We start from the raw sequence: 54,890 nt of genomic DNA, 5'->3' as shown, positions 1-54,890 counted from the left end.
CCGCTCGGCGAGGAGCAGCTGGGCGAGCCGGACGGAGGTGCGCGAGGTCGAGCCGAGGGCGACCCGGGCGCCGTCGAGCCGGTCCAGCGGGACCTGGGAGACGATCACGCAGGACATCACCGGGCCGTCGCAGCCGACGGCGATGTCGGGGAAGGCGACGAGGTCGTCGGCGTTGCGCAGGAACTCGACCAGGGTGACGGGGCCGATGTCGAGGTCGCCGCGCACGAGCCGCTCGCTGAGCTTCTCCGGGGTGTCCTTGGTGAGCTCGAAGTCGAGGAGCGTGCCGGTTCTCGCGAGCCCCCAGTAGAGGGGCAGGCAGTTCAGGAACTGGATGTGGCCGACACGCGGCCGGGTGCGAGAATTGTCCACATCGCGAGACTAGACCCCGTGGGGTACGGTGCTGGGACCGACCCCACCCTCAAACGGCCTAGCGGACGTTCAAACATCCGGGTGACGTGATCTTGATCCCTATTGCTTTCGGCTGCCCGGATGCTAGGCTTGCCGCAAGTTGCAGTTTGGTTTCCCTTGCAGTACAGAGCCTGCGGAGCATGTAACCGCGGGCTCTCGTCGTTTTCAGAAGTATGCAGTTGTGCAGCACCGTTTCACACTTGCAGGTTCTGGAGCAGGGCAACCCTTTGTGAGCCCAAGGAGGGCTTATGGCTACCGGAACCGTTAAGTGGTTCAACGCCGAAAAGGGCTTTGGCTTCATTGCCCAGGAGGGCGGCGGCCCCGACGTCTTCGTTCACTACTCCGCGATCAACGCCACGGGTTTCCGTTCCCTCGAAGAGAACCAGCAGGTGAGCTTCGACGTGACCCAGGGTCCGAAGGGCCCGCAGGCGGAGAACGTCACCCCGGTCTGATCGACCTGGGAGAACTGATCGCAGCCTAGCGCAGTACCCAAGGAGCCCCGCGCCGTCCGGCGACGGGGCTCCTGCCTTTTCCCGTTCACTTTTCGTTCACCAGCACTCAGATGTGCTGCATGACCAGCACGAACTTGGTCCCGGCCGCGAGCGCCTCGTACGAGTGGGATACGTCACCCCGGTACGACATGTAGTCCCCCGGGCCCAGCTCCACGGCCTCTCCGTGCGGCCCCGCCTTCACCGTGCCCTCGCTCACCACGATGTGCTCCACGGTGCCCGGAATGTGTGGTTCGGAATCCCGTACGGTCCCCGGCTCCAGCCAGACGAAATAGAGATCCCGGCGGGCGCCGGGCGGGCAGGACGAGAGCAGTGAGGCCAGGTAGCTGGACTGGTCGGAGTGGACCGTGGGCCCCTCGCCCGCCCGGATCACCTGGACCGCCGGCGCGGGCGGTTCGACCAGCGCGCTGAACGGTACGCCGAGCGCCACCGCGAGCGCCCAGATGGTCTCCATGCTCGGGTTCCCGCTCGCGGCCTCCAGCTGGGACAGCGTGGACTTGGCGATTCCGGCGCGTTTGGCCAGCTCGGACAGGGACAGGCCGGCACGGCCGCGCTCCCGCTTCAGGGATGCGGCGATCCACTCCAGGGGAAGCCGGGCGGGCACCTCGGACATCGCGTTCGCTCCATCGGTACGTTCGTTCGCCTTGACGGACAGGGCGCTCACTGTCCATCGTAGAGAACATGCGTTCGTCACACCGAACAACGCCCCCGCCCGACACGGACCGCTCCCTCCTCCGCGACAGCTCACTCGTCTGGCTGGCCAGCGGCATCGTCGGCGTCTCCTTCGGTGCCGTCTCCGTCGCCGGCGGGCTGCCGGTGTGGGTGCCCGTGCTGATGTCCCTGGTGGTCTACGCGGGATCGGCCCAGTTCAGCGCGGTGGGCGTGCTGCTCGCCGGGGGCGGCCCGGTGGCCGCCGTGGCCACCGGGCTGCTGCTCAACACCCGGACGGCGGCCTTCAGCCTGGCCGTCGCCGAGATCATCGGCACCCGCCGCGCGACCCGCTTCCTCGGCGCCCACCTGGTCACGGACGAGACGGTCGCCTTCGCCCTCGCCCAGTCCGACCCGGTCCGGCAGCGGCGGGCGTTCTGGATATCCGGGCTCGGCCTGTTCGCCGTGTGGAACATCGGCGTCCTGGCGGGCGCGCTGGCGGGCAGCGCCCTCGGCGACACCGCCCGCTACGGCCTGGACGCCGCGTTCCCCGCGGTCCTGGTCGCCCTGGTCCTCCCCGCCCTCCGCGCGGACGCGACGGTACGGCGGTGTGCCCTGCTCGGCGCCGCCCTGGCCCTGGCGGTCACGCCCGCCGTCCCGGCCGGGGTGCCGGTCCTGCTGGCCCTGACCGGACTCCTTCTGCACCGCCGCCCGGCCGACCGGGGAGCCGCCGCGTGAGCACCACGCTCGTCGTGATCCTCGCCCTGGCCGCCGGCACGTACGCCTTCCGGCTGGTCGGCCCGGTCCTGCACGGCCGGGTCACCGTCCCGCCCCGCGTCCAGGAACTGGCCTCGGCGGGCGCGGTGGTCCTGCTGGTCGCCCTGCTGGCCACGGGCGCCCTGACCGAGTCCGGCGGCTTCGCGGGCTGGGCCCGCCCCACCGGTGTCCTGGTCGGCGCCGCGCTGGCCTGGCGCCGGGCACCGTTCGCCGTGGTGGTGCTGGGGGCGGCACTGACGACGGCGGTGTTGCGGGGTGTGGGCGTGGGGTAGGGCTGGGCTAGGCCGCGTTCCGCCAGACCGCCAAGTCGCCCATGACGAAGCCGATGTCGGGCATCGCGGTCGACTTGGTCTGGATGGTGAACAGTGCGATGTCCCCCGAGGGGTGCTTGATGCAGATCTCGGTACCGGCCGCGGAGGCGGCCAGCGACAAGCGGTGGGCGGTGGCGTGCTTGAGGAAGAGACGGCACTCGTCGAGGGTGGTGCCGTGTCCACCGACCATCTGGACGAACACGCTGCCGCCACTTTCGAGTTCGCAGCTGGACGTCTTGCAGCCGAAGCGGATGGCCCCCTTGTCGTTCTTCGGCTTGCCGAACGGGTCCTCGATGCTCATCGGGTGCTTAGCGTCCACCATCAGCGGGGCGTACGGCTCGGCCTGCGGCTGTGACGGCGTGGGCGCGGAGGACCGCGCTGCGCCGCCCGAGGAATCCCTGGAGTCGGATGCGGCCCCCGACGCGGACGCCGACGCTCTCGGGGACTGTCCCGTCGCGGTCGTCCGGGAGTCCGCCGCCTCCCGCCCACCGGACCGGTTCTTCGCGTCCATCACCGACCACGCCAGGAGCGCGACCAGCAGCGCGCCGCCCGCCACACCCGCGGCCGAGATCAGCGCGGCGCGCCGGCGGCGGGCCTTCCGCTGTTCCGGCGTCGGCTGCGGCCAGCCGGCCGGCGCGATGAGCGGCTGCTGGGCGTACGCGGGGGTGGGCACCGGTGGCTGCGGATAAGCCGGGGTCGGCTCGGGTACGGGTGCCGGGACCGCGACCTCCGGTCCGGTGACCTCCCGCCACACGGCCGGTCCCCCGCCCGCGTCGGCGTCCGCGCCCAGTCGCCGCCGGCACCAGTCCACGACCTCCGCCGGGGTGGCCCGCTCGGCCGGATCGGCGGCCAGGCACCGGGCGAGCAGCGGACGCAGCGGCTCGGGCAGCAGATCGAGGTCGGGTTCCTCATGCACGATCCGGTACAGCACGTTCACGGCCGGCCCGTCCCCGTACAGCGGCCTGCCCAGTGCCGCGAACGCGGCCGTCTGCCCCAGCGCGAACACGTCGGTCGCCGCCGTCACCTCACCCCCGGACGCCTGCTCCGGAGCCATGAAGGAGGGCGTGCCGATCGTGCCGCCCGTCGCCGTGTACGAGGTCCCGTCGGCGGCCAGCGCGATACCGAAGTCGATCACCCGGGGGCCGTCGGCGGCCAGCAGCACGTTCGACGGTTTCAGGTCCCGGTGCACGATGCCCTCGGCGTGAATGGCCTGAAGCGCCTCGGCCACCCCCGCCATCAGCCACAGCACGGCCGGCACCGGCAACGGCCCGCGCCGGGCCACGGCCTCCGTCAGGGACGGCCCCGGCACGTACAGCGTGGCCAGCCACGGCGGTGTGCCGTCGGCATCGGCGTCGATCAGCTCGGCGGTGTACGCCCCCTTCACCCGCCGAGCCGCCTTGATCTCCCTGCCGAACCGCCGCCGGAAGTCCGGGGCGTCCGCCAGCTCCGGCCGTACGACCTTCAGCGCGACGGGCCGGCCACCCTGCGTGTGGGACAGGTAGACCCGGCCCATGCCGCCCGCGCCCAGCCGCGCGGCGAGCCGGTAGCCCGCCACCACGGGCGGGTCCTCCGCCTGGAGTGGCTGGAACACCTCCGTCGACTGGTTCACCGGCCCGTACCCCCCAGTTGATGCGTTGGCCAACGGCAGCAGCCTAAGCGGAGTGTCGGTGCGGGCCGCTACGGTCCCTCCCCATGACCGACACCCGCGCCTTCTACGACACCATCGCCGAGGACTACGCCGACCACTTCCGCGACCCCCTCGCGGAACGGCCCCTGGAGCGGGCCCTGCTCAGCGCGTACGCCGAACAGGTCGGCCCCCGCGGCACGGTGGCCGACCTCGGCTGCGGGCCCGGCGACGTCACCGCCCACCTGGCCGGTCTGGGCCTGTCCGTCTTCGGCCTCGACCTCTCGGACGCCATGATCGCCATCGCCCGCCGCAGGCATCCCGCGCTGCGGTTCGAGCAGGGTTCCATGCGGGAGCTGTCCTTGGCCGACAGTTCGCTGGCCGGGGTGGTCTCCTGGTACTCCAGCATCCACACACCCGTGGACGAACTCCCCGACCTGTTCGCCGAGTTCCACCGCGTACTGGCTCCCGGCGGGCGGCTCCTCCTGGCCTTCCAGGTCGGGGACGTACCGCTCCGTCTCGAACACCCCTTCGGCCATGACGTGGCCCTCGACTACCACCGGCGCCGCCCCGAGCAGATGGCGGACCTGCTCACCGACGCCGGCTTCACCGTCCGCTCCACCACCGTGCGCGGGCCCGAGGTGACGCGCGGCGAATCACCCGTCCCGCAGGCGTTCCTTCTCGCCCAGAAGGAACGCTGACCAGGCGGACGGGGTGACGGTGACGTGGGCGGCGAGGGGTTGCTTCGAGTCGCGGATGTGGATGGCGGTGGGGCGGGCGGCGACTTCGACGCAATCGCCGCCTTCGCCACTGCTGTAGCTGGACTTGAACCAACCCAGGTTCTCGACGCTCATAGCTCCTCCAGCTTCTTCGCAATCAGAGACCGGGACTCCACGGGACTGAGTGCCATCGCGCGCATGATCCCATAACGATCGGCGATCTTGCGGACCTCCTCCCGGTCCGTGATGAGCCGGGGGTGGCTCTGCGCCTCCGTGTACGCCACCTGCGTCTGCCCTCTCGGGACCAGGAGGTTGAACGCGCTGTCCAGGTTGGGGTGTTCCTCCAAGCGCGTAGGCATCACCTGGATCTCCACGTTCTTCATGCTGCCGACCTCCAGCAGGTGGCGCAGCTGCTCGGCGTGGACTTGCCGTCCTCCGATCGGCCGGTCGAGCACGACCTCTTCGAGGACGTAGCTCACGATGGGCGGCGGCCACCTCTCGAAGACCTGTTGGCGCGAGAGGCGGTCGGCGACCCGCTTCTCGATGGTTTCCTCACTGAGGAACGGGCGCCGCTTGGCGAACACCACCCGTGCATGCGCCTCGGTCTGCAACAAGCCCTGCACCGCATGGTTGGAGTAGTGGTGCAGCTCCACAGCCTCCGCTTCCATCGCCGCGTAGTTCCGGTACCACTCCGGGTGCCGGGTCCGCGCCTTGGCCATCGCCTCCTCGACCTCCGGGATGACGTCCGTGAACAGCCCGTCGGCCTGGAGGATCTTGTCCGCCCTCCGCAGGAACTCGGGCCTCGGCGTCCGCACCCCCCGCTCGATGGCCGAGATCAGATCCGGGCCGTACCCCGCCAGCCGGCCGAACTCCCTCTGGTTCAGTCCGGCCTTCTCCCGCAGCAACTTCAGCTGCTTGCCGATGAGGACGAACACCGCGTGCGACCCGTTCGCCTCCGCCGGTGTCTCCGGCCTCCGCTCCTCCGACACGACACCCTCCACGACACCCGTACACCAGACGATCCGCACCCGTACGACTACGGAGCGTCGCCAGGATTTCCCTGGTCAGGGTAGAGAGAAGTGACCACTGTCGGTGATGTGAACGTAGAAATCTCCACCCCCGCAACCGAACTCGTCCAACGGCTCAGCGCGACGCCGCGAGGCGCCCGGCTGGCCCGGCGGCTCACCGGTACCGCGCTCGCCACCTGGGGATATCCCCATGACGGCGAGCTCAGCCACACCGCCCAGCTCATCGTGGCCGAACTCGCCGCCAACGCCGTCACCCACGGTCGCGTACCGGGCCGGGACTTCGAACTGCGGCTCGCGCTGCGCCCCGCCGAGGACACCTTGCGCATCGAGGTGAGTGACGCCCGCGGCGACCGCGCCCTCCGCTTCCTCGACGGGGGGCTGGAGGACGAGAACGGCCGGGGTCTCGTGATCGTGCAGGTGCTGGCCACACTGTGGGGCGTGTCCGGGCGGGACGTCGGCAAGACGGTCTGGGTGGAGCTGGCGCTCAGCGCAACGCGGCGACCGTGTCCGCGAAGGCCCGGGCCGGCGGGCTGAGCGCGTCCCAGCGGCGGACGGCCCAGCCGACGGGGAGGGGACGCAGGCCTGGCAGCGGGACCAGGCGAAGTGGGCCGTCGCCGGGGACGGGCAGTCCCGGTACGGCCGGGACGACCGCCCTTCCGATCCCCAGCTCGGCGAGCAGCAGGGCCGTGTCCCAGTCGGCCACGCTCGGCTCGTAGGCGAACCGGACGCCGCGTTCGGCGCACGCCGCTTCCAGGTGGGCGGCGGACGTGGAGTTCGGCGGGAGCCGGATGACCCGGGCGCCGGACAGCTCGGCCGGGTCCAGGTACGGGCGGCCGGCCAGCGGGTCGTCCGCCCGGACCGCGAGGAGCCACGGCAGCTCCGCGACCGTCCGCTGCTCGATGCCGCGGACCGGCGGGCCGATGGTGATCCAGGCGAGGTCCAGCGTGCCGTCGGCGAGGGCGTCGAAGCTGCCCCGGCCCGAACTGACCGTACGGAACTCCAGGTTGACCGTGGGGTGCCGGCGGCGGAACGCGACGACCGCGTCGGACATGAAGTGCCGGACGGTCGTCGCGCCGGTGGCCACGCGGACGTACCCGTTGTGGCCGTCGACCAGGTCGCGGAGCTGTCGTACGGCGACGTCCAGGGCGTTGATGCCCTCGCCCGCGGCGGCCTCCAGTATCCGGCCGGCCTGCGTCGGGACGACCCCGCGCGGCCGGCGTTCCAGCAGGGCAACGCCGGTCTCCCGCTCCAGCCGCTTGACGTGCTGGCTGACGGCGGACTGGGTGCGGCCGAGGTCACGGGCGACCGAGCTGAGGCTGCCCGCACGGCACACGGCGATGAACACACGGAGGTCTTCGAGCGTCACAAGACCCAAGCTAACACTGGGGTTTGAGGAGGAAACCCAAGGATTGACTGGGCTCAGGACAGCGCGCGAGGATCGTGGGCGGGCCGCGACCGACCCAAGGCGGCAACCCGCTCCCCGCCCCGCCGAGTCCGGAGGAGGTGGGACCAGCGAGGAGCGGGTGCCGACCCTAACGTCCCACGGTGATGGCCCACCGGACGCCGGAGGGTGCGGTCACACTCACCGTTCCCCGAGCGCGGGTTCGCTTCAGATTCAGCTGGTTGTAGGTGCTGCTGACCTCACCGGCAACACACTGCAGCGGGAAGCGCAGGCCGGCCGGTTGGACCAGGACCGTCAGCTCACCCTCGCCTTGGCAGTTCACCATGACGGACAGCGGCCCGGCCCTCAAGCCGCCCTTGATGTCGATCTCCCTGTTGCCGACGGCGTTCGCCGCCGTGGCGACGACGTCCCCGTCCGGCAAGGTGGGTGCCTTGGTCACGGATTCACCGGGGACATGCTCCGCACGACCGGGCGTCCGCGACTGCGCCGAAGGGGTCACAGAGGAAGGAGAAGAGGTTCGCCGGGCGTCCGGGGTATCGCCGTCGTCGCCGGTACAGCCGACAGCGAGCGCGGCGACGGCGGCCAGCACCGCCGCGGGCATCAGCTTTCCCACAGGTACCAACCCACCCGCCAGGGGGAGTAACTGACCACGGTGTGCTCCGGCGTGGTGGTGCAGTTGGCGTGCAGCCAGTAGCTCTTCCCCGTGTGCTTGATGCGCCATACGCCGTACGTCGCGTGGGTGGACTTGTGCGCCGGCGTGTCCACCGAGATGGAGTTCCCCAGTTTGGCCGTGAGCTTGGCGGACACCGACACCTCGTACTTGGCCTTGACCCTGGCGAGCAGCGTTCCCACCGACGTCTCCAGCTTGCCGGTGACGGCTACGCCTACTTCCCCGGTGACCTCCGAGGTGAAGGTCGACTTGGCCGTCCTGGACGTGTCGTTGTAGTTCGAGTTGGTGGGGCCGACGGCCCGGTGATACTTACGACCCTGTTTGGTGGGAATGTAAACGCCGTGAGCCGGACTGCAGTCCACCCCGGCCGGCACCTCACCGGGAAGCGGCGGCTTGCCGTCGGGCGCGGGTTCTTCGGGCTGCTCGTCCACCGCATCGGCCGGGACCTCGGTGAGATCTTCTTCAGGCTGTTCGGGCGGAGACGCATTGACGACCGGGTCCTCGGCTTGTGCGGCCGAAGAGGCGGGCGACGGTGCGTCTTCGGCGAACGCGGGCCCAGCCAGGGCGGCGGACAGCAGCAGAGCTGCCGTAGGGACGAACATGAGGCGATGTGCTGAGGCTTTCACGGAAACGCCCGTCCGGTGGGGACCGCTGGAGGCGGTCGGACACCTGAACGTATGGCAGGGACATGCCGGAGTCGAAGGCTCCGCTGATCTTCTGAGGAAGACCTGAGGTGAAAGCCCTCAGCGCTCGTACAGCCCCTCCACCTCCGTCGCGAAGTCCCGCAGGATCTGCTCGCGCCGTAGCTTCATGGACGGGGTCAGGTGACCGGCCGCCTCCGTGAAGTCCACCGGGAGGACGGCGAAGCGGCGGATGGACTCGGGGCGGGAGACCATCCTGTTGGCCTCGTCCAGTGCCCTTTGCAGGACCGCGCGCAACTCCTCGTCGTCGACCAGGAGTTCCGGCGGTACCGGGTGTTTTCCGATCATCTGGCGCCAGTGGGTGATGCCGTCGGGGTCCAGGGTGATCAGGGCGGCGACGTAGGGGCGGCCGTCGCCCACCAGCATCACCTGGGAGATCAGCGGGTGCTGGCGCAGCCAGTTCTCCAGCGGGGCCGGGGCCACCGACTTGCCGCCCGCCGTGATCAGGAGTTCCTTCTTGCGTCCGGTGATGGTCAGGTAGCCCTCGTCGTCCAGTTCGCCGAGGTCGCCCGTGGACAGCCAGCCGTCGCGGGTCGCCGGGACCACTCCACCCGCCTGGGGGTCCCAGTAGCCGCGCAGGACGTGGTCGCCGCCGATGAGGATCTCGCCGTCCGCCGCGAGCCTCACCCGCGTGCCGGGCAGCGGCCAGCCGACCGTGCCGAGCCGGGGTTTCAGGGGCGGGGTGACGGTGGAGGCGCCGGTGGTCTCCGTGAGGCCGTAGCCCTCGAAGATCTCGATGCCGGCGCCGGCGTAGAACGCGGCGAGGCGCCGGCCGAGCGGGGAGCCGCCGCAGATGGCGTACCGGACGCGGCCCCCCATGGCGGCGCGGATGCGGCGGTAGACGAGGGGGTCGTAGAAGGCGCGCTGTGTCTTCAGGGCGCGGCCCGGGCCGGTGCCCGCGCCGGTCTGGCGGGCCTCCAGCGCCTCGCCGTAGCGCTCCGCGACGGCCGCGGCGCGGTCGAAGACGGACGCCCGGCCACCGGCCTCCGCCTTGGCGCGCGCGGAGTTGTAGACCTTCTCCAGCATGTAGGGGATGGTCAGCAGGCAGGTCGGCTTGAAGGCGTCCAGGTCCGGGAGGAGGTCCTGCGGGGCGAGGCTGGGGGCGTGGCCGAGGCGGACCCGGGCGCGGACGCAGGCGATGGCCACCATGCGGCCGAAGACGTGGGACATGGGGAGGAAGAGCAGGACCGAGGGGTCTTCGCCCTTCGCCTTGAAGACGGGGTAGAGGAGTTCGATCGCGTTGTCGACCTCGGCGAAGAAGTTGCCGTGCGACAGGGCGCAGCCCTTGGGGCGGCCGGTGGTGCCCGAGGTGTAGATGAGCGTCGCGAGCGTGTCGGGGCCGAGCATGCCCCGGCGTACGCCGGTCTCACCCTCGGGTACGAGTGCGCCCGCTTCGGCGAGCCGGGCCACGTGGTCCTTCTCCATCACCCACAGGTGCCGCAGGTCGGGCAGGTGCGCGAGTTCGGGGCCGATGGCGGCGGCCTGGGCGGCGGTCTCGGTGACGAGGGCGACCGCGCCGGAGTCGTGCAGGATCCAGCGGGTCTGGAAGACGGAGGAGGTCGGGTAGATCGGGACGGTGACCAGGCCGGCCGCCCAGGCGGCGAAGTCGAGCAGGGTCCAGTCGTACGTCGTGCGGGACATGACGGCGATGCGGTCCCCGGGCATCAGCCCTTCGGCGATCAGGCCCTTGGCCACGGCCTGCACCTCGGCGGCGAAGCGGGCGGCCGTCACGTCCGTCCAGCGGCCGTCGGAGCGCTTGCGGCTGAGGACGACCTGCTCGGGGGCGGCCTCCGCGTTCTCGTACGGGAGGTCGGCGAGGGAGCCGTGGGTGACCGGGGGTGCGAACGGGGGGACGGCCACTTCCCGTACGGCCCCGTCGAGCCGGCGTATCTCGGGTTCGACGAGGACCGGGCGGCCGTCGTAGTCGGTGGCGGAGACCGGGGTGCCGGAGGAGGCGGGCGGGGTCGGGTACGGCGTGGACACGGGCGGCTCCTCTGGCGTGCGTGCACCTGCGGTGAGCCTTTCACGGAAAGGGGTTACCGCTGGTTAGGCAGGTGATCGTACGACTCCACTGTGAGGGGGTTGTGCGGGTTCGGGGAGGGTCCGGGGCCGGGGATGTGCAGCCTCGGGGGTTATGTGACGGCTGTTCAACTCTGGCCGCTCGCACCGGTGTCAGGGGCGTTCCAGGATCGCCGTCACGCCCTGGCCGCCCGCCGCGCAGATCGAGATCAGGCCCTTGCCCGGGCCCTCCCGCTCCGCCAGTTGCCTGGCCAGGGTGGCCACGATGCGGGCGCCCGTCGCCGCGAAGGGGTGGCCGGTGGCCAGGGAGGAGCCGGTGGCGTTCAGACGGGCGCGGTCCACGGGCGGCAGGCCCCGCTTCTCCCAGGCCGCCAGCGTGGCCAGCACCTGGGAGGCGAAGGCCTCGTGGATCTCCACCAGGTCGAAGTCGGCCAGGTCCAGGCCGGTGCGTTCCAGCAGGCGCGGCACCGCGTACGCCGGTGCCATCAGCAGGCCGTCCGCACCGTCCGCGCCGTCGGTCACGTCCCCGTGGACGAAGTCGACGGCCGCCGTCTCGTACGCGGTCAGGTACGCCAGCGGTTCCAGGCCGCGCGCCTCGGCCCACTCCTCGCTCGCCAGCAGGACGAGGGCCGCGCCGTCCGTGAGGGGGGTGGAGTTGCCGGCCGTCATGGTGGCGTCGGGGTGGTCCGTGCCGAACACCGGCTTCAGGGCCGCCAGTTTCTCCGGGGTGGAGTCGGGGCGCAGGTTCTGGTCCCGCTCCAGGCCCCGGAAGGGGATCACCAGGTCCGTGAAGAAGCCCCGCTCGTAGGCGGCGGCGAGGCGCTGGTGGCTGGTGGCCGCCAGTTCGTCCTGGGCCCGGCGGGAGATGCCCCAGGCGCGGGCGGTGACCGCCGCGTGCTCGCCCATCGACAGGCCGGTGCGCGGCTCGGCGTTGCGCGGGATGTCCGGGACCAGGTGCGCGGGGCGGATGCGGGCCAGCGCCTTCAGGCGGGCGGACGCGGTCTTCGCCCGGCGGGCCTCCAGGAGGATGCGGCGCAGGAAGTCGTTGACGCCCAGGGGCGCGTCGCTCGTCGTGTCGGCGCCGCCCGCCACCGCCGACTCGGTCTGACCGAGGGCGATCTTGTTGGCGGCGGCGACGACGGCCTGGAGTCCGGTGCCGCAGGCCTGCTGGATGTCGTAGGCGGGGGTGCGCGGGTCCAGCCGGGAGCCGAGCACGGTCTCGCGGGCCAGGTTGAAGTCCCGGCTGTGCTTGAGGACCGCGCTGGCGACGAACTCGCCGACCGCGCCGGGACCGTGCAGGCCGTAGCGGTCGGCGAGGCCGTTCAGGGCGGCGGTCAGCATCTCCTGGTTGCTCGCCGTGGCGTAGGGGCCGTCGGAGCGGGCGAAGGGAATGCGGGTGCCGCCGAGCACCGCGACCCGGCGTGCGCGGGGTGGCTCCAGGGGGCTCATGTCGATCTGCTCCTCACCCGTGGCGGTGGCTCACCCGGCTGTGGCCCACCTCGGCTTACCTTCGGTAACCTTACTCAAGAGTAAGCACATTCCAGCTCTTCGGACCCGAGTCGCGCGGGAGTCGCACATGGCCGACCGCTACCTCAGCTTCACCGGCACGGCCCCCGGCCGTTTCCTCACCCGGCGCCTGGGCCTGCCCCAGCCGGCCGAGCTGATCCGGTGGTCACCGCAGCGGCCCGCGCTGCCGGGCCCCCTGCTGCACCTGACCGCCGGGAAGTCCGCCCTCGACCTGGCGCCCGTCCTCGGCCGTACCGGCCTTCCCCCCGGCGACCGGGAGCCCGCCGCCGTCGTCCTGGACGCCACCGGGGTGCGGGACGTCGACACGCTCGCCGAGGTGCACGCGGCCCTCCACCCCGTCGTACGGTCGGTCGCCCCGAGCGGCCGGGTGCTGGTGCTGGGCGCCCCGCTCGACCCCGCCGACCACCACCGGTCGGCCGCCCAGCAGGCCCTGGAAGGATTCACCCGCTCGCTCGGCAAGGAGATCGGGCGGGGCCGGACCGTCAACCTGGTCCGGCTGACGGACGCCGGCGCCGCCGAGTCCACCCTGCGGTTCCTGCTCTCCCCCCGCTCCGCCTACGTCAGCGGCCAGGTGATCGAGGTCGGCGACGGAGCGGTCACCGCCCCCGCCGACTGGGCACAGCCGCTCGCCGGGCGGACCGCGCTGGTCACCGGGGGCGCGCGCGGCATCGGTGAGGCCGTCGCCGGGACGCTGGCGCGGGACGGCGCCCGGGTCGTCGTCCTCGACGTGCCCGGCGCCGAGGCCGACGCCCGCCGGGTCGCGGAACGGCTCGGCGGCACGGCCCTCGCCCTCGACATCACCGCCGCCGACGCGGGCGAGCGCATCGCCGCCGCCCTCCCCGACGGGCTGGACGTCCTCGTCCACAACGCCGGCGTCACCCGGGACCGGCGGCTGGCCAACATGCCGGCGGACCGGTGGCAGGCGGTGCTGGAGGTCAACCTGGGCAGCGTGCTGCGCGTCACCGACGCTCTGCTCGCGCGGGGCGCCCTGCGCACCGGCGGGCGGATCGTGGCCACCGCCTCCATCGCCGGGCTCGCGGGCAACGCGGGCCAGACCAACTACGCCGCGAGCAAGGCGGGGATCGTCGGGCTCGTCCGGTCCCTGGCGCCGCGCGTGCTCGCCGAGCACGAGGTGACCGTGAACGCGGTGGCGCCCGGGTTCATCGAGACGAGGATGACCGCCGCGATCCCGCTGTTCATCCGGGAGGCGGGCCGCCGCATGAACTCCCTGGCGCAGGGCGGGCTGCCCGTCGACGTCGCCGAGACCACCGCCTGGCTCGCCCACCCGGCCTCCGGCACGGTCAACGGCCAGGTCGTCCGCGTCTGCGGCCAGAGCCTGCTGGGGGCGTGATGACCGCCGTCACCCTGACCGCGCCGCCCGCGCTGGCCCCGCTGCTGGCCCGGGGCGCCCTGCGCTCCCCCTTCAAGCGCCCCGCCCCCGACGCGGCGTTCCCGCGCACCCGCCTGGTACTGCCCGGCGTCCGCGTGGACCTGGCGAAGCTGACCGCGTACGAGCGGGTCTGCGGCTTCCCGACCGGCGAGCCCGACCTGCCGGTCACCTACCCGCACGTCCTCGGCTTACCACTGGCCATGCGGCTGATGAGCGCGCGGGACTTCCCGCTGCCGCTGCTGGGGCTGGTGCACACGTCGATCGAGATCACGCGGGGCGCCGCGCTGGCGGCCGACGGGGCGTACGAACTCGGTGTGCGGATCGCCGGGTTGGCCCCGCACCGGCGCGGGACGGAGGCGACGGTGGTGACGGAACTGCGGTCGGCCGGGAGCGTGGTGTGGGAGTCCCGGAGCACGTATCTGGCCCGGCACCGCACCGGCTCCGGCTCCGGCTCCGGCTCCGGCTCCGGCTCCGGCTCCGGCTCCGGCATGCCACCCGGGCAAGGGCAGGACACCGGTGCCGCGCTGCCCGTCGTCGCCGAGTGGCGCCTCGCCGGGGACGTGGGGCGGCGCTACGGTGCCGCGTCCGGCGACCGCAACCCCATCCACCTGCATCCCCTCACCGCCCGCCTCTTCGGCTTCCCCCGGGCCATCGCGCACGGCATGTGGACCCTGGCCCGCTGCCTGGCCGCCCACGGCATGCCCGACGCGACCGAGGTACGGGCCCGGTTCCGGGCGCCGGTGCTGCTGCCGGGGACCGTGGCCTACGGGGCGGACGGGAGCGGGCGGTTCGAGTTGCGGGGCGCCGGGGACGGGCGGGTGCACGTGGAGGGCGACGTGCGGGGGAGGTGACGGACGTCGCGCCGCTCAGGCCGGCTCGGCCGGCGGTGTCCACATCCGGCCCCGCATCAGGTTGCCCAGGCCCGCCCACGCGAAGTTCATCAGGGTGGCCGCCGCCTGGCGGGCCGTCGTGCCCGGGGTGGCGTTGGCCCATGCGGCGAGGGACTCGGCGGCGCCGACGAGGGCCTCGGCCAGGCCGGCCACCTCGTGTTCGGGCAGGTCGGGGTCGCGGTGGGCCTCGCGGGCCGCGACGGCGACCAGGCGGGTCACGAACGCGACGATCTCCGCCCGCATCGCGGCGACCTCGGCCGCGAAGGGCTCCCCGTGCGTGCGGGCCTGGAGGTGCAGCACCGACCAGCCGTCGGGATGCTCGGCGGTGTGCGCGAAGAACGCCCTGAGGCCGTCCCAGAGTTGCCGGTCGGCGGGCAGCCCCGGCCGGACCCCCGCGCGCACGGCCTCCGTGAGCGCGGCGGCCTCGCGGCGGATGCACGCGGTGAAGAGGTCTTCCTTCGAGTTCAGGTACAGATAGACCAACGGCTTGGACACGCCCGCGAGTTCGGCGATCTCGTCCATCGAGGCGGCCATGTACCCGCGCTGCCCGAAGATCCGTACGGCAGCGTCGAGCATCTGCTGCTCCCGCACCGCCCTCGGCATCCGTTTGGTCTTGACGGCACCCATGAGGGCAAGCCTAGGGCCTGTCGTTCGGGTCGGGCCGGATCAGCTGGACGCGGTGGCCCCGCCCTGCGCCCGGGACGCGTCGTCGGCGCCGTCCTCCTGGCTGCGGTTGGCGTCCAGGTTGGCCTTCATCCGGTCGACCTTGTGCACGATCTGCACGGAGGCCCGGTCCCGCTCCTTGCGCAGCACCACCCAGCTGATCGGTGCCGACAGGACCAGGGCGAGCAGCAGGACCCACAGTCCGTTGGACTCGCCGAAGCCGCGCGGGAAGATGCCCGAGTAGACGGCTCCCCAGACGATCACGAGGCAGCCCGCGAAGATACCGAGGCGCATCAGCGTGTAGCGGAGCATCTCAATCCACTCGTCCGTTTCCAAAAGGGGTCATCGTCCAGTGAAGCACGAGCGGTGGGCGATCACGCAGGGGGGTCGGCGTCAGCGGAGCGGCAGCAGCATGACGATGTCGTCGCGGTCGTCCCCGGGCGCGACCCGGATGGCGTCCGGGACCCGCCCGACCTCCTTGTAGCCGCAGGAGCCGTAGAACCGCTCCAGGCCCAGCCCGCCCCGGCAGGTCAGCCGGATCGCCTCGATGCCGTCCGTGGCGCGGGCCGCGTCCGCGGCGGCGGCCAGCAGGTCGCGGCCGTGGCCCCGGCCCTGGTGGCGGGGGTGGACCATCACCGTGTACAGCCACAGCCAGTGGGTCATCAGCCGGTGGGTGTTGCGGGTGAGGAAGGCGGTCGCGGCCACCTCGCCGGCCTCGTCGTGGCCGACGAGCAGCCGGGTGCGGCCCTCGGCCATCTGCGCGAAGTGCCGTACCAGCTCCGGGCGTATCTCCTCGCGGTTCGCCGGCGCCACGAAGCCGACGGCGCCGCCCGCGTCGGTGACGTCCGCCCACAGGTCGAGGATGCCGTCGCGGAGGGCGGGGGTGACGGCGGGGTCCAGGGTGAAAGTAAGAGGCACGGCGGCAGCTTACTTATTACCCAAGGGCGCGTGCAGCCACCTTCAGGTCGGCCACCAGGCCCTGGTACGCCTGCTCGCGGTCGTCCGCGCGCAGCACGGCCGACGGATGCACGGTCGGCACCAGGCGCTCCGGCCGGCCGTGGATCTCCTCCTCCAGTACGGTCCCGCGCACCTGGCTCACCCGGAACGACGACCCCAGCAGCGCCTTCCCGGCCGTCGCGCCCAGGATCACGATCAGTTCCGGCTCCACCAGCGCCAGCTCCGCCGCGAGCCAGGGACCGCAGGCCGTCATCTCCCGCAGGCTCGGCGCCTTGTGGATGCGGCGCTTGCGGGGTTCGGCCTGCGTGAACTTGAAGTGCTTGACCGCGTTGGTGACGTAGGCCTCGCAGGGGTCGATGCCGGCCTCCGCCAGGGCCCGGTCGAGCAGCTTGCCGGCCGGGCCGACGAAGGGCCTGCCCTGCCGGTCCTCCTGGTCGCCGGGCTGCTCCCCGACGAGCATCACGCGGGCGCCGGTGTCTCCGGCGCCGAAGACGGTCTGGGTGGCGGCGCGGTGCAGGGGGCAGCCGCGACAGCCTGCGGCGGCCTGGCGGAGAACGTCCAGGTCCGCTCCCTCGGGAACGAAGGGAGCCGCGTCGTACCGGTCTTCGGGTGCCTTCGTGGGCATGCGTCCCGAGTACCCACCCGGGGGCGCGGGGAACTGCGCGACCAGCCCCCACGCTCCCGCACCCGCACCGCTACGTGCCGCGCCTCACACCCGCATCGGCTGGGGGGACTCCCGGCGCGCCGGGTCGGGGCCCTCGTACTCGCGGATGATCTCGTACCGCGTGTTCCGCTCCACCGGGCGGAAGCCCGCGTCGCGGATCAGTTCCAGCAGGTCCTCGCGGGTCAGCTTGTTCGGGGTGCCGAAGTTGTCCGCGTCGTGGGTGATCTTGTACTCCACCACCGACCCGTCCATGTCGTCGGCGCCGTGCTGGAGGGCCAGCTGGGCGGTCTGCACGCCGTGCATGACCCAGAAGACCTTGACGTGCGGCACGTTGTCGAACAGCAGCCGCGACACCGCGAAGGTCTTCAGCGCCTCCGCGCCGGTCGCCATCCGGGTGCGCGCCTGGAGGGTGTTGCGTACCTTGCCGTCCTTCATGTCCACGAAGTCGTGCTGGTAGCGCAGCGGGATGAAGACCTGGAAGCCGCCGGTCTCGTCCTGAAGTTCCCGCAGGCGCAGGACGTGGTCGACGCGGTGGCGGGGCTCCTCGATGTGGCCGTACAGCATGGTGCACGGGGTCTTCAGACCCTTCTCGTGCGCCAGGCGGTGGATGCGGGACCAGTCCTCCCAGTGGGTGCGGTGGTCCACGATGTGCCGGCGGACCTCCCAGTCGAAGATCTCCGCGCCGCCGCCGGTCAGCGACTCCAGGCCCGCGTCGATCAGCTCGTCCAGGATCTCGGAGGCCGACAGACCGCTGATGGTCTCGAAGTGGTGGATCTCCGTCGCCGTGAAGGCCTTCAGGGAGACGTTCGGCAGGGCCTTCTTCAGCTCGCGCAGGGAACGCGGGTAGTAGCGCCACGGCAGGTTCGGGTGCAGGCCGTTGACGATGTGCAGCTCGGTGAGGTTCTCCGACTCCATCGCCTTGGCGAGCTTGACGGCCTCCTCGATGCGCATCGTGTACGCGTCCTTCTCGCCCGGCTTGCGCTGGAACGAGCAGTAGGCGCAGGAGGCCGTGCACACGTTGGTCATGTTCAGGTGCCGGTTGACGTTGAAGTGGACGACGTCACCGTTCTTGCGGGTCCGCACCTCGTGGGCGAGCCCGCCGAGCCAGGCCAGGTCGTCCGACTCGTAGAGCGCGATGCCGTCCTCGCGGGTCAGCCGCTCACCGGAGCGGACCTTCTCCTCCAGCTCGCGCTTGAGCCCGACGTCCATACCCACACCTTTCTACGACAACGCGACCCACGGTATCCCTAGACCTCCTCGGGCAGTTCCCCGACCCGGTTCTCCCACTTGGTGGACAGCACGATCGTGGTACGGGTGCGGGAGACGCCCTTGGTGCCGCTGAGCCGGCGGATGGTCTTCTCCAGGCCGTCCACGTCCGTCGAGCGGACCTTGAGCATGAAGGAGTCGTCGCCGGCGATGAACCAGCAGTCCTCGATCTCCGGCAGGTCCCTGAGGCGCTGCGCGACGTCCTCGTGGTCGGCGGCGTCCGAGAGCGAGATACCGATCAGGGCGGTGACACCGAGGCCGAGGGAGGCCGCGTTCACCGTGGCGCGGTAGCCGGTGATGACACCGGCCGCCTCCAGCCGGTTGATGCGGTCGGTGACGCTGGGGCCCGACAGGCCGACCAGGCGCCCCAGCTCCGCGTACGAGGCCCGGCCGTTCTCCCTCAGGGCCTGGATGAGCTGCCTGTCCACCGCGTCCATGCGATCGAAGCCTTCCGGTGAAAGTTCCTGGAGTGATGAGGGGTACTGCTGCTTGCCTTACGAGCCGGGTGTGCCGCCGCCCAGCTCGCCCTTCCAGCGCCGGTACAGGCCGTGTGCGACACCCGCCGCGTCCAGCACGCGCCCGGCGACGAAGTCCACCAGGTCCTGGATGTGGGTGGCGCCCGCGTAGAAGGCGGGCGAGGCGGGGACGACCGTGGCGCCGGCGTCGTCCAGCGCGACGAGGTGCCGCAGCGTCTGCCCGTTCAGGGGGGTTTCCCGTACGGCCACGACCAGCGTCCGGCGTTCCTTCAGTGTGACGCTCGCCGCGCGCTGGAGCAGATCCTTGGACAGGCCGAGCGCCACACCGGCCACCGAGGCGGTGGAGGCGGGCACGATGAGCATGCCCTTGGCCGGGTACGACCCCGAGGACGGGCCGGCGGCGAGGTCGCCCGCGCTCCAGTACCGCACCCCGCTGACGTCCACGTCGAAGGTGCCGGGCTTGCCGTCGGCGCCACGGCCCAGCCATTCCCGCAGGTCGTCCTGCCAGTGGGCGTCCCGGAACGAGATGCCCGTCTCGTCCAGCAGCGTCAGCCGCGAGGCCCGGCTGACCACGAGGTCCACCGCTTCCCCGGCCTCCAGCAGCGCCCGCAGCACGGCAGCCGCGTACGGCGTCCCGGAAGCTCCGGACACCCCCACGATCCAAGGCACACGCTGCGTTTCTCCTGCGTTCACACCTTGAGCGTACCGGCGCGCCCGGCCGCCCTCAGGCCGGGTGGTGCCGGTCCGCTCACACGGTCAGGCCGCGTACGAGGAGATCGAGCAGCGCGCACACGAACAGGGCGATGCCGATGAACCCGTTGACCGAGAAGAACGCCCTGTTCAGGCGGGACAGGTCGTGGGGCCGGACGATGGAGTGCTCGTAGAGGAAGGCGCCGGCGACGATCAGCAGGCCCAGCCAGAAGAACGCTCCGGCGTGGGTGGCCAGGCCGTACCAGACGAACAGGGCCGTGGTGATGGCGTGGCACACCCGCGCGCCCCGGATCGCGGCCGGGACACCGAAGCGGGCCGGAACCGACAGCACGCCGATCTCGCGGTCGGTCTCGACGTCCTGGCAGGCGTAGATCAGGTCGAAGCCGCCGATCCAGATGCCGACGGCGAGGCCGAGGATCACCGCCGTCCAGGACCACTCCCCGCTGATCGCCAGCCAGCCGCCGATGGGCCCCATGGACTGGGCGAGACCCAGGATGGCCTGCGGGAAGTTCGTGAACCGCTTGCCGTAGGGGTAGACCACCATCGGGATCACCGCCACCGGCGCGAGCGCCAGGCAGAGCGGGTTCAGCAGGGCGGCAGCGCCCAGGAAGACCACCAGCGCGATCAGCGCGCCGGTCCAGGCGTGCCGGACCGACATGGCGCCGGTGACGAGTTCCCGGTGGGCCGTGCGCGGGTTCCGGGCGTCGATCTCGCGGTCGATGATCCGGTTGACCGCCATGGCGAAGGTGCGCAGGCCGACCATGCAGATCGTGACGAGCAGCAGACGGGCCCAGTGGATGTTCCGGTCCCACTCGTACATCGCCGTGAGGGAGGCGATGTAGGCGAAGGGGAGCGCGAAGACCGAGTGCTCGATCATCACCAGGCGCAGGAACGCCTTGGTGCGGCCGGGCCGGGGGATGGCGGCAGAGGCCGACGTCACAGTCCGTACTCCTTCCAGCGGCGGTCCACCAGAGCCGCCGTATCCGGGTCCGACAGGACCATGTCGGGCCAGCCGCCGTCGCGGGTGTAGCCCTCCTCGGGCCACTTCCGGGTCGCGTCGATGCCCGCCTTGCCGCCCCAGAACTGCTGGTAGGAGGCGTGGTCCAGATGGTCGACGGGACCCTCCACGACCGTGAGGTCGCGGGCGTAGTCGGTGTTGCCGAGGGCCCGCCAGGCGACCTCGTGCAGGTCGTGCACGTCGCAGTCGGCGTCCACGACCACGATCAGCTTGGTCAGGGACATCATGTGCGCCCCCCAGATCGCGTGCATCACCTTCTGCGCGTGCTTCGGGTACTTCTTGTCGATCGAGACGATCGCGCAGTTGTGGAAGCCGCCGGCCTCGGGCAGGTGGTAGTCCACGATGTCCGGGACGATGATCTTGAGCAGGGGCAGGAAGAAGCGTTCCGTGGCGCGGCCGAGCGGGCCGTCCTCCGTCGGGGGCCGGCCGACCACGATCGACTGGAGCAGGGGGCGCCTGCGCATCGTCACGCAGTCGATCCTCAGGGCCGGGAAGGGCTCCTGCGGGGTGTAGAAGCCGGTGTGGTCGCCGAACGGGCCCTCGGGGAGCATCTCGCCGGGCTCCAGCCAGCCCTCCAGCACCACCTCGGCGTTCGCCGGAACCTGGAGCGGGACCGTCTTGCAGTCGACCATCTCGATCCGCTTGCCCGCGAGGAAGCCGGCGAAGAGGTATTCGTCGATGTCACCGGGGAGCGGGGCGGTGGAGGCGTACGTCACGGCGGGCGGACACCCGAAGGCGATGGCCACCGGGAGCCGCTCGCCCCTGCGGGCGGCCATCTGGTAGTGGTTCCGGCTGTCCTTGTGGATCTGCCAGTGCATGCCGATGGTGCGCTTGTCGTGCCGCTGGAGGCGGTACAGGCCCAGGTTCCGGATGCCGGTCTCGGGGTCCTTGGTGTGGGTCAGGCCCAGGTTGAAGAAGGAACCGCCGTCCTTCGGCCAGGTGAACAGCGCCGGGAGCCGCTCCAGGTCGACGTCGTCGCCGTGCAGGACGACCTCCTGCACCGGCGCGTTGTCGGGCTTCACCTTCTTCGGCGGGACGTGGGCCATCGCGCCCAGCTTCCCGAACGCCTCGCGGACGCCGACGAAGCCGTGCGGCAGCTCGGGCCGCAGCAGCCCGCCGATCTTCTCGGAGATCTCGCCGTACGACTTCAGGCCCAGCGCCTTCAGCAGGCGGCGGTCGGTGCCGTACACGTTCATGGCGAGGGGCATGTCCGAGCCGCGCACGTGCTCGAAAAGCAGCGCCGGACCGCCGGACTTCTGCACCCGGTCGACGATCTCCCCGACTTCCAGGTACGGGTCGACCTCGGCCTTGATGCGCTTGAGGTCGCCCTCGCGCTCCAGCGCCCGCAGGAAGGAGCGAAGATCGTCGTAAGCCATGTGCCCAAGTATCGCCGACGTACCGCTTTGTCCTCGCGGCCACCCCCGGGTCACCGGGCGGCCGGGGAGAGTGAACCCGCCCGAGGAGTGGAAGCATGGCTGGTGTGATTCCCACCATCGATCTGCGGATCTGGACCGAGGGGGACGCGATGCGGCGGGCCGTCCTCGCCCGCACCGTCGACCAGGCCCTGCAGTCCGCCGGTTTCCTGCTGGTCACCGGGCATGGCGTGGACCCCGCGCTGCGGGCCGGGATCCGGTCGGCCGCCCGGGAGTTCTTCCTGCTGCCCGTGGAGGTCAAGCAGCGCTACGCGGCGAAGGTCGGCGGGCGCGGCTGGCTCGGGCCGGGCGCCGAGGCCAACGGGTACGCGGAGGGCACCGAGACCCCGCCGGACCTGAAGGAGTCGCTGACCTTCGCCACCGCGGAGCCGTTCGAGGACCCGGTCGTCAACGCCGAGTGGTACAAGCCCAACGTGTGGCCGGCGGAGGTGCCCGCGCTGCGCCCGCTGTGCCAGGAGTACCTGGGCCGGATGGTGGCGCTGGAGAAGGAGCTGCTGGCCCTGCTGGCCTGCGCGCTGGGGCTCGGCGCCGACTTCTTCACCCGGCACATGGACCACCCGACGTACGGCTTCAACATCAACTGGTACCCGGGGACGGAGATCGTCGGCGCGCCCGCGCCCGGGCAGTTCCGGATCGGGCCGCACACCGACTTCGGAACCGTCACCGTCCTCGACCGGCAGGCCGGCAAGGGCGGGCTCCAGGTGTACACCGACGCGGACGGCTGGCAGGACGCGCCGTACGACCCGGCCGCGTTCACGATCAACATCGGTGACCTGCTGGCCCGTTGGACCGGGGACCGGTGGCGGTCCGGGCGGCACCGGGTGCTGCCGCCGCCCGTCGACGCGCCCGCCGAGGAGCTGATCTCGCTCGTCTACTTCGGCGAGTGCACCCCGGGCACGCTGGTGGAGTCCCTTCCGGCGCCGGTGGGCCGGGTGGCGTACCCGCCCGTCGACTCGCACGTGTACCTGCGGGAGAAGCTGGACTCGATCACCGTCGAGTGAACCCCTGACCGGTCACCGACGGTTATTCACTTCCGCGTTCGGCCCGCCACCCGATCCGTTGAAATGAACCGGCCGGGCATGTCCCGCCCGCGTCCCACGGCATTGGCTTCCAGGGGGCCCGCATCCAGGGGCCCCTTCTGCGATGGGAGACGCGTGCGAATCACTGACATCCAGCGCTGCGAGGTCCGGCCGGGACGGCTCGTCGAGTGGACGTTGAGCCCGGCGACCGTCGCGGCGGCGACGGCGCTCCCCGAGGACTCCCGGCCGCCCGCCTACATCCAGGAGTCGCACATCAGGACGGCCAAGTGCGTCCGGGAGGACGGGCTCTTCGTGCCGACCTGGCTCGGCACCGCCTTCGACCTGCCCGGCCCCGTCGACCTGGACGTGCTGGAGCGGGCGCTGCGCGCCTGGACCGTACGACACGAGACGCTGCGCAGCGGCTTCCGCTGGGCCGGTGACGAACTGCGCCGCTTCACGCTCGACCCGGCCGACGTGTCCCTGCGCCGGGCGGAGGCGGGCCACTTCACCGACGCCGGTGACCTCGTCCGGCACCTCCAGGACCGCTTCGACACGGTCGCGGACGCCCTGCGCTGGCCCAACCTGATCTACACGGCGGTCGTACGGGACGACGGCGCGAGCGTGTACATGGCCTTCGACCACAGCAACGTCGACGCCTACTCCCTGCACCGGCTCGTCGCCGAGATCCACGAGCTGTACACGGCGGGCCTCACCGGGACCGAGCCCGACTCCGCCGCACCGGCCGCGAGTTACGTCGACTTCTGCGAGATCGAGCGCGCGGACGCGGACGGCATCGACGGCCGGCACGCGTTCGTGGACCGCTGGCGGGAGTTCATCCACCGCTGCGACGGCACGCTGCCGGGCTTCCCGGTGGACCTGGGCCTGACCCCGGGCGGCCCGCTGCCCACGCAGCGGATGCTGTGCGAGCCGCTGGCGGACGCGGACGCGGCGGCGGCGTTCGAGGCGTACTGCCGGCCGTACGGCGGCAGCCTCGTCGGGCTGCTGGCCGCCACCGGGCTGATCGTGCACGAACTCGGCGGGCAGCCGGTGTACCGGACGGTGGTGCCCTTCCACACGCGGGTGAAGTCGCGGTGGACGGACTCGGTGGGCTGGTACGTGGGCGGCGCGCCGATCGAGGTGCCCGTGGGCCGCACCCGCGGCTTCCCGGAGGCCCTGCGGGCGGTCCGCGCCGAGCTCCAGGCGAACCGGGCGCTGGCCCGGATGCCGCTGGCCCGGGTGCTGAGCCTGCTCGGCGCGGACTTCCGGCCGACCTCCCCGGACCTGTACTCGATCGTGTCGTACGTCGACACCCGCGCCATCCCGGGCGCCGAGCGGTGGGCGGAGCTGAAGGCGTACGGGCTGATGCGGGTGTCCTACGGCGACCAGGTGTGCGTGTGGGTGAACCGGCTGCCCGACGGACTGTGGCTGGCGAGCCGCTACCCGGACACGGACATCGCGGCGAAGAACATGCGGCTGTACGTCGAGCGGCTGCGGGACCGGATCGCCTCGGTGACCCACGGCAGCCTGCCCGCGGTCTCCTAGGCGCTCAGCCCCGTCCCGGCTCCAGATCCTCGATCAGGCGTTCGAAGCGGCTCCGCCAGCGCTGTTCCGACTCCTCCTCGCCCTGGAACTCGTGGGTGAAGCGGAGCACGCTGCCGTCCTCCCCGTCCCGCTCCAGATGGAACCGGAGCCGGCCGCCGCCCTCGACCGTGTACTCCGCGACGCGGTCCACGTCCCACGCGGTGACCTGCCCGCCACCCAGATCACGCAGGGCGACCGCACCGCCGAGCCGGGGTTCGAGCACATCGGCCGCGGTGAACCAGGACGCCAGCCCCTCGGGCGTGGCCAGCGCGGGCCAGACCTCCTCCATGCGCCGCGGGAGCCGCACCACGAAGTGCAGGATGCGCGTGTTCCCGTGCGTCTGGCTGGTGCCCTGTGCGATGGAACCGCTCATGACACCAGCCTGCCCCCGGGCCCGGGGATACGCACGCGGTTACGGCCGCCTCCGGACGGCGAAGGCCGGTCCCCGTGACCCGTGTCACCGGAAACCGGCCCTCTCTCGGCGGTGGCGGTCACACGCCCGCGTAGGAGTGCTTGCCGCTGACGAAGATGTTGACGCCGTAGTAGTTGAACAGCCAGCAGCCGAAAGCGATCAGCGCCAGGTAGGCGGCCTTGCGGCCCTTCCAGCCGGCCGTCGCCCGGGCGTGCAGGTAGCAGGCGTAGGCGATCCAGGTGATGAAGGACCAGGTCTCCTTCGGGTCCCAGTTCCAGTACCGGCCCCAGGCGTCGCCCGCCCAGATCGCGCCCGCGATGATCGTGAACGTCCACAGCGGGAAGACGGCCGCGTTGACCCGGTAGGCGAACTTGTCCAGGGACGCGGAGGCGGGCAGCCGCTCCAGCACCGAGGAGGCGAACTTCCCGGGCCTGCCGCCCAGCTGGAGCTTGTTCTCGTACGAGTCCTTGAACAGGTACAGGATCGTGGCGACCGCGCCGACGTAGAACACGGCACCGCAGAAGATGGCGGTGGAGACGTGGATGTACAGCCAGTACGAGTGCAGGGCCGGCACCAGCTGGTCGCTGGCCGTGTACAGGACGGTGACCGCGAGGCCCAGGTCCAGCAGGACCGTGGTGACGAGGAACAGGCCGAGCCAGCGCACGTTCTTCTTCAGCGCCAGCAGCGCGAGGTACACGCCGACGGCGACCGTGGAGAAGGTGATGTTGAACTCGTACATGTTGCCCCACGGCGCCCGCTCCACGGAGGCCGCGCGGGCGACGACGCCGCCCAGCTCCACGAGGAACGCGAGCACGGTGAGGGAGATGGCGATCCGGCCGTAGAGGTCGCCCTGCTCGTCGCCGCCGTGCGCGCCGGGCCCGTCGGGCACGTCCCGCGCGCCGGACGCCGAGCGGACGACGACCTTCGGCCGCTCCAGGACGGCGGTGCCGCCGGCCCGCTTCACGGTGACGGCGGGCCCGTCCGCCCTGCGCTCGCTGTCGGCGGTGAGCGCGGCGGCCGTACGGGCGACCTTGCTGCGGCTGCCGAACAGCCACTCGGCGATGTAGGCGAAGAAGGCCAGGGTGTAGACCGCCATCGACGAGTAGATCAGCGTGTTGCTGATGCTCGCGAGGTGTTCGTTGGTCGCGGCGGCGAGATCGGTTGCGGCGGCGAGAGTCACTTCTCAGCCCCTTCGGCAGGTACGACTTGGGGGTCGGGGGTTGCTGCGGAGTCGTCGGGGTCGGGTGCCCCCGGCGCCTGGTCGTAGAGGATTCCGGCGAGGTCGCCCAGCTCCTCGGGCACCTTCGCGGACTCGCTGCGGCCGAGCCCGGCCATCTCGACCACCGTGACGCCGTCCGCGCCGCGCACCGCGCGCACCCAGACCCGGCGGCGCTGGATGAACAGGGACGCGGCGAGGCCGAAGATCGCGGCGAGGGCACCGGTGAGCGCCCAGCCGCCGCCCGGCTCCTGGACGATCTCGAAGCCGGCCCACTCCTTGATGTCCTTCTCGAAGGTGATGGAGCCGGCGCCGCCGGGCAGCGTCATGGTGTCGCCCGGCTTCAGCAGCTTCTTCAGCAGCTGGCCCTTGGCGTCCTCGAACGCCTTCATGTGCTTCTTGTCCAGCTGGTACACGCTCTGCGGGAGACCCGAGTTCACGCCCAGGTCGCCGTGGTAGGCGTTCACCGCGAGCACCGGGTTCAGCAGGGCCGGGAACTGGGAGAGCATCGTCCCGCTCCGCGTGTCGAGCGTCGGCGCGAAGAACGCCTGGAAGCCGAGCTGCTCCTTCTTGCCCTGGGGGTCGCGGTAGCCGTCCATCACCTTGACCACGCCGTTGGAGCTGACGTTGCCGTCGAGCGGCAGCAGCGGCACGGCGTCGTGGTAGACCACCTTGCCCTTGCCGTCCCGGACGGTGATGACGGGCGCATAGCCGTGGCTGACCAGGTAGACCTTGGCGTCGTCGATCTTCAGCGGCTCGTTGACCTTGACGGTCGTCGACCGTTCCCTGCCGTAGGCGCCCTTGCTGTAGGTGATCTTCGCCTCGTAGGTGCGCGGGGTGCCCCGGTTGGGGCCGCTGACCTCGTAGGTGCCCTTGAAGTCCTTCAGGTCGAAGCTGAACGGCACCAGGTCGTCGTTCTGGAACAGGCTGCCGGACTTGAAGTCGTCGTACATCGGCAGCGCGTTGGAGAAGCCGTCGCCCTCGACCATCAGCTTGGTGCCGTCGGACTTGTACAGCTGGCCCGAGGCGAAGGCGACCAGCAGCACGATCAGGGCGATGTGGAAGACCAGGTTGCCCAGCTCGCGCACATAGCCCTTCTCGGCGGCCACGGCGTCACCGGCGACGTGGGCGCGGAAGCGGCGCTTCTTCAGCAGCGCGAGCGCGGCCTCGCGGACCCGCTCCGGGTCCTCGGTGGTGCGCCAGGTGGTGTGGGCGGGCAGCCGGGTCAGCCGCTTGGGCGCGCCCGGCGGACGGCCGCGCAGCTGGCCGACGAACTGCCAGGTGCGGGGCACGATGCAGCCGATGAGGGAGACGAACAGCAGGATGTAGATCGCGGAGAACCACACCGAGCTGTAGACGTGGAACAGGCCGAGCTTGTCGTAGACGGGCGCGAGCGTCTTGTGGGCGGCGCGGAAGTCCTCGACCTTGCTCGCGTCGGCACCGGTCTGCGGGATCAGCGAGCCGGGGATCGCGCCGAGCGAGAGCAGCAGGAGCAGCAGCAGCGCGACCCGCATGGAGGTCAGCTGCCGCCAGAACCAGCGCGCCCAGCCGATGACACCGAGGCCGGGCAGGATCGTCTGCTCCTCCTGCGGCGCGGTGGACAGCTGGGAGCCGGCCGCGCCCAGCTCCTCGCGGTCCTGGCTCGTGTCGGTGTCGGTCTTGCTCATCGGTCAGATCCCCACATTGAAGCCGCCGGACCAGGTCTGCATCTGCTGCACCAGACTGTTCCAGGCACCGGTCAGCAGCAGCACACCGGTCAGGATCATCATCGAGCCGCCGATGCGCGTCACCCACACATAGTGGCGCTTGACCCAGGCGAAGGCGCCGAGGGCCTTGCGGAAGCCGATCGCTGTGAGCACGAAGGGCACGCCGAGGCCGAGGCAGTAGACGACCATCAGCAGGGAGCCGCGCGCGGCGCTCGACTCCTGGAAGGAGAGGAAGTTCACCGAGGAGAGCGTCGGGCCCATGCAGGGCGTCCAGCCGACACCGAAGAGGGCGCCGAGTACGGGCGCCCCCAGCAGACCGCCCGTGGGCCGCTTGTGGAAGCGGAACTCGCGCATGGTGAACCAGGGCAGGAGCCCCATGAAGAAGACGCCCATGGCGATCATGAGGACGCCGAGCACCTTGGACAGGGTGTCCTGGTAGTCGATCAGGTTGGAGCCGAAGTAGCCGAAGAGCGCACCGCCGGAGACGAACACGGCGCTGAAGCCGAGCACGAACAGGGAGGCGCCGGCCACCATCCGCCCCCGTCTGGCCTCGGCCAGGTCGGTGCCCGCGACGCCGGTCACGTAGGAGAGGTAACCGGGGACCAGCGGCAGCACGCAGGGCGAGAAGAAGGAGACGAGCCCGGCGAGCAGCGCGACCGGCAGGGCGACCAGCAGGGCGCCGTGCAGGACGGTCTCGTTGCGGCCCGTCTCCGCGGCCAGCGTCAGCAGTGCGCTCACGTCACTTCTCCGCGAGGACCGGCTTGAGCATCTTCAGCAGGCCCGTGTCGTCGAGCGCCTCCAGGGCCCGCGCGGCGACCTTGCCGTTCCGGTCGATGACGAGCGTGGAGGGGATGAGCTGGGGGTTGAGGGTGCCCTTCTTGAACCGGAGCATCAGCTTGCCCGTGGGGTCGTACAGGCTCGGGTACTCGACGCCGTGCTCCTTCTCGAAGTTCACGGCCGGGGTGGTGCTGGTGTCCCGGGTGTTGATGCCGACGAACTGGACGCCCTTGTCCTGGTACTCCTTGGAGACCTTGGCGAAGTACTGCGCCTCCTCGCGGCAGGGTCCGCACCACGAGCCCCAGACGTTGATGACGACGACCTTGCCCTTGTAGTCGGCGACGTCCAGGGTCTTGCCGTCGATGGTCTTGCCGGACAGGTCCGGGGCAGTGGCGCGCTTGCCGGCGGGGACGGTGTCGATGCCGTTGTTGCCGGTGACGAAGTGGGTGTCGCCACCGCCTCCGGAGGTGCCGCCCTTTCCGCACGCGGACAGGGTCACGGCCGCGACGGCGGCCACAGCGCTGAGCAGGACGGCGCGGCTACGGGTACTCATGTGAAAAGTTTCGCATGCCTGTTCCGGGGCTCTCGCGCGCCCCCCTGCCGGGCGGAAAACCGCATTTCAGGGCGTATTTACACGGGACATTTCGGACGCCGTGGCCCGAGTCGCGCCGACTCAGGCCGCGTCGGCGGACGCCGACCCGGTGCCCCGCAGGAACTCCTTCCAGCCGCCTACCGGCCGCTGCCCGACCCCGAGCGTCCGCAGCCTGGCGAGCACCTCGGGCTTCTGCACGTCCATCCAGTCCACGAACTGCCGGAAGGAGACCATGCGTACGTCGGCGCCCTTCTCCTTCTCGCGCGCGATGTGCTTGAAGGCCTCCTCGACCGAGTCCATGTAGATGCCCCCGTTCCACTGCTCGAAGTGGTTGCCGATGAAGAACGGAGCCCTGTTTGTCTCGTATGCCCGCTGAAATCCCTGGATGTACGCCTGCGCCGACTGCTTGCGCCAGCCCGGGTAGTTGTAGGCGGGCGCCTTGGTGGAGTTCAGGGACTGGTTGGCGAGCATGTTGTAGTCCATCGACAGGACCTCGAAGGAACGCCCGGGGAAAGGTATCTGCTGCAACGGCAGGTCCCAGATCCCCAGCTTCTTCTCCGGCCACACCTGACGCCCGCCCGGCGAGGACGCGTCGTAGCGCCAGCCCAGCTTCCGGGCCGTGGGCAGCAGGTTGTTCTGGCCGAGCAGGCAGGGCGTACGACCGCCGACCAGCTCCTTGTCGTAGTCGAACGGCAGCGACGGCAGATCGCTCCAGCCGGTGTTGGTCCGCCACTCCTTCACGAACGCCTTGGCCTGCCGGATCTCGCTCTCCCACTGCTGCGGGGTCCAGTTGCCGACCGTTCCCGTGCCGGCGCAGAAGTGCCCGTTGAAGTGGGTGCCGATCTCGTGCCCCTCCAGCCAGGCCCGGCGCACGTTCGTCAGCGTGGCCTTGATGTGCTCGTCGGTGAGGTAGCCGATGTCGGAGGCACCGCGCGGGTTGTTCGGCGGCTCGTACAGCCGCTTCTTCGACTCGGGCAGCAGGTACAGCCCCGAGAGGAAGAAGGTCATGGACGCGCCGTGCTCCTTGGCCAGGTCCAGGAAGCGAGGGAAGAGGCCGTTGCCGACCTCGCCGGCGCCGTCCCAGGAGAAGATCACGAACTGGGGCGGGGTCTGTCCCGGCTCCAGCGGCTCGGGCTTGGCCGGCTGGTGCGGCTGCCTGCCGGTGAAGGAGGTGGAGCCGTCGCCGATGGGCCGCGCCGGATGCGCGGTGCTCCCCTTCCCCTTCCCGTCCCCGCGCCCGGGCTTGCCCTGGCCGGAACCGTTCGGGTGGCCGTCGCCGTCCGAGGACGTGAGGGTTCCGCAGCCGGCGAGCGAGGCGGCGGCCGCCGCGCCCGCGCCGAGGCCGAGCATTCCCCGCCGGGAGAAGGTCCGGGAGAAGGTGGGCATGGAGATCCCCGATTCGTCGCTGCCTGCTGGTCACCCAGTCAGAGGGCAGGACGATCGGGGAGGTTCCTCAGATTTCTATGATTTTCGTAACGGAAACCGCAAAAGTGCGCTAAGCGATACCAAACGGACCGTCAGTGACGAGTGACACCGGTCAGGCGCCGAAGGCCTTGCCCTGGGCGGTGCCCTTCCCCTTCTGGGGCTTGGCGCCGGCGCGCAGGTGGACCGGGACCAGGTCGATGGCGGGCTCGCTGTAGCCCACGGACACGATCTTGTCACCCAGATATGTGAAAGTCGTCAGCGAGGCGAGCGTGCACTGCCGCTTGCGCGGATCGTGCCACAACCGCCGCCGCTCGACGTACGAGCGCACGATCCAGATCGGCAGCTGATGGCTGACCAGCACCGCCTCGTGGCCGCGCGCCCGGTCCTTGGCCGCGTTCAGCGCGCCCATCATCCGCACGACCTGGTCCACGTACGGCTCGCCCCACGACGGCCGGAACGGGTTGACGAGGTGCTTCCAGTTGTCCGGGTTGCGCAGGGCGCCGTCGCCGACGCCGAACGTCTTGCCCTGAAAGACGTTCTCGGCCTCGATCAGCCGCTCGTCGGTGTCCAGATCCAGCCCGTGCGCCTTGGCGATCGGGGTGGCCGTCTCCTGCGCCCGCTCCAGCGGGGAGGAGCAGACGTAGGTGATGTCGCGCGGGGCCAGGTGCTCGGCCACCCGCTCGGCCATCCTCCGGCCCAGCTCGGACAGGTGGTAGCCGGGCAGCCGCCCGTACAGGACACCGTCCGGGTTCTCGACCTCGCCGTGTCGCATGAGGTGGACGACGGTGACGTCCTTGCTGCTGTCGCTCATTCTGCCGTGGCCTCCGCAGCCGCCCGGGCCGCCGCCGGAAGGGCGTCGGCGATCTTCTGAATGGCCCGCTCGTCGTGGGCCGTGGACACGAACCAGGACTCGAAGGACGACGGCGGCAGATAGACGCCGTTCGCCAGCATCGAGTGGAAGAACGCGGTGAAACGGTACGACTGCTGCCGCTTGGCGTCCTCGTAGTCGCGCACCTGCCGGTCCGTGAAGAACACGGAGAACATGTTGGACGCGGTCTGCACCCGGTGCGCGACGCCCTCCTTCGACAGCGCCTCGCTGACGAGCGTCCGGATCTGCTCGGAGACGGCGTCGACCTTGTCGTAGGCGGCGTCGTCCAGCAGCCGCAGCTGGGCGAGACCGGCGGCGGTGGCGACGGGATTGCCGGAGAGGGTGCCGGCCTGGTACACGGGCCCGGCGGGGGCGAGGTGGGCCATCACGTCGGCACGTCCGCCGAACGCGGCGGCCGGGAACCCGCCGCCCATCACCTTGCCGAAGGTCATCAGGTCGGGCGCGACGCCCTCGACGCCGTACCAGCCGGCGCGGCTGGTACGGAAGCCGGTCATCACCTCGTCGGAGATGAACAGGGCGCCGTTGCGCCGGCAGGAGTCCTTGAGGGCCTGGTTGAAGCCGGGGTCCGGCGGCACGACGCCCATGTTGCCCGGCGACGCCTCGGTGATCACACAGGCGATCTCCCCGGGGTGCCGGTGGAAGGCCTCCTGCACGGCCTCCAGGTCGTTGTACGGCAGCACGATCGTGTCGCCGGCCTGCGCACCGGTGACGCCGGGCGTGTCGGGCAGCGCGAAGGTGGCGACGCCGCTGCCGGCCGCGGCGAGCAGCGAGTCGACGTGCCCGTGGTAGCACCCGGCGAACTTGATCACCTTGGACCGCCGGGTGAACCCGCGGGCGAGCCGGATGGCGGACATGGTCGCCTCGGTCCCGCTGCTGACGAGCCGCACCTGCTCGACGGGCTCGACCCGGGCGACGATCTCCTCGGCGAGCGCGACCTCGCCCTCGCCGGGCGTGCCGAAGGACGTACCGCGGGCCACGGCCTCCTGGACGGCGGCGATGACCTCGGGGTGCGCGTGCCCGAGGATCATGGGCCCCCAGGAGCACACGAGGTCGACGTACTCGCGCCCGTCTGCGTCGGTGAGGTAGGCCCCCTTGCCCGACACCATGAACCGGGGCGTGCCGCCGACGGCGCGGAAGGCCCGCACCGGGGAGTTGACGCCGCCGGGGGTGACGACGGAGGCACGGTCGAAGAGCGCCTGTGACACGGGCGCGTCGTAGGGATAGGGCGTTTCGCTCATGGCACTCATGACGTGCGGCTACTCCGGCTTCTCGGACTCCGGTTGCGGGGTGACCTCCTCAGGGTAGGCCGAAGGGCGCGCCGGGCCCCGGCCGGACCGCGCTCGACGCCGGGATCGGACGCCGTCCGCGGGCCGATCGGACGCGGCGGGCCTCAAGATCACAGCGGTGCCATCCCTCATCTGCGAGACTGACACCTGATACACAAAGCCCATACGCACGTACTCATCAGGGGCCGGATGATCAGGGCCGGGAATCCCCCCGCGTGGACTGTTGTTCCACCGCACGTTTCGGCGGGCGGCCGCGGGGGAGGTCACTGACACGATGATCGGGTTGCGCGGCGGGGGCCACGCGTCCTAGAAAAGCAGTCGGGTGGAGATATGCATCGCGGTGGCGGACTGGGCGAGGGGACTGACGACCTGGGTCCTCGACGTGCCCGGCGGGGAAGGCACCGGCGCGAGGCGGAGGAAACGACCGAGACACGGCAGACCGACGCACGTCAGACACAGGGTGTACCGAGTGAGCCCGAGCGGTACGACCGGCAGATCGACCGGGATCTCGACCGCCGGCTCGACCAGCGGGCCGACCGCCTCCGGGCGGGGAGCAGGAATGGTGGTCGGGTGGGGGTGACGTACAAATACTTCGGCGCGCCGGACGGCGCGACCGCGGCCCGCGTCCCCATCTCGATGCGTCCCGAGGAACTCGGCGGCGACGAGCTGGGCATGAACGGCATGTTCACCAAGATCAAGCCGGAGACGATGGCCGCGATGGTGCTGACGGGCATCGAGGGCGTCCCCCTGCACAAGGTGCCGCCCCTGGAGCTGGTCGTCCTGCACCCCGACTACGCGGTCGTCAAACTCCCCATGACCGTCGTCGACCCCCTCCGCGGCATCGGCGAGGAAGCGGTCGGCGCGGCGGCCTTCATCTGGTCGACGGTCCCGGACCGGGGCGGGCCGCGGGACGCGTTCAACGTGTACCAGTTGCTGCACGAGTGGCAGGACTTCTCGCATCGGCTGCATGAGGCGGGGCATCAGCCGTATTGCCTGGTTTGGCCCTGACCTGGGGTTTCTCGGGTAGCGGGCGGGGTTTTCGGACCCCGCCCTCGTCATGTGCCGGGAGGGCCTTCAGGCGGCCAGGGCACAGCGCGCAGGGTCGAGATCGCCACAGCGGCAGATGGGGGAACGATGCATTCACTGGACAGCGCGCTGGTGCTCGGCCCGGGCGGGCACGCCGGCACCGCCTGGATGGCGGGACTCGCCCACGGCCTGCGCGGCCTGGGCGTCGACCTGGGCGCGGCGGATCTGGTCGTCGGCACCTCGGCCGGCGCGATCGTGGGCGCCGCACTGGCTTCGGGCCGGGATCTCTCACGCTTCGCCGACCCCGTCGGCAGCAGCGGCGACGGTCCCCGGCCGCCGCGGGCCGATCCGCGGCGCATGGGTGAGGTCTTCGCGGTCCTCGGTGCCGGTCTGCCACCGGAGGAGGCCCGTCGGCGGGTCGGGCGGATCGCCCTGGCCGCGGCCGATCCGGAGGCCGAGCGGGCCTTGGTCGCGGTGCGACGTCGGCTCATCGGCACGGACGCCTGGCCGGCTGAGCGTCGCCTGCTCATCCCTGCCGTGGACACGGGAAGCGGCGAGCCGGTGGTCTGGGATCGCGACAGTGGCGTTCCCCTGGCGGCTGCTGTCGCGGCCTCCAGCGCGTTCCCGGGCGCGGCGCCGCCCGTCTCGATCGGCGGCCGCCACTACGTCGACGGCGCGCTGCGGGCAGGCACCAACGCAGACCTCGCGGCCGGTGCACGGACGTTGGTCGTCGTGGAGCCGATGGCGCGGCAGGATCCCGGGCAGGAAGCGCGGGCCGCGCTGGGCGCGGAGACGGTGGTGTCGCTGTTCCCGGACGAGGCATCGGCGGCGGCGCTCGGCACGGACCCGTCGGACCCGTCGGCGTGGATGCCTGCGTTCCAGGCGGGGCAGCTGCAAGCCGCTGCCGCGCGGAAGGATCTGGCCGGCCTCTGGGCGCCGGCGGGGGGCGAGAGCTTGGCATGAACGTGAGGGAAAAGCGTTCCTGGGTGTTGACGGAGGTGTCGCTCGTCATCAAGGGAAGAGATCTGCGGCCCGAAGAGATCACGCCCTTCCTCGCCGTGGAACCCACCGGGGTACGGAATCCAGGCCTCGGTAAATGGGACCGCCCCGGCGAGACCGACGGACGGTGGAGGATCAGCTGCGACGAGCGCACCAGCCGGGACTTCCACGAACAGCTGGACAGGATCCTCTCCCTCGCGGAGCGGAAGAGGACGGAGCTCAGGCAACTGGCTGGACAGGGCTACGAGGTGGCCGTCAGCCTGTTCGGGTTCTCCGGGAACGATGCCGCTCTCGCCCTTCGATCGGACGAGATAAAGCGCATCGCACGCCTGGGGTTCCCGCTCAGGATCGCAGCCAGCATGAGCGAACGCTGACGGAGTGATCATGGAAAGGGAACCTGCGGCGAAATCGACGTCCTGGGGTGACCTGAGCACGTCCCTGGTGGTATCAGGTCAGGAAGTGGATACCGCTCCTCTGCTTGCCGCGTTGCGACTCGCCGGCAGCGAAGAGTTCTCCTCCCGCGAAGGCGTGAGCGTCCATTCCGGCCCCGGCCGGGCCACGCTCACGGTTGACGAGCGCCACTCGAAAAGCGTCGACGGACAGGCCGCGGCACTTGTCGCATTCCTCGGCCCCCGCCAATCGGCGCTCGACGCGCTGAGGGAGGCGGGACAGTCGGTGAGGGTCGATGTGACAGGCGTTGCCGAGCCAGGATCGGGACTCTTCATCTCGCCTGACGTTCTTGCGGGTCTTGCCGAACTGGGAGTCCCCGTCACTTTCACGACGGTCCGGGCATCCGGAGAGGACGAGGAAGACCCACTCGCCTGGCTCGGCTGAACGACCGGACCCCGGTCCCCCGGCTCCGCTCGCCGGCCCGTCACGGGGAACCCGGTTCCGTGCGTCGCGGGCTGATCAGGAGGAGGGCGACATCGTCGCTGCGGGGGGCCGTGTGCCGGGCGCGGGTGATCAGGGTGTCGGCCAGGGCGTCCATGGTCTCGTCGCGCGCGTCGGCGATCCGGTCGGCGAGAGCCCCGATCGCGTCCTCGATGTCGGTGCCGGGGGCCTCGACCAGCCCGTCGGTGTACAGGGCGAGCACGGCGCCGGGAGGCAGTGGGACGTCCGTCGTCGGGTAGTCGGCGGCCGGGTCGATGCCGAGCAGGAGTCCGGGAGACAGCCGGAGGATCTCGGTGCGGCCGTCCGGACGGCGCAGGATCGGCGGGGGATGCCCGGCGGTGGCCAGGCAGGCGCTGTGGCGGGCCAGGTCGAGGTGGGCGTAGAGACAGCTGGTGAACAGGCCGGCGTCGAGGTCGGTGAGCAGGCGGTTGGTGCGGGCGAGGACCTCGCCGGGGGGTGCGCCGGCGTTGGCGTGGACGGCCGTGCGGACCTGCCCCATGAGGGTGGCGGCCTGCACGTTGTGCCCCTGGACGTCCCCGATGGTCGCGGCGGCGGCTGCCTCGCCGAGGCGGATGAGGTCGTAGAAGTCCCCGCCGACGTCCATGCCGTAGCTGGCGGGAAGGTAGCGGGCGGCCACGTCCAGGCCGGGGACGCGGGGCAGGGTGCGGGGCAGCAGGCCGGCCTGGAGGTCGTGGGCGAGCTGCTGTGTGGCGTCGTAGAGCCGGGCGCGGTCCAGCGCCTGGGCGATCAGCCCGGCGGTCGAGGTGAGCACGGAGCGCTCCTCGGCGGGGAAGGCGCGCGGCCGGTCGTAGGCGAGGACCAGTGAACCGACGGGGCGTCCGGAGGTGATCAGCGGCAGGAACGCCCAGGCGGCCATGTCGTCCTGGAGGACGGCGGGAGGGTAGGCCGCCTTGAGGTCGCCGAAGGTGCCGAAGAAGCTCGGGATCCCCGTCGTCAGGACGTGCACCGCCGGGGTGTCGGAGGTGAGCGGCACCGCGTCGAAGCGGGCCATGAGCGCGGCGGAGTAGCCGTGGTGGCCGATGATCCGCAGTCTGCCCTCCTCCGCGGCCATCAGAGCGAGGGCCTGGGCGCCGAAGGCGGGCAGGATCTGGTCGGCGACCCTTTCGACGACGTCCTGGACGCCGACCGCTTCGGTGAGCGTGGCGGCCAGGTGCATCAGGTGGTAAAGGGCCGTGGCCCGGCCGGGTTCCGCGGCGGGCGCGGGGTGCAGGAGGTGAGGAGGGGGCGCGGCGTCGGCCGAGGACGTGGGCACGATGCGCACGCTGATGCCGGAGGCGTCCGGGTACAGGTGGAACGACAGCCACTGGTCGGGGGGCCGCCGGGCGGTGAAGGACGTCGGCCGGCGGCTGAGCACCGCGGCCCGGTAGCGGTCCTCGGCGACCGGGTCGTCCAGCCACGCGAGCGCCTCCCAGGGGCGGGCGCCCAGCAGGTCGGGGATGCCGGCGCCGAGGAGCCGTGCCGCGGCGGTGGTGAGGAAGGTGATCCGGCCGTCCGGGTCGAGCGCGCAGCAGCCACTGGGAAGGCGCTCGGCGAAGTCGGCCGCGGCCTGGGCCTCCGCCGGCCCGGCGGCGCGGTTCCGCGGCGGAGACAGGATGCGCGGCTCGGGTCCGGCCAGTGCACGCCCGCTGTCGGCGGCCTGCCGCAGGATCGGGCCGAGGCGACGGCAGGCGTCGGCGATCGCCTCGCGCTCGTGTGCGCTCAGTGCGGGAGGGTGCGCGCTGGACCAGTGCAGCACCAGACCGCCCCACACCCGTGCTCCGGTGCTGATCGGGGCGGCGACCAGGGCGAACGGATGCGGCAGGACGAGCGCCAGCTGCGGATACCGGCGCGCCAGCTCCTCCTGGCTGCCGATCCACACCAGCCCTCCCTGCCGCACGGCGTCGCTCACCGGGCTCGCGGCCGGCAGCGGAACGCGGGCCCAGGGCGAGGCGATCCGTCGCGAGATCCCGCTCAGCACCGCGAGCTGGAGCACCTGCCCGTCCGGGGAGAGGACGTACACCGCGCCGGCGTAGGCGCCGGTCTCGCGCGCGCAGTGGTCCAGGACAGCGTCCACGGCGTCCGGTCCGGGGCCGGGAGAGCGGGGGTCAGTGGCCGTGCCGGACACGCTTCAGCCTCCTGTGCGGGGGCACCGGCGGCGACGAGGGGGCGGCTCCGGCGGCGCGGCACCGCACCGGCCGGACCAGACGGCGCTCATATACGGACCTTACGTCCAGCGGGCGGTGACGGCAGCGCGCTGCCCCCGATGAGGCCGGGCGGCCTGTCCACGGAGGCCGGCGTCACCGCCTCGTGCGGGCGACAGGGGCCAGCAGCTCCAGGGCTTCCTCCCAGGGGAAGCGGTCGCGGCCCCCCGCGCCCCCGGCCTTCGGCCGGTGCGGCCCGGACGAGCCGATCAGGACGCCCATCGAGCGCAGGCGGTCCAGGCTCTGCCGATAGGCGGGGTGGGCGGCCTGGGCCGCGTTCAGGCAGGGCAGGACGACGGTCGGGATACCCATGCCGTACGCCTCGCACAGGATGCCGAGCGCCAGCGTGTCGGAGATGCCGGCGGCCCACTTGTTGATCGTGTTGAAGGTGGCCGGGGCGACGGCGATCGCGTCCGGGGGCGGCAGCGGGCGGGGTTCTCCCGGGGCGCGCCAGGCGGAGCGGATCGGGTAGCCGGTGCGGGCCTCGACCGCGGTGGCGTCGATGAAGCGGAGGCCCTGGGGTGTGGCGACGACTCCGACGTCCCAGTTCGCCTCCTGGGCGGCGGTGATGAGGGTGCCGACGTCGGGGGCGACGCCGCCCGCGCAGACGATGACGTACAGGAAGGGCTTCTTGCCCGGGGCGGTCGGCTCGGTGGCGGTCGGTCCGGTGGCGGTCGGCTCGGTCACGCGGGCCCTCCCAGTCGGCGGCTGATGCGGCGAAGTCCCGGCAGGCTACGTCGGCGGTGGCGGGAAGGGGAGCCCGGGTGACGGGTGCTCATGTCCGCGGGCGCTTGCGCGCTGCCGGTGGCCGATCGCCCTCGGGCCGGGCCCGAGTGCCCCGCCGGGTGCCGCGCCGGGCGCGGCACAGGGCGACCGTGCCCTCGCCGGCCGCCCCGAGCCCGGCGTGGGTTCCGCCGGCTCAGGCTCCCGTGGCGTGGGCGACCGTGATGTGGTGGTCCCGGCCGGGGGTCTCCAGTTCGTCCACGGCCGTTACGGCCAGGTCCTCCGCGCTGATCCAGGAGCGGCCGTCCGGCGTGGTCAGGAGGGTGGTCGTACCGCGGCGGTAGCGGGCGGTGCGGGGGCCGGGTTCCAGGAGGACCGGGGGGCTGAGGTAGACCCAGTCGGTGTGGGGGTGGGTCCGGCAGGTGCGGAGCTGGGCCACGCCCGCCGCCGCGACGGGCCGCAACCGCGCCGGGACGTGGGCGGGGTCGTCGGCGACCAGGACGCCGGGGGTTCCGGGGCTGGTCAGGGCGCCGGCGCCGCCGATCACCAGGACGCGGATGCCCAGCCGTGCGGCGGCGTCCAGGACCGTGCGGGTGCAAACTCACCGTCCAGCTGACAGCTCAGGCCGACAGCCTGGTCTCCGGCCTGCGTTCGGCGACCGCGACGTGGTGGAAGACTTGGTGCGGCTGTGCGGATGTCCGCCGCTGGGGGTGTCGTTGCTCGCGGCACGGTTGCGGCACCATCCCTCCTGGACCGCCGAGGACCTGCACGGGCGGCTGGTGGCGGCGCGGGACCGGCTGGGAGAGCTGCGCACCGGTGAACGCGCTGTCACCGCGACGTTCGATCTCTCTTACCGGGATCTCGCGCCGGAGCGGCAGCGCTTCTTCCGACAGCTCGGCGTCTGTGCGCGCGACGGCGCGATCGAGGCGTTCCAACGCGGTTTGGAGATCCTGCGGGGCCCGGGCGACCGATGCGGCGAGGCGGAGGTACTGAACCACTGGGGATGCTGTTGGTCACCTCCGGTGAATCGAGCGCCGCTCGTGGGCACTTCGTCCAGGCGTTACCGCTCCCGCTAGCGGTTCCCCGCACGGCTCATCCGCCTGCCCATCGCCTCTGTCGCACGAAGGCGCTTCCTCTCTTAGGAATCAGACATTCCAGGATCAAGAACCCGCCAGAGGGGAACGCCACGTTCGAATGGACCCTCTTGGCATGCAGGCTGACCCCGACCAGTCAGCTTGACCAGGGGGTTTCATGCGCACCGCGCAGCACAGACAGGCGCTCGCCGTAGTCGCGACCACGGCGGCAGCGATCCTCGCGCTCGTCGACATACCGGCGCACGCCCAGCCATCGGCTTCAGCCGTGCCGCCCACGGCGAGCGCAGACAGCACCGAACTCGCTCAACTCGCCGAAGGCTACCTGCAGCAGCGCGCCGACATGCTGACGGCTTCCCGCCCGTCGGCACGAGCCGCCATCGCCCACGTCCAGGCCACACGTTCCATGACGGCCCGCGTGGAGGACGATCTCGCCGCTCTCGCGAAGAAGGGCGAGCGGTACAAGGATGTCGACGGCGGCTACACAAAGGCTCAGGTCGACGTGAAGGTCGGCGACCTGACCGTCTCCGGCCAGTCGGCGACACTGCAGCTCACCGAGCACACGCGCCTCTATCTCCCGTTCACGGCGCAGGAGGTCGAGGAGGGCGCACCGGAGTATGAGGAGCTGTCGCTCCCGCACACGGTGAAGTTCACCCAGGGCTCCGACGGCGCCTGGCTGCTCTCGTCCGACAAGGCGGAAACGGAGGGCGGGCCGACGCCTGCAACGCAGGTCTCCGACGCAGACGCCGGTCCCGACGCCGGGGGTGGCAAGCCGGACGAGGACGAGGGAGCCAAGGAGGCCCCGTCGTCCGCCGAGCCGCTGCCCGACAGCAGCGCCGACGCCGTCGTCAAGCCGGCGGCCTCGGCCAGCTATAACTACGACAAGATGGTGTCGTACGCCAACAAGTACTGGGACCACCACAACGACGACTACCGCACGTACAGCACCGACTGCACCAACTTCATCTCGCAGGCCATGCTCGCCGGCGGGTGGGGCCCGAAGGGCGGCGCCCTCGTCCAGCGCACCAGCAACAAGTACTGGTTCTACGGTCCCACGACATGGTGGACGTCCTACACGTGGGCGGGTGCAGAGAACTGGTACTGGTTCGCGTCGAAACACTCGAGGCGAACCAAGCTCCTCGACAACGTGTGGAAGCTGGAGAAGGCGGATGTTCTCCAGGCCGACTGGAACCGCAACAACAACGTCGACCACTCGATGATCGTCACGAAGAAGTACCGGGGCACGCCCTATCTGACGTACCACACCGGCGACACCCACAACAAAAGCCTGAGCAAGCTCCTCTCCGACCACCCGCGTACCTGGTGGTACGCGCACCGCACGTGACAGGCTGCTGCCCCCTCACAGGAGATACATAGGAGAGTGCTGTGAAACGTCGACGGCTTCTGGCCGTGGCGGCCGCCCTGGTTGTCGCATCCGGCTGCTCATCCACCGACAGCGATGAGGCCAGCCCTGGAAATTCGGAATCCTCACCATCGAGTTCGGCATCCTCCGACGGGGCACGCAAGGCCGTCGAAGCCTATGTACAGTCTCTGAACTCCCGGAGCGTGAAGGCACTGATCGAAGTCGGCGGCGTAAAGGACGAGGAGTGGTCCAGGAAGGAGGCCGCACGAATCCTCGCCGACCGAGGTGGCCGGGGATGGAAGATCAAGGACCTGCAGATCGACCACGACATGGGCCCGGACACCGGATCCGCCCGCCTCGTGGCCGAAGACAAGGCCGGCAAGTCCCTGAACGACACCTTCACCGTGACGCGGGAGAAGAGCACCTGGCACCTCGTGGTCTTCACGCACCAGTCGCCTGAACCGGGCAAAGATCCCGCTTCAACCGACAAGCCCCAGGGCTGAAGGCTCCGTTGACGTCGGTCTGCACCCACCGCCGGGGGCAGACGGACCAGGGCGTCCGGCTCCTCCCTGTGCGGGGCCACTGGTTCAGGGAGCCGCCACCGGAGGAGACCATGACCGAGGATCTCTGTGACGCGGCTCAGTCGTCGATGTCGCCCGTGATCTCGGCTGCCAAGGCGACGGCATCCGCGTCAGGCACCCGGTCACGTCGCCCTGGTCCGTGCTTGCCGTAGAGCACGCGATCCGCCAGCCGTTCCCGGGCCACAGCCGGCGCCTTCCGACCCCAGGTGTAGGAGTCGCTGTTGCAGAACCGATGGGCCAGGGCGACGTTGTCCAGAGTGTCCGTGCCACCCGACATGATCTCGACGAGGTGATGGACGCTCGGGGAGCAAGGATGCGGCGGCCTGAACGCGAGGTCCACCGCGCTGTGGCAGATCACGCAGCGCCATCCGTCACGGTCCCCTATCTGTGCCATGGTGTAGACGTCGCGTGGGCCGTTCTCTCGTATGCGCTGTGCACGTCGACGATTCTGCCGCCGTTTGATCGCTCTGTGACGCTCTGCCTTCCTCTCCTCCTCGGTGAGGCTGGACCATCGGTCCTGATCGAGCACGTCGAACGTCCACTGACCGGGGCGTCCCCCGCTGACCTCGACGACATGGAGGCGCTCCTTGCGGTTCCGCTTGCCCTCTTGCGCGGTGCTGGGGCGTTGTTCGTTCACGAGTGTCATTCTGCGCGTGTCACCGTGATCAGCGTCCTCGCCCAGCGGGCGGCGGAGGCGAGGCGGCGGTACGACGCCGCCGCCGAGGCTCTGCTCGCGGCCTCGATCTACCTCACCTTCCGCGCCCTGCCGCGCTCGGTCCTCGAGGAGCTCCTCCCCACGCATCCGTCCACCGGTGAACAGGCCTGCGACGGGGCGGCGTTCAGTCCCGACACCTTCCCGGCCGCGCTCATCGCGGCGTCGTCCACGGACGGCATGACCGAGGCCGAGGCCCGTGAGCTGCCGGACGCATGGTGGCCCCGGACGCGAACGCCCTGTGGGAGGCCGCGCGGGTCGGCCTTCAGCCTCTTCCCAGGCCGGCCCGGTCGGTACGGGCCTCCTGCTGCACCTTCCAGGCTGGGTGTCGATCCCCTCTCGGTCTTCTTCTTCGGTGGGTTCAGTTGGGCGGCGAGCATGGCCGTGAGGGCCAGGGCGAAGCCGGCCGTCTGCAGCGGGCTCAGGGACTCGCCCCGGACCGTGCCGATGACCGTGGCGACCAGCGGCGAGAGCAGGACGAGCGGGGCGGACGCGCCGACCGGGAGGCGGGCTATGCCACGGAACCAGAGGGTGTACGCGATCAGCCCGCCCATGCTGCCGAGCCACAGGTAGCCGACGGCCGCGCCGGCGTCGATCCGCGGTGGCAGCCCCTCGGCCGTCAGGGTGAGCGGGAGCAGGAGCAGGCCGCCCGCCGTGAGCTGCCAGGCGGCCAGCGTGAGCGGGCCCGCGCCCGGGGGACGGCCCCAGCGCTTGGTGAGGACGACACCGACGGCCATGGCCGCCGTACCGCCGAGTCCGGCCAGTACGCCGGCGGCGTCCAGGCGGGCCTGCGGGCCCAGGACGACGAGGCCCACGCCGGCCACACCGAGCACGCCCCACATCAGACCCCTTGCGGTCGGCCGGTCCCGGAGCACCGGGACCGCGAGGGCGGCGACCAGCAGCGGCTGGGTGGCGCCGAGGGTGGCGGCGACCCCGCCGGGGAGCCGTTCGGCCGCCAGGAACAGGAGCGGGAACAGGGCGCCGATGTTGAGCGCGCCGAGGACGCCGGCCTTCCACCACCAGTCGCCGCGCGGAAGGACACGGGTCAGCGCGAGGCCCAGCAGCCCGGCGGGCAGCGCGCGCACGAGTCCGGCGAACAGGGGGTGGCCGGGTGGGAGGAGTTCGGTGGTGACGACGTAGGTCGTGCCCCAGGCGGCGGGGGCGAGGGCGGTGAGGAGGACGGTTGCCGCTCTGTCGGCGTAAGCAGGCATGTCAGCAAGTCTTGGCGTCCGCCACTCATCCGTCCAAGACATGGTTGCCATCGCAGCCATGTACGACAACGATGGATGTGTGGACCTCCAGCAGATGCGGTACGCCGTCGCCGTCGCCGAGACCCGGAACTTCACCCGTGCCGCCGAGCGCTGCTTCGTGGCGCAGTCCTCGCTCAGTCACCGGATCGGCGCCCTGGAGCGGGAGCTGGGGGTGCGGCTGTTCGCGCGGTCCAGCCGGCGGGTCGAACTCACCAGCGCCGGGGAGGCGTTCGTGTCCCGGGCGCGGGACGCGCTGGCCGCCGCCGACCTCGCCGTGGCCGACGCCGCCGCCGCGACCGGGGTGGTACGGGGGCGGCTCTCCGTCGGCGTGATCGTGACCACAGCCGCCGTGGACGTACCGGAGCTGTTGCAGCGGTACCGGTCCCGGCACCCGGAGGTCCGCGTGACGCTGCGCTCCGGGCGCAGTGACGAGCTGGCGGCGGCGATCCGGGACGGGGACGTGGACATCGCCTTCCTCGGGCTGCCGGAGGGCGACCGGCCCTCCGGGGTGGAGAGTGTGGTGCTCGCTCACGACGAGCATGTGCTGGTGGTGGCGGCCGGGCACCGGCTGGCCGGGGCGGACCGGGTCACGCTGGAGGACATCGCCGGCGAGACGTTCGTGGACTTCGTGACCGGGACGCCCGCCCGGGCCCAGTCGGACCAGGCGTTCGCCGCGGCCGGCCTGGTCCGCGATGTCGCGTTCGAGGCCGGGGTCGTCGAGCTGATCACCCGGCTGGTCGCACGCGGGCTCGGCATCGCGCTGCTGCCCTCGGCGTTCGTCCGCCCGCTGGCCGCCGGCGACCCGGGGCTGGCACTGGTCCCGGTGACCGGCGGACCGCGCCGCGTCGAGTACCTGGCCTGGAGCCGCTTCAACCCGAGCCCGGCCACCCGCGCGATGCTGGGCGTGCTCGGGGTGCGGACGGGGGCGTAGGCCGCCGGGCGAGGGGGGTGGTCAGTGCGCGTCCAGCGCGGGCAGCCCCGGCTCGGCGGGGGCCGTCGTGCCGGCCAGGAGGCGCAGGGCCGCGTCGGACGGGGTGCCGGGTTCGGCCGTGTAGGCGATGAGGCGTTGGCCCGCGGGGCCGGGGAGGCACAGGTTCTCGAAGCCCAGCTCCAGGGTGCCGACCGCCGGGTGGCGCAGTGACTTGGTGCCCGAGGTGCAGGTGCGGACCGGGTGCCGGGCCCAGAGTGCGGCGAACTCGTCGCTCTCGATGGACAGATGGCCGATCAGCTCGGCCAGTGCGCGGTCGTCGGAGTGCCGGCCGGCGACCAGGCGCAGGGAGGCGACCGCGAGGTGGGCCTCCTCCTTCCAGTCGGCGTACAGGGCGCGGTAGCGCTCGTCCAGGAACAGCATCCGGACGAGGTTGGGGCGGTCGGTGGGGGTGTCCGGGGCGTCCCCCGGCAGGTGCGGGGCGAGCAGGGCGTGGCCCAGCCGGTTCCAGGCGAGGACGTCGTTGCGCCGGTCCAGGAGGAGCGCCGGTACGTCGGTCATGGCGGCGAGCAGCCGGCGGGCCGACGGGGTCGCGTGTTCGGCCCGGGGCGCGGCCGGGCGGCGCCGGGCGGCGGGGCGGGCCAGGTCCTTGAGGTGGGCGGTCTCGTCCTCGGTGAGGCGCAGGGTGCGGGCGATGGCGTCCAGCACCGCGTCGGAGACGCCGGCCGCCCGGCCCTGTTCGAGGCGGGTGTAGTGGGTGATGCTGACGCCCGCGAGCAGGGCCAGTTCCTCGCGGCGCAGCCCGGCGACCCGACGGCGGGCCGGCGCGGTCGCGAGGCCGACGTCCTCCGGTCGCAGCGCGGCACGGCGGGACTTGAGGAAGGCTCCCAGCTCGGACGACGCGTCCATGTAGGCCTCCGGGGGTGGGGCGGGCACCCGCGCGGGTGCGGGGCGTGCGCCTCCGGCGGGTGGGCGGTCGTCGTCCATCCTGCCCGGCGGGCGGCGCGAACGGGATGCCTGAGGGTGGTCACGCGATGACCACCCTCGCGGCGGCCGGTCGCAGGGGGGTGCTGGTTGCGACGGGCGCCAGGGACGAGCCTCTTGCCCGGTAACCGCGCCGAACACTGCGACTTCGCCGGACAGCGGCACCACCGGTGAACGCCGGCCGTCCGGCAGCGCGCCGGCACCACCGGTGAACGCCGGCCATCCGGCAGCGCGCCGGCACCACCGCCGTGTATCGGCACCTCCGTCATCAGAGGGGATCGTCTCGTCATGTCCGTCACCACCGCCCACCGTCCACCCGGCGCGTCCGCCGCCCTCACCCCCCGGCTCCGCCTGGTGCTGGTGCTGCTGCTCGCGGCGCAGTTCATGCTGGCCGTGGACTTCTCCGTCCTGAACGTGGCCCTGCCGGTGATCGGCGCCGATCTCGGCTTCTCGCTCGCCCGTCTCCAGTGGATCGGCACGGCGTTCGCCCTGTGCGCGGCCGGGTTCACCCTGCTGTTCGGGCGGGTCGCCGATCTCTTCGGCCGCCGCCGGCTGTTCCTGGCCGGTCTCGCCGTCCTCGCCGCGGCCTCGCTGGCGGGCGGACTGGCGCGGAGCCCCGACGTGCTCATCGTGGCCCGGGTGTTCCAGGGGCTGGCCACCGCCGCGGTGACCCCGGCCGGTCTGTCGCTGCTGACGACCTCGTTCCCGGAGGGCCCGCTGCGGGAGAAGGCGCTCGGGCTCAACGGGGCGCTGATGTCGGCCGGTTTCACGACGGGGGCGGTCCTCGGCGGTCTGCTGACCGACCTGCTGTCCTGGCGCTGGGCGTTCTTCGTCAACGTACCGGTGGCTCTCGCCGTGCTCCTCGTCGCGCCCGCCGTCATCGCCGAGTCCCGGCCCGGGGAGCGCCCGAGGCTGGACGTGCCGGGTGCCGTCACGGTGACGCTCGGGCTGCTGGCCGTCATCCTCGGTCTGACACAGGCCGGCGAGCACGGCTGGGGCGCGCCGGCCGCACTGCTGCCGCTGGCGGCCGGGGTGGTGCTGCTGCTGGTGTTCGGTGCGGTGGAACGGCGGGTGTCCGCGCCGCTGGTGCCGCCGCACGTGCTGGGCAGGCGGTCGGTGGCGTGGGGGAACGTCGCCGGTCTGATCGCGTTCCTGACCGAGACGTCCCTGGTGTTCCTGCTGACCCTGTACCTCCAGGAGGTGCTCGGCTTCTCGCCGTTGGCCGCCGGGCTGTCGTTCGGCGTGCTGGGCGCGGGGACCGTCGTCGGCGGTGCCCTGGCCCCGCGGCTGATCGGCGGGCTCGGTGCCACCCGGGTGCTGCTGGCCGGCGGCCTCGGTCAGGCCCTGTTCACGGCGGCCCTGCTCGGACTCGGCACCGGCCGTTCCTCGCTGTGGCTGCTGCTGGCCGCGACCTTCGCGGGCGGTGTGGGCAACATGCTGGTCATCGTCGGCTTCATGGTGACCGCGACCTCGGGTCTCGCCGACCGGGAGCAGGGGCTGGCCACCGGGCTCGCGACGATGACGCAGCAGATCGGGATCACGATGGGGACGCCGGTGATGAGCGCCGTCGCCACGGCCGCCATGACCGGTACGGGCGCCCTGGCCGTCCTCGGCGGTCTGAAGGCGGCGATCGCGCTGAACGCGGCCCTCGTCCTCCTGGGCACTCTCACGAGCGCGCTGTTCCTGCGGGAGAGGGCGCGCTGACGCCGGGCCGGCCGCTCAGTCCCGTCGGAGAGGGCGGTGTCGACGGGGGCGTACCGGGCAGATCGTGGAGCACGCCCCGGCCGCCGACGCCGCCGACCGGCTCACCGGGCCCGACGCGCAACGCCTCACGGCCTGCGCTTCCCCTCCCCGCAACCGCCACCTGCTCCGGCCCGGCCGCCGTCACCGGTGCTCCACCCGCTGCGCCGACCGCGTCCGCGCGACCCGGCACCCACCGGGTGGGCCGCCCACCCGGCCGGCGGACGTCAGCAGTACGGCGGCTGGTTGGTGAGCGACGCCGCCACCCGCATCCACACGCCGAACTGCCGGTACAACGCGGGCAGTTCACCTCTCGCGCGGACCGTCCTGGAGTCCTCGGCCGTCACGCCGGGGATGCCGAGCAGGGTCGCGGCGACCGACGCGGACTGCCAGCGGACGGTCAGGGTGGCCTCCGCGGCACGGGGGGCGGGACGGCGCGGGCCCGGGGTCAGCGCCCGGGTGACCGCCTCCTCGACGGCCTTGCGCGCCTCCGCCTCGGGCCGCAGCTCGGCCGCGAACCGGTCGCGCGCGTACTTCACCGGGACGGTGACCACCGACGCGTCCCACTCCGCCATCTCCGCGCACGCCGTGTCGTCACCCGTGAGGGCCACCACGGGCACCCCGAGGGCCGCGGCCGTGGCGTGGGCCAGGCCGATCTCGCCGACCGGGCGGCCGTCCAGCCACATGTCCTCGATCTCGTGGCCCATGAAGCTGTGGCTGAGCACGCCCGGCGCGCCGGCCCGTGAGTGGTAGCCGACGCACAGCGCCGCGTCGTACTCCCCGGTCAGCCCCTCCAGCATGCCGAGCTGCTTGGGCCTGCCGCGCACCAGGCGGGCCGCCGGGTGCAGGGCCTCGGGGAGCAGGTTGCGCATCGGCCCGTGGGCGTCGTTGACCAGGATGCCGGTCGCGCCGGCCGCCAGCGCACCCCGTACGGCGGCGTTCACGTCCTCGGCCATCATGGCGCGGCCCCGCTCGTAGTCCCGTCCGCCCGGCTGGACGTCGTCGGCGTCGACGAGCCCGGTGATGCCTTCCATGTCCACGCTGATGTAGATCCGCACGGCGTCGACCCTAATCGACCCTACGTATTGTAGGTTCCCAAACGCCAACGGCCACCGGGCTGTTCACACGTCTGTTCAACGGGGGACCCATGCAGGACACCACGGAAGCGGAGCCCGGCACGGAGGTCTGTGCGCGCAGTCTCGCTCCGACACTGGCCGTGCTGGTCGTCAGCCTGGTGATCGCCGCCGTCGGCGTGTACGAACTGTGCGGCTTCGGCCTGCACAGCCTGGACCGGCGCCCGCACCTGTTCAGCGACGGCCTCGCGACCGGCGGGGTGATCGTCGCCGCGGTGGCCGCGGGGGCGGCGGTGGGCAACCTGGCCTGGCTGCTGACGGCGGCCCGGCGCGGAGGCGGCGACTGAGGGCGGCCGGGGGATGAGAGGCTGTGCGCCGGTCACGCGGATCCTCACCCGCCCGTTACCCTACAAGCTGTAGGGTCTGCGGTGCCCCGTCCCCGTCCCCAAGGGTGACCAGTTCGCCATGCCCGCACCACAAACGACGTCCGAACAGCAGACGGCCACCGCGCGACACCCGTCCCCGGCCCCGCCGCGGATCCCCGCTCCCCGCCGCACCGTCCGCGTCCTCTCCCCCCGCCTCCTGAGCATCGGCGGCGACCACCGGGTGCGCACCCGCGCCGCCGCGGCCACCGTCTGGTACCTGCGCCTGCTCGCCGCGCTGAACCTGGCGGCGGTCGTGTCCCTGCCCTTCCGGGAAGAGGTGCACGAGCACAACGCGGGCGAGTACTTCACTCCGTACCTGGCCACCGCCGGCCTGGTATCGGCGGCCCTCGCCCTCTTCCTCGCCGCGGTGATGCGCCGCCGCAAACGAGCCGCCTGGCTCTTCAACCTCCTCCTCGCCGGCCCCCTCCTCGGCCTCTACGCCGTCGCCCTCACCCGCGCCCCCTACCGCGAGCACCCCTTCAACTGGGTCTCCACCGCCCTCACCGGCCTGTTCGTCGCCGCCCTGCTGCTCGGCCGCCGCGAGTTCGACGCGATCGGCGACCGTTCCAACCCGCGCCTGGCCCTCGCCACCGGCGTCGGCGGCCTCCTCGTCGGCGGCGGCCTCGGCACGCTCCTGGTCCACGCGACGAACAAGACGGCCGGCGCCGGCCTCGGGGACGAGATCGCCTACACCCTGCTGCGCGGCATCAGCGTCGGCCCGCTCGCCGACCGCGTCACCGGCGTCCAGGCCCCCCGCTGGGCGGACGTGATCGTCAACGTCCTGATGGCCGTGGCCTTCCTCGCGGTCCTCTACGCCTGCTTCCGCGCCCCGCGCGGCGCCTGCCTGCTCGCGGAGGAGGACGAACGCAGGCTGCGGGACCTGCTGGAGCGTCACGGCGAGCGTGACTCCCTCGGCTACTTCGCCCTGCGCCGCGACAAGGCCGTGATCTTCTCCCCGAGCGGCAAGGCGGCCATCGCCTACCGGGTCGTCGGCGGGGTCAGCCTCGCCTCCGGCGACCCGCTCGGCGACCCCGAGGCCTGGCCCGGCGCCATCGACGCCTGGCTCGCCGAAGCCCGCCGGCACGCCTGGACCCCGGCCGTGATGGGCGCGAGCGAGGAGGCCGGCACCGTCTACGCCCGGCACGGCCTGGACGCGCTGGAACTCGGCGACGAGGCGATCGTGGACCTCGCCGAGTTCACCCTCGAAGGCCGGGCCATGCGCGGGGTCCGCCAGGCCCACAACCGGGTCCGCCGGGCCGGCTGCACGGTCCGCGTCCGCCGCCACGAGGACGTCCCGGCCGAGGAGATGGCCGTCCTCGTGGACCGGGCCGACCGCTGGCGGGACGGTGCCACCGAACGCGGCTTCTCCATGGCCCTCGGCCGTCTCGGCGACCCGGCCGACGGCCGCTGCGTGATGCTGGAGTGCCGGGACCCGCACGGCGAACTTCGCGCCCTGCTCAGTTTCGTGCCCTGGGGAGAGCGCGGCCTCTCCCTGGACCTGATGCGCCGCGACCGCGCCTGCGAGAACGGCCTGATGGAGTACATGGTCGTCGAACTGCTTCTCCACGCGGAGGAGTTGGGGATCGACCGGGTCTCGCTCAACTTCGCGATGTTCCGCTCGGTCTTCGAACGCGGCGCCCGCCTCGGCGCGGGACCGGTGCTGCGCCTGTGGCGCTCGGTCCTCACGTTCTTCTCCCGCTGGTGGCAGATCGAGTCCCTGTACCGGGCCAACGCCAAGTACCGCCCGGTGTGGGAACCCCGCTTCCTGCTCTTCGCCAAGAGCGGCGACATCCCGAGGATCGGCCTGGCGAGCGCCCGCGCGGAGGGCTTCCTGACCCTGCCGGGCCGCTCATAGCCTCCCGGGCCACAGGGCGGGCGGCCGGACGGAGCCGGCGGCGTCACCGGGGGAGTAGGAGCCCGTGCCGTCGTCCGTCCACGCGGGGTCGTAGGCGCAGGGCGCGGTGGTGCCGCCGGTGAAGTACTGCCGGTCCGGGTCCCAGGTGAAGGACATCCGCTCGTCCTCGCCGTCCCGCCGCACGAACAGCGACCAGTCCCTGCCCTTCCCGCCCTCGTGGTACGACGAGACCGTCCAGCCGTCGTCCTTCAGCCGCCGGTGCAGCCGGCGCAGGCCGGGGACGGCCTGGCTCGCGGGCACGTGGTCCACCGCCCACGAGTGGGACATCCGGTAGGCGCCGTCGACGGTCTTGTCCTCCAGTCCCAGCAGCCCCCCGTCGTAGCAGTAGCCCGCGTCCACCGTGTTCTCCGTGCCGACGCCGGCGCGCTCGGCCCCCGGCGGCACCGTCCGTGTGAACCCCAGGACGTCGTACGCCTCCTGCGAGCGGCTGAAGACGCGGTCCGCCGTCTCCTCGGGCGCGACCCGGGGGAGGTCCCTGCCGTCCTCCGCGTTCCAGGTGAGCTGGATGAACAGAGCGACCACGGCGACGAACAGCAACCCGGCGCAGCCCAGACAGCCGAGGCCGAGGGTGCGGGCCCCGGACGCGGCGGAGGCGGGTCCTCCGGACGCGGGGCCGGCGGCGGGTGTGACGGTCGGTGCGGTCTCCTCGGGCATACGGCGACGCTACGGCGGCGGGCGCGGCCGGCGGATGGGCGTACCTACCCGGCCCGGCGTAGGTAGGCGTACTCAGCCGGGCACCGGCCCGCGCGCCCGGTCAGGTGCCGGTGCCGCCGCCCGGGACGATTCCGCCGCCCACCGTGAAGCCGATGACCGCTCCCCCGCCGTCCCGGCGGAAGGCGAACGGTGCTCCGCCGTGGGCCATGGCCACCTCGCGGACGATGGACAGGCCGAGGCCCGAGCCGGGCAGGGAGCGGGCGTCGGCGGCGCGGTAGAAGCGGTCGAAGATGCGCACGAGGTCGCCCTCGGCGATCCCCGGGCCGCGGTCCCGCACCTCCACCCGGACCGTCCCCGGCCGCGCCGGCCCCGTGATGCGGACCTCGATCGGCGCCTTGCCGTCCCGGTCGAACTTCGCCGCGTTCTCGACCAGGTTGGACATGGCCCGCTGGAGCATCCCGGGCCGGCCGTCGGTCGTCGTGTCCCCGCTCGCGCGCAGCACGATCTCCCGCCCGGTACGGCGCCGGGCCAGCCCCACGACGTCCTCGGCGAGGTCGGCGAGGTCCACCCGCTGGGGCGGCTCGCTGTCGGACTGCCCGGCGGCGAGGTCGACCAGCTCGTTGACCAGGTCGGTCAGTTCCCGCGCCTCCTGGGACAGGTCGGCGACCAGCTCCTCCCGGGTGGCGGGCGGAAGCTCGTCGATCCGCCGCAGCAGCGAGATGTTCGTCCGCAGGGAGGTCAGCGGCGTGCGCAGTTCATGGCCGGCGTCCTGCACCAGCCTGCGCTGGTCCTCCTCCGACTGCGCGAGCCGCCCCAGCATCCGGTCGAAGGCACGGCCGAGACGCCCCACCTCGTCCAGCCCGGCCACCGGCACCTGGATGCCGAGCTGCCGGGTGCGGGCGACGTCCTCGGCGGCGGACGTCAGGATCACCAGGCGCCGGGTGATCCGCCGGGCCAGCCACCAGCCGAACAGCCCGGCCGCCACCACGACCGCCGCCATCAGGATCAGCGTCCGCTGCTGGAGCGCCCGCAGCAGGTCCTCCGTGTCGCTGAACTCCTGCGCGACCTGGACGGCGCCCCGCCCGTCGCCGAGGGAGACGGTGGCGATGCGGAACAGGTCCTCGTCCACCCGTACGTCCTTGTGCTCGACCACCTTCCCGGCCGTCCGCGCGAGGGCCATGGCCCGGTCCCGGGCGGTGACCGGCAGCACCGGGCTGCCGTGGTCCATGATCTGCCCCTGCGCGCCGAGCACCTGGACGTCGGTGCGGGCGGGACGGACCAGATCGTGCCCCGGACGGGAGGAGGAGAAGTCCTCCGGACCCATCGTGTGCTGCCGCACCTCGTCCCGGACGTCCTGCACGACCTGGGTGAACACCGACTGCTGGTCCACCCGGACGAGCCGCGCGGCGGAGTTGTACGACATGATGCCGACGAGGATCGTGACCGCGGCGGTGACGGCCGCGAAGGACACCGCGAAGGTGGTGCGCAGGGAGACCAGCTTCGGCCGGGGCCGGTCCGGCAGCCACCGGCGGCCCACCTAGTCCTCCCGGAGCACGTAGCCCACGCCCCGCACCGTGTGGATCAGCTGCGGGGCACCGGGCTCGTCCAGCTTGCGGCGCAGATAGCCCACGTAGACGGCGAGGTTCTTGGAGCCGGGGCCGAAGTCGTAGCCCCAGATGCGGTCGTAGATCGTGGAGTGGTCGAGCACGATGCCGGCGTTGCGCACGAGCAGTTCCAGCAGCTCGAACTCGGTACGGGTCAGTTCCAGCTCGCGCCGGCCGCGCCAGGCCCGGCGGGCCTGGAGGTCCATGCGCAGTCCTGCGGCCTCGATCTGCCGGTCGGAGGAGACCGGTGCCTCGCGGACCGGGCCCTCCTGGCCACCGCCGGGGACGGGCACCGGGCTGGTACGGCGCAGGAGCGCGCGGAGCCGGGCGAAGACCTCCTCGACGTCGAACGGCTTGACCACGTAGTCGTCGGCGCCGGCGTCCAGGCCGGCGATGCGGTCGGCGGTCTCCACGAGGGCCGTGAGCATGAGGATGGGCGTGCGGTCCCCCTCGGCGCGCAGCACCCGGCACACCTGGAGCCCGTCGATGCCCGGCATCATCACGTCGAGGACGAGCACGTCCGGCGGGTTGCGGTGCGCCTGCGCGAGCGCTTCCACACCGTCGGCGACCGCCGTGACCTCATACCCCTCCAGCGTCAGGGCACGCTCCAGGGCATGACGGATGGCACGGTCGTCTTCGGCGAGCAGCACAGTCTGGGGCACATCCCCAGTCTGCCAAGGCCTCCGCCGGTTCGGCCGGGCCCGCTGGACCTACGATCACCCTTTTTACCGGCCTCTCACCGTCACAGGAGCAACCGCCGAAGCGCCCGTCCCACTCGGCCGACCGAGCCTCCCAGGAGGTCTCGGCGGGCCGAGTCGGGTGGTGGGCGAGGTTCAGCGCCGCAGCGCCGCGAGCTGTTCGGCGAAGGGCACAACGGCCTCCTCCTCCCGCCGCGGAGCCAACGGCATCAGCGCGGCGAGCTCCGCCGCGGCCCGTTCGATCCGCTCGGCGAGCCCTTCGGCGCCCCAGTCCTCGGACGCGGCGTACACCGCGGTGGGGACGACGACGGCGCGGAGGTAGGCGAACAGCGGCCGCAGCGCGTGCTCCAGCACCAGCGAGTGCCGCCCGGTGCCCCCGGTCGCGCCGATCAGCACCGGCTTGCCCGTCAGCGCGTCCTTGTCCAGCACGTCGAAGAACGACTTGAACAGCCCGCTGTAGGAGGCGCTGAACACCGGCGTGACCACGATCAGCCCGTCGGCCCGGGTCACCGCGTCCTGCGCGGCGGCGAGCGCCTTCCCGGCGAACCCGTTGGTGAAGTTGTGCGCGATCTCGACGGCGAGGTCGCGCAGCTCGACCACCTCGATGTCCACCGGCGTCGCACGGTTCACCGCGGCGGCGAGCCGGTCGGCGAGCAGCCGGGTGGAGGACGGGACGCTCAGCCCCGCCGACACCACGACCACCTTCATACGCTCGCTCATACGGTGCTCTCCTCCTTCTTCTCCTGCTCCTCCTGCGCGTCCCGCGTGTTCTTCGCGGCGAGCAGCGACTGGTGGGTCGGCGCCTCGGGCACATCCGCGCCGCGCCCCTTGGCGAACTCCTCGCGCAGCACCGGCACGACCTCCTCGCCGAGCATGTCCAGCTGCTCCAGGACGGTCTTCAGCGGCAGCCCGGCGTGGTCCATCAGGAACAGCTGGCGCTGGTAGTCACCGGCGTACTCGCGGAACGACAGCGTCTTCTCGATCACCTGCTGCGGCGAGCCCACCGTCAGCGGGGTCTGCTCGCTGAAGTCCTCCAGCGACGGCCCGTGACCGTAGACGGGCGCGTTGTCGAAGTACGGGCGGAACTCCCGCACCGCGTCCTGCGAGTTCTTCCGCATGAACACCTGTCCGCCCAGCCCGACGATCGCCTGCTCGGGCGTGCCGTGCCCGTAGTGGGCGTACCGGCTCCGATAGAACTCCACCATCCGCTTGGTGTGGTCGGCGGGCCAGAAGATGTTGTTGTGGAAGAAGCCGTCGCCGTAGTACGCGGCCTGCTCGGCTATCTCCGGCGAGCGGATCGAGCCGTGCCACACGAACG

At 71.9% G+C, this 54,890-nt stretch carries 57 protein-coding genes and 3 pseudogenes (1 of these 60 running past the window's edge); 21 read left to right on the top strand and 39 right to left on the bottom strand.

The features are described 5' to 3' along the window. On the bottom strand, window positions 1-369 hold the 5' portion of the coding sequence (locus ABZV94_RS04465) for a menaquinone biosynthesis protein (RefSeq protein ID WP_356337035.1). 480 nt of this gene lie to the left of the window's left edge; 369 of the gene's 849 nt are visible here — the first part of the coding sequence; its start codon is at window positions 367-369; its stop codon lies beyond the left edge, outside the window. Between the two features lie 287 nt (window positions 370-656). Here ABZV94_RS04465 and ABZV94_RS04460 point away from each other — a divergent pair, with 287 nt between their 5' ends. Continuing rightward, window positions 657-860, top strand: coding sequence for a cold-shock protein (locus ABZV94_RS04460; RefSeq protein ID WP_004984723.1), 204 nt, complete (start codon window positions 657-659; stop codon window positions 858-860). A gap of 106 nt (window positions 861-966) precedes the next feature. On the opposite strand, the gene ABZV94_RS04455 is transcribed toward ABZV94_RS04460, so the two are convergent. After that, window positions 967-1,530 (bottom strand): XRE family transcriptional regulator, encoded by a 564-nt coding sequence (locus ABZV94_RS04455; protein WP_356337033.1) that lies wholly within the window; start codon window positions 1,528-1,530, stop codon window positions 967-969. A gap of 68 nt (window positions 1,531-1,598) precedes the next feature. Between ABZV94_RS04455 and ABZV94_RS04450 the strand changes: the two genes are divergently transcribed. Together ABZV94_RS04450 and ABZV94_RS04445 are read left to right on the top strand one after the other, a co-directional pair. Next, window positions 1,599-2,303, top strand: a complete 705-nt coding sequence (locus ABZV94_RS04450) for an AzlC family ABC transporter permease (protein ID WP_356337031.1) — start codon at window positions 1,599-1,601, stop codon at window positions 2,301-2,303. Continuing rightward, entirely contained in the window at window positions 2,300-2,614 is a 315-nt protein-coding gene (locus tag ABZV94_RS04445) for an AzlD domain-containing protein (RefSeq protein WP_356337029.1), read from the top strand. Before ABZV94_RS04450 ends, ABZV94_RS04445 begins: the two co-directional genes overlap by 4 nt. Window positions 2,615-2,621: 7 nt before the next feature. Here ABZV94_RS04445 and ABZV94_RS04440 read toward each other — a convergent pair whose 3' ends face one another. After that, window positions 2,622-4,262 carry a protein kinase gene (locus ABZV94_RS04440; protein WP_356337027.1) on the bottom strand — a complete coding sequence of 547 codons (1,641 nt, stop codon included), beginning with the start codon at window positions 4,260-4,262 and terminating at the stop codon, window positions 2,622-2,624. A gap of 83 nt (window positions 4,263-4,345) precedes the next feature. Between ABZV94_RS04440 and ABZV94_RS04435 the strand changes: the two genes are divergently transcribed. Beyond that, window positions 4,346-4,978 (top strand): methyltransferase domain-containing protein, encoded by a 633-nt coding sequence (locus ABZV94_RS04435; RefSeq protein WP_356337025.1) that lies wholly within the window; start codon window positions 4,346-4,348, stop codon window positions 4,976-4,978. Here the strand turns inward: ABZV94_RS04435 and ABZV94_RS04430 are convergent. Both ABZV94_RS04430 and ABZV94_RS04425 read right to left on the bottom strand, forming a co-directional pair. Next, window positions 4,934-5,131, bottom strand: coding sequence for a DUF397 domain-containing protein (locus ABZV94_RS04430; protein ID WP_356337023.1), 198 nt, complete (start codon window positions 5,129-5,131; stop codon window positions 4,934-4,936). The genes ABZV94_RS04435 and ABZV94_RS04430 overlap by 45 nt on opposite strands. Continuing rightward, window positions 5,128-6,024, bottom strand: a complete 897-nt coding sequence (locus ABZV94_RS04425) for a helix-turn-helix transcriptional regulator (protein WP_356337021.1) — start codon at window positions 6,022-6,024, stop codon at window positions 5,128-5,130. The genes ABZV94_RS04430 and ABZV94_RS04425 overlap by 4 nt, the downstream gene beginning before the upstream one ends. Before the next feature lie 69 nt (window positions 6,025-6,093). Here ABZV94_RS04425 and ABZV94_RS04420 point away from each other — a divergent pair, with 69 nt between their 5' ends. Continuing rightward, the gene (locus ABZV94_RS04420; protein ID WP_356337019.1) at window positions 6,094-6,558 is read left to right on the top strand and encodes an ATP-binding protein; all 465 of its coding nucleotides are present in this window, start codon (window positions 6,094-6,096) and stop codon (window positions 6,556-6,558) included. On the opposite strand, the gene ABZV94_RS04415 is transcribed toward ABZV94_RS04420, so the two are convergent. The 5 genes from ABZV94_RS04415 to ABZV94_RS04395 form a co-directional block, all read right to left on the bottom strand. Continuing rightward, a complete protein-coding gene (locus ABZV94_RS04415; protein WP_356337016.1) occupies window positions 6,509-7,390 on the bottom strand; it encodes a LysR family transcriptional regulator in 882 nt (293 codons plus the stop codon). The genes ABZV94_RS04420 and ABZV94_RS04415 overlap by 50 nt on opposite strands. A gap of 166 nt (window positions 7,391-7,556) precedes the next feature. Beyond that, window positions 7,557-8,039 carry a hypothetical protein gene (locus tag ABZV94_RS04410; RefSeq protein WP_356337014.1) on the bottom strand — a complete coding sequence of 161 codons (483 nt, stop codon included), beginning with the start codon at window positions 8,037-8,039 and terminating at the stop codon, window positions 7,557-7,559. Continuing rightward, window positions 8,027-8,698, bottom strand: coding sequence for a hypothetical protein (locus ABZV94_RS04405; protein ID WP_356337012.1), 672 nt, complete (start codon window positions 8,696-8,698; stop codon window positions 8,027-8,029). Before ABZV94_RS04405 ends, ABZV94_RS04410 begins: the two co-directional genes overlap by 13 nt. Window positions 8,699-8,839: 141 nt before the next feature. Next, entirely contained in the window at window positions 8,840-10,780 is a 1,941-nt protein-coding gene (locus ABZV94_RS04400; protein ID WP_356337010.1) for an AMP-dependent synthetase/ligase, read from the bottom strand. A gap of 189 nt (window positions 10,781-10,969) precedes the next feature. Beyond that, on the bottom strand, window positions 10,970-12,265 hold the full coding sequence (locus tag ABZV94_RS04395; RefSeq protein WP_356337007.1) for an acetyl-CoA C-acetyltransferase: 1,296 nt from the start codon (window positions 12,263-12,265) through the stop codon (window positions 10,970-10,972). A 127-nt stretch (window positions 12,266-12,392) separates the two neighbouring features. Between ABZV94_RS04395 and ABZV94_RS04390 the strand changes: the two genes are divergently transcribed. Beyond that, entirely contained in the window at window positions 12,393-13,694 is a 1,302-nt protein-coding gene (locus ABZV94_RS04390) for a 3-oxoacyl-ACP reductase (RefSeq protein WP_356337005.1), read from the top strand. After that, window positions 13,694-14,584, top strand: coding sequence for a MaoC/PaaZ C-terminal domain-containing protein (locus ABZV94_RS04385; RefSeq protein WP_356337003.1), 891 nt, complete (start codon window positions 13,694-13,696; stop codon window positions 14,582-14,584). Before ABZV94_RS04390 ends, ABZV94_RS04385 begins: the two co-directional genes overlap by 1 nt. A gap of 15 nt (window positions 14,585-14,599) precedes the next feature. Here the strand turns inward: ABZV94_RS04385 and ABZV94_RS04380 are convergent, their stop codons facing one another. From ABZV94_RS04380 to ABZV94_RS04340, 9 genes are all read right to left on the bottom strand, one after another. Next, complete coding sequence (locus ABZV94_RS04380) at window positions 14,600-15,250, bottom strand: TetR/AcrR family transcriptional regulator (protein WP_356337000.1); 651 nt, start codon at window positions 15,248-15,250, stop codon at window positions 14,600-14,602. Between the two features lie 39 nt (window positions 15,251-15,289). Then, window positions 15,290-15,598, bottom strand: coding sequence for a DUF4229 domain-containing protein (locus ABZV94_RS04375; RefSeq protein WP_356336998.1), 309 nt, complete (start codon window positions 15,596-15,598; stop codon window positions 15,290-15,292). An 81-nt stretch (window positions 15,599-15,679) separates the two neighbouring features. Then, complete coding sequence (locus ABZV94_RS04370; protein WP_356336995.1) at window positions 15,680-16,204, bottom strand: GNAT family N-acetyltransferase; 525 nt, start codon at window positions 16,202-16,204, stop codon at window positions 15,680-15,682. Between the two features lie 16 nt (window positions 16,205-16,220). After that, window positions 16,221-16,868, bottom strand: a complete 648-nt coding sequence (locus ABZV94_RS04365; RefSeq protein WP_356336993.1) for a UdgX family uracil-DNA binding protein — start codon at window positions 16,866-16,868, stop codon at window positions 16,221-16,223. Between the two features lie 84 nt (window positions 16,869-16,952). Then, entirely contained in the window at window positions 16,953-18,116 is a 1,164-nt protein-coding gene (gene mqnE, locus ABZV94_RS04360) for an aminofutalosine synthase MqnE (RefSeq protein ID WP_356336991.1), read from the bottom strand. A gap of 38 nt (window positions 18,117-18,154) precedes the next feature. Beyond that, window positions 18,155-18,610: an Lrp/AsnC family transcriptional regulator gene (locus tag ABZV94_RS04355; RefSeq protein ID WP_030640941.1), complete on the bottom strand. Its 456-nt coding sequence runs from the start codon at window positions 18,608-18,610 to the stop codon at window positions 18,155-18,157. Window positions 18,611-18,667: 57 nt separating this feature from the next. Continuing rightward, complete coding sequence (locus ABZV94_RS04350) at window positions 18,668-19,318, bottom strand: UbiX family flavin prenyltransferase (RefSeq protein ID WP_356336989.1); 651 nt, start codon at window positions 19,316-19,318, stop codon at window positions 18,668-18,670. A 79-nt stretch (window positions 19,319-19,397) separates the two neighbouring features. Continuing rightward, a complete protein-coding gene (gene mqnP / locus ABZV94_RS04345; protein ID WP_356336986.1) occupies window positions 19,398-20,300 on the bottom strand; it encodes a menaquinone biosynthesis prenyltransferase MqnP in 903 nt (300 codons plus the stop codon). After that, window positions 20,297-21,754, bottom strand: a complete 1,458-nt coding sequence (locus ABZV94_RS04340; protein WP_356336984.1) for a menaquinone biosynthesis decarboxylase — start codon at window positions 21,752-21,754, stop codon at window positions 20,297-20,299. Before ABZV94_RS04340 ends, mqnP begins: the two co-directional genes overlap by 4 nt. 95 nt (window positions 21,755-21,849) lie before the next feature. Here ABZV94_RS04340 and ABZV94_RS04335 point away from each other — a divergent pair, with 95 nt between their 5' ends. Together ABZV94_RS04335 and ABZV94_RS04330 are read left to right on the top strand one after the other, a co-directional pair. Then, window positions 21,850-22,812: a 2-oxoglutarate and iron-dependent oxygenase domain-containing protein gene (locus ABZV94_RS04335; protein ID WP_356336982.1), complete on the top strand. Its 963-nt coding sequence runs from the start codon at window positions 21,850-21,852 to the stop codon at window positions 22,810-22,812. Between the two features lie 153 nt (window positions 22,813-22,965). Further along, window positions 22,966-24,372: a condensation domain-containing protein gene (locus ABZV94_RS04330; RefSeq protein ID WP_356336980.1), complete on the top strand. Its 1,407-nt coding sequence runs from the start codon at window positions 22,966-22,968 to the stop codon at window positions 24,370-24,372. 4 nt (window positions 24,373-24,376) lie between these two features. Here the strand turns inward: ABZV94_RS04330 and ABZV94_RS04325 are convergent, their stop codons facing one another. From ABZV94_RS04325 to hemL, 8 genes are all read right to left on the bottom strand, one after another. After that, the gene (locus ABZV94_RS04325; protein WP_356336977.1) at window positions 24,377-24,784 is read right to left on the bottom strand and encodes an SRPBCC domain-containing protein; all 408 of its coding nucleotides are present in this window, start codon (window positions 24,782-24,784) and stop codon (window positions 24,377-24,379) included. 118 nt (window positions 24,785-24,902) lie between these two features. Beyond that, window positions 24,903-26,003: a c-type cytochrome biogenesis protein CcsB gene (ccsB, locus tag ABZV94_RS04320; RefSeq protein ID WP_356336976.1), complete on the bottom strand. Its 1,101-nt coding sequence runs from the start codon at window positions 26,001-26,003 to the stop codon at window positions 24,903-24,905. Next, a complete protein-coding gene (locus tag ABZV94_RS04315; protein ID WP_356336974.1) occupies window positions 26,000-27,706 on the bottom strand; it encodes a cytochrome c biogenesis protein ResB in 1,707 nt (568 codons plus the stop codon). The genes ccsB and ABZV94_RS04315 overlap by 4 nt, the downstream gene beginning before the upstream one ends. A 3-nt stretch (window positions 27,707-27,709) precedes the next feature. Then, the gene (locus ABZV94_RS04310; protein WP_356336972.1) at window positions 27,710-28,483 is read right to left on the bottom strand and encodes a cytochrome c biogenesis protein CcdA; all 774 of its coding nucleotides are present in this window, start codon (window positions 28,481-28,483) and stop codon (window positions 27,710-27,712) included. A 1-nt stretch (window position 28,484) separates the two neighbouring features. Next, a complete protein-coding gene (locus tag ABZV94_RS04305) occupies window positions 28,485-29,075 on the bottom strand; it encodes a TlpA disulfide reductase family protein (RefSeq protein WP_356336969.1) in 591 nt (196 codons plus the stop codon). 120 nt (window positions 29,076-29,195) lie between these two features. Further along, a complete protein-coding gene (locus ABZV94_RS04300) occupies window positions 29,196-30,500 on the bottom strand; it encodes a hypothetical protein (RefSeq protein ID WP_356336967.1) in 1,305 nt (434 codons plus the stop codon). Window positions 30,501-30,651: 151 nt separating this feature from the next. Continuing rightward, window positions 30,652-31,350, bottom strand: coding sequence for a histidine phosphatase family protein (locus ABZV94_RS04295; protein WP_356336965.1), 699 nt, complete (start codon window positions 31,348-31,350; stop codon window positions 30,652-30,654). Next, the gene (gene hemL, locus ABZV94_RS04290; protein WP_356336962.1) at window positions 31,347-32,666 is read right to left on the bottom strand and encodes a glutamate-1-semialdehyde 2,1-aminomutase; all 1,320 of its coding nucleotides are present in this window, start codon (window positions 32,664-32,666) and stop codon (window positions 31,347-31,349) included. The genes ABZV94_RS04295 and hemL overlap by 4 nt, the downstream gene beginning before the upstream one ends. Window positions 32,667-33,284: 618 nt before the next feature. Between hemL and ABZV94_RS04285 the strand changes: the two genes are divergently transcribed. The 4 genes from ABZV94_RS04285 to ABZV94_RS04270 all read left to right on the top strand — a co-directional run bounded on the left by ABZV94_RS04285 (window position 33,285) and on the right by ABZV94_RS04270 (window position 35,573). Continuing rightward, window positions 33,285-33,722, top strand: coding sequence for a hypothetical protein (locus ABZV94_RS04285; RefSeq protein WP_003974483.1), 438 nt, complete (start codon window positions 33,285-33,287; stop codon window positions 33,720-33,722). Window positions 33,723-33,872: 150 nt separating this feature from the next. Then, window positions 33,873-34,703, top strand: coding sequence for a patatin-like phospholipase family protein (locus ABZV94_RS04280; protein WP_356336960.1), 831 nt, complete (start codon window positions 33,873-33,875; stop codon window positions 34,701-34,703). Then, window positions 34,700-35,113 (top strand): DUF4279 domain-containing protein, encoded by a 414-nt coding sequence (locus ABZV94_RS04275; protein ID WP_356336958.1) that lies wholly within the window; start codon window positions 34,700-34,702, stop codon window positions 35,111-35,113. Before ABZV94_RS04280 ends, ABZV94_RS04275 begins: the two co-directional genes overlap by 4 nt. A 10-nt stretch (window positions 35,114-35,123) precedes the next feature. Beyond that, window positions 35,124-35,573: a hypothetical protein gene (locus tag ABZV94_RS04270; protein ID WP_356336956.1), complete on the top strand. Its 450-nt coding sequence runs from the start codon at window positions 35,124-35,126 to the stop codon at window positions 35,571-35,573. Between the two features lie 40 nt (window positions 35,574-35,613). Here ABZV94_RS04270 and ABZV94_RS04265 read toward each other — a convergent pair whose 3' ends face one another. The 3 genes and pseudogenes from ABZV94_RS04265 to ABZV94_RS04255 all read right to left on the bottom strand — a co-directional run. Beyond that, window positions 35,614-37,755, bottom strand: a complete 2,142-nt coding sequence (locus ABZV94_RS04265; protein ID WP_356336954.1) for a SpoIIE family protein phosphatase — start codon at window positions 37,753-37,755, stop codon at window positions 35,614-35,616. A gap of 172 nt (window positions 37,756-37,927) precedes the next feature. Beyond that, window positions 37,928-38,518 carry a flavoprotein gene (locus ABZV94_RS04260; protein ID WP_356336952.1) on the bottom strand — a complete coding sequence of 197 codons (591 nt, stop codon included), beginning with the start codon at window positions 38,516-38,518 and terminating at the stop codon, window positions 37,928-37,930. A 232-nt stretch (window positions 38,519-38,750) separates the two neighbouring features. After that, a pseudogene (locus ABZV94_RS04255) lies at window positions 38,751-39,149 on the bottom strand (hypothetical protein); the annotation flags it as partial. A 70-nt stretch (window positions 39,150-39,219) separates the two neighbouring features. Between ABZV94_RS04255 and ABZV94_RS04250 the strand changes: the two are divergent. The 3 genes from ABZV94_RS04250 to ABZV94_RS04240 all read left to right on the top strand — a co-directional run bounded on the left by ABZV94_RS04250 (window position 39,220) and on the right by ABZV94_RS04240 (window position 41,511). Next, a complete protein-coding gene (locus ABZV94_RS04250) occupies window positions 39,220-39,630 on the top strand; it encodes a hypothetical protein (RefSeq protein WP_356336949.1) in 411 nt (136 codons plus the stop codon). A gap of 175 nt (window positions 39,631-39,805) precedes the next feature. Next, window positions 39,806-40,990 (top strand): amidase domain-containing protein, encoded by a 1,185-nt coding sequence (locus tag ABZV94_RS04245; RefSeq protein WP_356336947.1) that lies wholly within the window; start codon window positions 39,806-39,808, stop codon window positions 40,988-40,990. A gap of 41 nt (window positions 40,991-41,031) precedes the next feature. Then, the gene (locus ABZV94_RS04240) at window positions 41,032-41,511 is read left to right on the top strand and encodes a hypothetical protein (RefSeq protein WP_356336946.1); all 480 of its coding nucleotides are present in this window, start codon (window positions 41,032-41,034) and stop codon (window positions 41,509-41,511) included. 136 nt (window positions 41,512-41,647) lie between these two features. Here ABZV94_RS04240 and ABZV94_RS04235 read toward each other — a convergent pair whose 3' ends face one another. Both ABZV94_RS04235 and ABZV94_RS04230 read right to left on the bottom strand, forming a co-directional pair. Further along, on the bottom strand, window positions 41,648-42,226 hold the full coding sequence (locus ABZV94_RS04235; RefSeq protein WP_356336944.1) for an HNH endonuclease: 579 nt from the start codon (window positions 42,224-42,226) through the stop codon (window positions 41,648-41,650). 422 nt (window positions 42,227-42,648) lie between these two features. Beyond that, window positions 42,649-43,512: pseudogene (locus ABZV94_RS04230) on the bottom strand (EamA family transporter); the annotation flags it as partial. A 79-nt stretch (window positions 43,513-43,591) separates the two neighbouring features. Here ABZV94_RS04230 and ABZV94_RS04225 point away from each other — a divergent pair. Next, window positions 43,592-44,482, top strand: a complete 891-nt coding sequence (locus ABZV94_RS04225; protein ID WP_356337143.1) for a LysR family transcriptional regulator — start codon at window positions 43,592-43,594, stop codon at window positions 44,480-44,482. 21 nt (window positions 44,483-44,503) lie between these two features. Here ABZV94_RS04225 and ABZV94_RS04220 read toward each other — a convergent pair whose 3' ends face one another. Next, on the bottom strand, window positions 44,504-45,388 hold the full coding sequence (locus tag ABZV94_RS04220) for a helix-turn-helix transcriptional regulator (RefSeq protein WP_356336942.1): 885 nt from the start codon (window positions 45,386-45,388) through the stop codon (window positions 44,504-44,506). Between the two features lie 363 nt (window positions 45,389-45,751). Between ABZV94_RS04220 and ABZV94_RS04215 the strand changes: the two genes are divergently transcribed. Both ABZV94_RS04215 and ABZV94_RS04210 read left to right on the top strand, forming a co-directional pair. Next, window positions 45,752-47,167, top strand: coding sequence for an MFS transporter (locus tag ABZV94_RS04215; protein ID WP_356336940.1), 1,416 nt, complete (start codon window positions 45,752-45,754; stop codon window positions 47,165-47,167). Between the two features lie 52 nt (window positions 47,168-47,219). Then, window positions 47,220-47,456: pseudogene (locus ABZV94_RS04210) on the top strand (hypothetical protein); the annotation flags it as partial. On the opposite strand, the gene ABZV94_RS04205 reads toward ABZV94_RS04210, so the two are convergent. After that, window positions 47,431-48,261 (bottom strand): M55 family metallopeptidase, encoded by an 831-nt coding sequence (locus ABZV94_RS04205; RefSeq protein WP_356336938.1) that lies wholly within the window; start codon window positions 48,259-48,261, stop codon window positions 47,431-47,433. The pseudogene ABZV94_RS04210 and the gene ABZV94_RS04205 overlap by 26 nt on opposite strands. Window positions 48,262-48,350: 89 nt before the next feature. Here ABZV94_RS04205 and ABZV94_RS04200 point away from each other — a divergent pair, with 89 nt between their 5' ends. Together ABZV94_RS04200 and ABZV94_RS04195 are read left to right on the top strand one after the other, a co-directional pair. Continuing rightward, window positions 48,351-48,623, top strand: coding sequence for a hypothetical protein (locus ABZV94_RS04200; RefSeq protein ID WP_356336936.1), 273 nt, complete (start codon window positions 48,351-48,353; stop codon window positions 48,621-48,623). Window positions 48,624-48,741: 118 nt separating this feature from the next. Then, complete coding sequence (locus ABZV94_RS04195) at window positions 48,742-50,556, top strand: phosphatidylglycerol lysyltransferase domain-containing protein (RefSeq protein ID WP_356336933.1); 1,815 nt, start codon at window positions 48,742-48,744, stop codon at window positions 50,554-50,556. Here ABZV94_RS04195 and ABZV94_RS04190 read toward each other — a convergent pair. The 5 genes from ABZV94_RS04190 to ABZV94_RS04170 all read right to left on the bottom strand — a co-directional run. Beyond that, window positions 50,551-51,270, bottom strand: a complete 720-nt coding sequence (locus ABZV94_RS04190; protein ID WP_356336931.1) for a hypothetical protein — start codon at window positions 51,268-51,270, stop codon at window positions 50,551-50,553. The genes ABZV94_RS04195 and ABZV94_RS04190 overlap by 6 nt on opposite strands. Window positions 51,271-51,370: 100 nt before the next feature. Next, entirely contained in the window at window positions 51,371-52,807 is a 1,437-nt protein-coding gene (locus ABZV94_RS04185; RefSeq protein WP_356336929.1) for a HAMP domain-containing sensor histidine kinase, read from the bottom strand. Then, window positions 52,808-53,536, bottom strand: a complete 729-nt coding sequence (locus ABZV94_RS04180) for a response regulator transcription factor (RefSeq protein ID WP_356336926.1) — start codon at window positions 53,534-53,536, stop codon at window positions 52,808-52,810. 171 nt (window positions 53,537-53,707) lie between these two features. Next, window positions 53,708-54,280 carry an FMN reductase gene (locus ABZV94_RS04175; RefSeq protein WP_356337141.1) on the bottom strand — a complete coding sequence of 191 codons (573 nt, stop codon included), beginning with the start codon at window positions 54,278-54,280 and terminating at the stop codon, window positions 53,708-53,710. A gap of 8 nt (window positions 54,281-54,288) precedes the next feature. Further along, window positions 54,289-54,890: LLM class flavin-dependent oxidoreductase (locus ABZV94_RS04170; RefSeq protein WP_356336924.1), on the bottom strand; the 602-nt coding region annotated here is incomplete at its 5' end.

It is taken from the genome of Streptomyces sp. NPDC004658, from assembly GCF_040609555.1.
Classification (GTDB): domain Bacteria; phylum Actinomycetota; class Actinomycetes; order Streptomycetales; family Streptomycetaceae; genus Streptomyces.
Note: the sequence above shows the minus strand (reverse complement) of the source record. Positions and strands in the feature narration are given on the sequence as shown.

What these genes read in the sequence shown, in the direction of transcription:
- hemL (WP_356336962.1), bottom strand. Translation starts at nt 32,666, where the DNA reads ATGAGCGAAACGCCCTATCCCTACGACGCGCCCGTGTCACAGGCGCTC.
- ABZV94_RS04355 (WP_030640941.1), bottom strand. Translation starts at nt 18,610, where the DNA reads ATGGACGCGGTGGACAGGCAGCTCATCCAGGCCCTGAGGGAGAACGGC.
- ABZV94_RS04390 (WP_356337005.1), top strand. Translation starts at nt 12,393, where the DNA reads ATGGCCGACCGCTACCTCAGCTTCACCGGCACGGCCCCCGGCCGTTTC.
- ABZV94_RS04275 (WP_356336958.1), top strand. Translation starts at nt 34,700, where the DNA reads ATGAACGTGAGGGAAAAGCGTTCCTGGGTGTTGACGGAGGTGTCGCTC.
- mqnE (WP_356336991.1), bottom strand. Translation starts at nt 18,116, where the DNA reads ATGGACGTCGGGCTCAAGCGCGAGCTGGAGGAGAAGGTCCGCTCCGGT.
- ABZV94_RS04300 (WP_356336967.1), bottom strand. Translation starts at nt 30,500, where the DNA reads ATGCCCACCTTCTCCCGGACCTTCTCCCGGCGGGGAATGCTCGGCCTC.
- ABZV94_RS04270 (WP_356336956.1), top strand. Translation starts at nt 35,124, where the DNA reads ATGGAAAGGGAACCTGCGGCGAAATCGACGTCCTGGGGTGACCTGAGC.
- ABZV94_RS04365 (WP_356336993.1), bottom strand. Translation starts at nt 16,868, where the DNA reads ATGCCCACGAAGGCACCCGAAGACCGGTACGACGCGGCTCCCTTCGTT.
- ABZV94_RS04215 (WP_356336940.1), top strand. Translation starts at nt 45,752, where the DNA reads ATGTCCGTCACCACCGCCCACCGTCCACCCGGCGCGTCCGCCGCCCTC.
- ABZV94_RS04385 (WP_356337003.1), top strand. Translation starts at nt 13,694, where the DNA reads ATGACCGCCGTCACCCTGACCGCGCCGCCCGCGCTGGCCCCGCTGCTG.
- ABZV94_RS04335 (WP_356336982.1), top strand. Translation starts at nt 21,850, where the DNA reads ATGGCTGGTGTGATTCCCACCATCGATCTGCGGATCTGGACCGAGGGG.
- ABZV94_RS04435 (WP_356337025.1), top strand. Translation starts at nt 4,346, where the DNA reads ATGACCGACACCCGCGCCTTCTACGACACCATCGCCGAGGACTACGCC.
- ABZV94_RS04395 (WP_356337007.1), bottom strand. Translation starts at nt 12,265, where the DNA reads ATGAGCCCCCTGGAGCCACCCCGCGCACGCCGGGTCGCGGTGCTCGGC.
- ABZV94_RS04375 (WP_356336998.1), bottom strand. Translation starts at nt 15,598, where the DNA reads ATGCTCCGCTACACGCTGATGCGCCTCGGTATCTTCGCGGGCTGCCTC.
- ABZV94_RS04405 (WP_356337012.1), bottom strand. Translation starts at nt 8,698, where the DNA reads ATGTTCGTCCCTACGGCAGCTCTGCTGCTGTCCGCCGCCCTGGCTGGG.
- ABZV94_RS04175 (WP_356337141.1), bottom strand. Translation starts at nt 54,280, where the DNA reads ATGAAGGTGGTCGTGGTGTCGGCGGGGCTGAGCGTCCCGTCCTCCACC.
- ABZV94_RS04295 (WP_356336965.1), bottom strand. Translation starts at nt 31,350, where the DNA reads ATGAGCGACAGCAGCAAGGACGTCACCGTCGTCCACCTCATGCGACAC.
- ABZV94_RS04380 (WP_356337000.1), bottom strand. Translation starts at nt 15,250, where the DNA reads ATGGGTGCCGTCAAGACCAAACGGATGCCGAGGGCGGTGCGGGAGCAG.
- ABZV94_RS04455 (WP_356337033.1), bottom strand. Translation starts at nt 1,530, where the DNA reads ATGTCCGAGGTGCCCGCCCGGCTTCCCCTGGAGTGGATCGCCGCATCC.
- ABZV94_RS04245 (WP_356336947.1), top strand. Translation starts at nt 39,806, where the DNA reads ATGCGCACCGCGCAGCACAGACAGGCGCTCGCCGTAGTCGCGACCACG.
- ABZV94_RS04195 (WP_356336933.1), top strand. Translation starts at nt 48,742, where the DNA reads ATGCCCGCACCACAAACGACGTCCGAACAGCAGACGGCCACCGCGCGA.
- ABZV94_RS04220 (WP_356336942.1), bottom strand. Translation starts at nt 45,388, where the DNA reads ATGGACGCGTCGTCCGAGCTGGGAGCCTTCCTCAAGTCCCGCCGTGCC.
- ABZV94_RS04340 (WP_356336984.1), bottom strand. Translation starts at nt 21,754, where the DNA reads ATGGCTTACGACGATCTTCGCTCCTTCCTGCGGGCGCTGGAGCGCGAG.
- ABZV94_RS04315 (WP_356336974.1), bottom strand. Translation starts at nt 27,706, where the DNA reads ATGAGCAAGACCGACACCGACACGAGCCAGGACCGCGAGGAGCTGGGC.
- ABZV94_RS04450 (WP_356337031.1), top strand. Translation starts at nt 1,599, where the DNA reads ATGCGTTCGTCACACCGAACAACGCCCCCGCCCGACACGGACCGCTCC.
- ABZV94_RS04190 (WP_356336931.1), bottom strand. Translation starts at nt 51,270, where the DNA reads ATGCCCGAGGAGACCGCACCGACCGTCACACCCGCCGCCGGCCCCGCG.
- ABZV94_RS04430 (WP_356337023.1), bottom strand. Translation starts at nt 5,131, where the DNA reads ATGAGCGTCGAGAACCTGGGTTGGTTCAAGTCCAGCTACAGCAGTGGC.
- ABZV94_RS04325 (WP_356336977.1), bottom strand. Translation starts at nt 24,784, where the DNA reads ATGAGCGGTTCCATCGCACAGGGCACCAGCCAGACGCACGGGAACACG.
- ABZV94_RS04305 (WP_356336969.1), bottom strand. Translation starts at nt 29,075, where the DNA reads ATGAGTACCCGTAGCCGCGCCGTCCTGCTCAGCGCTGTGGCCGCCGTC.
- ABZV94_RS04460 (WP_004984723.1), top strand. Translation starts at nt 657, where the DNA reads ATGGCTACCGGAACCGTTAAGTGGTTCAACGCCGAAAAGGGCTTTGGC.
- ABZV94_RS04200 (WP_356336936.1), top strand. Translation starts at nt 48,351, where the DNA reads ATGCAGGACACCACGGAAGCGGAGCCCGGCACGGAGGTCTGTGCGCGC.